The sequence below is a fragment of the Photobacterium piscicola genome, assembly GCF_900166965.1.
GTDB lineage: Bacteria > Pseudomonadota > Gammaproteobacteria > Enterobacterales > Vibrionaceae > Photobacterium > Photobacterium piscicola.
In genome coordinates, this window is sequence record NZ_FUZI01000002.1 from 519,041 (window position 1) to 576,711 (window position 57,671).

Sequence of the window (57,671 nt, forward strand, 5' to 3'; positions counted from 1 at the left end):
ATGATGATACTGCTAGTGCAAGTAAAGATTTTTTAATTTCCATGGAATAACTCCTAAAAGATATTAGCTGTTTACTTGCCCCTGAAAGGTTGGCCGCCGAAGGTGGCAAGTAAATCTCCTATATGTCAGCCGAATCAATTCGACCAATGCATATTATTTCGTTTTAAATTGAACTTTTAACTTACTTCGGCATTAAGACTACTTTCGCGGCGCAAAACATCAATAAGAACTTACTTTTTAATATTGAAAATATGATTGAGTGCAAACTTTTGACGCTATCGTGATCAATGTCATATGTTTGATACGTCACTTCACACCAAACAAATAATTAAATAAAAACAAAAGCTTAATACGATAACGAGATATTATTGTGAACAGCGTCGTATTTTATAAATACAATGATTAATAATATACAAAACAACACTCTCATTGTTGCTTATATGAAAATTTGATTATGAGCACCATTAAATAAACGCTAAAAATTAAGTCTTTCATCAATAATAATTACCGATTTCCACCCAAAAAAAAGCCCCACAAGGTGGGGCTTCAGTCTCAAATATTGGTCTTTTTAGGCGTTATTTATTAAATCGACGAGCTGTTGTTCATCCCAAATTTCAATATTTAATTCTTGAGCTTTGGTTAATTTAGAGCCAGCGGCTTCACCTGCAACTAATAAATCAGTCTTTTTAGAAACACTGCCCGTCACTTTCGCCCCTAATGCCTGTAATGCCGCTTTAGCATCACCACGGGTTAATTGTGACAATGATCCTGTTAGCACAACAACTTTGCCATCTAGCGGTAATTCAACTCCTGCTTGCGGTTTTTCAATCACAGGCCAATGAATACCTTGTGCCAATAAATCATCAATAGCGGCTGTATTGTGAGGTTCACGGAAGAAATTGAACAAATGAGCGGCAACCACTTCACCGACATCAGGTACTTTTATTAACTGATCTTTAGAGGCCAGACTGATCGCCTCTAATGTTTCAAAATAATTAGCAACATTAGCAGCGGTCGCTTCACCCACCTCACGAATCCCTAATGAATAAATAAACCGTGCAAGGGTTGTTTGCTTCGACGCAGATAAAGCATCAACTAATTTTTGCGCAGATTTAGGCCCCATGCGCTCAAGTACCGTTACTTCACCTGCACTGAACTTAAACAAGTCAGCAGGCGTCATCACCATCTCGCGATCAACCAATTGCTCAATCACTTTTTCACCACAGCCATCAACATCTAATGCTTTACGTGAAACAAAATGCTTTAGTGCTTCTTTACGTTGTGCTTGGCAAAATAAGCCACCAGAACAACGCGCTACAGCCTCTCCTTCAACCCGTTCAACTTTAGATTGGCACACAGGACATTGTGTTGGAAAGACTATCGCAACAGCATCAGCTGGACGACGAGACTCAACCACCGCGGCTATTTGAGGAATAACATCGCCAGCACGACGAATGATCACCGTATCACCAATCATGACCCCTAAACGTGACACTTCATCAGCATTATGCAACGTCGCATTACTGACGGTGACTCCGCCAACAAATACTGGTTCAAGTTTTGCTACTGGTGTTATTGCACCTGTGCGGCCAACTTGAAATTCAACATTGTTTAAAATGGTCATTTCTTCTTGGGCTGGAAACTTATAAGCAATCGCCCAACGAGGTGCACGCGCAACAAAACCTAATTGTAACTGTAGATCTAACTGATCAACCTTGATCACAACTCCATCAATTTCATACCCTAATGATTGGCGTTTATCACCGATCATTTGATGATATTCAATCACCGCCTCAATGCTATCAACCATTCTAATTTCTGGACACATAGGTAAGCCCCATGCTTTAAGTTGACATAAACGTTGATATTGCGTGTCCTCTAATTCATGTCCCTCAACGACTCCTACCGCATAAGCATAAAAACTAAGTGGACGCGTTGCGGTAATTTTAGGATCAAGCTGACGTAAACTTCCGGCTGCAGCATTACGTGGGTTAGCAAAAGTTTTAAGGCCTTTTTTAAGTGCTTTGGCATTTAGCTCGTCAAAGCCTTTCTTTGGCATAAAGACTTCACCGCGCACTTCCAAACGCTGCGGCCAATCATCACCGCGTAAACGTAATGGGATTGCACCAATCGTACGTACGTTATGAGTGATATTTTCACCCGTTGTACCATCACCTCGTGTTGCTGCTTGCACCAGAATGCCATTCTCATACAATAAACTTACCGCTAAGCCATCTAACTTAGGTTCGCAGCAGTAATGAATACTGCTGTTATCTCGTAATCGATCTTGAAGACGTTTTTGAAAATCACGTAAATCATCATCATTAAATGCATTACCTAATGATAACATTGGAATTTCATGGGTTACTTGAGTGAAACCGTCTAGGGCACTGCCACCAACACGTTGGCTTGGTGAGTCAGGTGTTACCCATTGTGGATATTCAGCTTCTATCGCCAATAACTGTTGCATCAGACGATCATATTCAGCATCCGGTATCTCAGGGTTATCTTCAACGTAATAACGATGGCCATGATAATCTAATTGTTGTTTTAAGCTGGCAAGTTGTTGCTGAAGGTCGGTGCTCATTTCAATTCCTACCTGAAGAAAATGTCGATTAATGACTCTGATTACAAAACAGTAAATCATTATAGTTATATCAGTAGATACAATAAAATTCAGGCCCCCGAAGGAGCCTGAATTTTTATCAATAATAATAGTTTATCAACTTAGCATTGATTATATTTTACTGATTTTTCTCGATATGCTGCAATACGATTTGGCGTGATCATGACACGATCTTGATCCATCACATCCGCATTAAGTTGATCAGCAATTTGCTGCGCTGTTTGCAACATCATATTGAAGTTACTTGATGCTTTACCATGACATGGCAACATTAAGAAAAAGCCAATACCAGGGGTTTCAAAATGCTGGTAGTTTGTTTCTGGAAATGTGCCCGGGTTAAGCAAATTAGTCACAGAGAAAATAACAGGCTCAGTACCCGCTAAATCAGCATGACGGTGAAAAACTGAATTTTCGCCAAAAATTAATCCATTACGCTCTAAACAAGCAAATAATGATGGCCCACGCAGCACCTTACCCTTACGAGCATGTACACAAACAGATAAATAACTTGGCGGTAGAGGTTCTGGCTCTGGTAATACTTCAGGTTCGATGATCGTTTCTGGCTCAGAAATAACCTCAGGCTCAGGTGTCACTACTGCAACAGCCTCCGCTTTGATCTCTTCTTCAACTGCTGGTGTAAAAATAGGAGTTGGAGCAGTCGTTACATCTTCTGCAATTGCTGGCTTAACATCCGCAACACTTGGTTGAGGCGCAACAGTAGGCTGAGGCGCAACACTTGGCTGAGGCGCAACACTTGGTTGAGGCGCAACACTTGGTTGAGGCGCAACACTTGGCTGAGGCGCAACACTTGGCTGAGGCGCAACACTTGGTTGAGGCGCTACACTTGGCTGAGGTGCAACACTTGGTTGAGGTGCAACACTTGGTTGAGGCGCAACACTTGGTTGGGGCGCAACACTTGGTTGGGGCGCAACACTTGGTTGAGGCGCAACACTTGGTTGGGGCGCAACAGTAGGCTGAGGCGCAACACTTGGTTGAGGTGCAACACTTGGTTGAACTGCAACAGTGGGCTGAGGCGCAACACTTGGTTGAACTGCAACAGTAGGCTTAGGTGTTGAGCCAATGTGCATTTGTGGTTCAATACGCTCATTTGCAACCACTTTTACAGGAGCGGTTGTACTTTGAGGCGCAGTTTCACCGAGTAATGGGTCATGTTGGGGACGTTCACCAAAACTAAAACCAGGCTCTTTACGTTTTGACACTGGTTTTGTTGTCGTTGTAATAGTGTCTGCTTGGTTTGACTTAGTCTCAGTTACTTCCGGCGCAGTATTCACAACACGGACGTCACTAACACTCTCTTGGGCAATATCTTGACTCTCAAGATTTGCTTCATCTATTTTACTTAGTGGCTTCTCACCAAATTTAGCTGGTTTTTCTTTTCTACTTGTCCATAGACCATGAAAAAGAAGCGCTGCAATTGCTAACGCACCAACAATAATAAGAACCAGACGCAATTCCTGCATATGAATACTCTAAATTAACTCGTTGTCCCTTTACGGGGTTAATAATAGAAAAAAATCTACTAGGAAACTTAATATCTAGTTAGAATTTCTCACCGAATGACTTACTGTACCAAAACTCACTTGGCAATGAGAAGATGAATATCGAGATTCCATCAAGGATAGTGCCAGCTTGACGTTTTTTGTACAAATTTACATCATTTTTGTATTATGACTCATCCTTTTTATTTTGTTGTTAAAGTAGTGACAACAATTTTGTGGTTTGATTCCATCCTACCGCTACCGTTAACATTGATAAAGAAACCTAAACAAATGAACAGTAAAACACTAAAAAATGCTTGTTCAGGAGAAAGAAATGCCACAACAGCATAATGTACAACCAACAACCAGCGGTGCTGGTTATTTTTTTCAAGGCCTAAAACTCGCATCACAACCAGGAACGCGACGTTTTGTTCTTATTCCTTTATTGATCAATATTGTATTACTTGGTAGTGCTTTTGCCACCTTATTAGATCATCTTGGTGGTTGGATTAACCATTGGCTAAGCTACTTACCAAGTTGGCTTGATTGGCTGTCTTATATTTTATGGCCATTACTGGCAATTGCCGCTCTGGTGTCCTTCTCATACTTCTTTAGTACGATAGCTAACTGGATTGCTGCACCATTTAATGGATTGCTAGCTGAATACCTTGAGGCCAAACTCACAGGAAAAACACCGCCTGATGATAGTTTAAAAGCATTAATAAAAGATCTTCCTCGTACCATGGGTCGAGAATGGACCAAGCTTAAGTATTATCTACCTAAAGCGATTGGATTACTCATTTTAATGTGGATTCCAGCTATAGGCCAAACAGTAGCGCCAGTATTATGGTTCTTATTCAATGCTTGGATGATGACCATTCAATATGTAGATTACCCATTTGATAACCATAAAGTATCCTTCCCTGAAATGCGCGATGCTCTTAAACAAAAAAGAGGCCAAGCATTAAGTTTTGGCGCCGTTGTGATGTTATTAACCATGGTACCTATTATTAATTTATTTGTAATGCCAATTGCCGTGTGTGGCGCGACGGCAATGTGGGTTGATCATTACCGAAATCAATTCAAACGTTATTAATCTAAATTTATTACTCAAATAAGGTCAATCACGATTACTGTATTGACCTTTTTTGCTTTTATTTCTAATAAAAAAAATGCCACTTAAACAACAAAACACCACCAGATCTTACAACCTAAACACCCTTAATAGTATTAACTGTCACATAATAACAATAAGATATAACCATTAATTACTTTGCAAATATTGAGACAGGTATATGCTTAATCTATTCAACATTGAGTCTAATTTGTCACGAAGGAACGAAGTATGAGCAAAATATACGAAGATAACTCTCTCACTATTGGTAACACTCCGCTGGTACGTCTTAATCGTGTCAGTAACGGTAAGGTGCTCGCAAAAATCGAAGCACGTAACCCAAGCTTTAGTGTTAAATGCCGCATTGGTGCCAATATGGTATGGGAAGCAGAGAAAAATGGCTTATTAAAAGAAGGTGTTGAACTTGTAGAACCGACCAGTGGTAATACAGGCATCGCGCTGGCTTTTGTGGCTGCAGCTCGTGGCTATAAACTTACTCTCACCATGCCAGAAAGCATGAGTCTTGAGCGCCGCAAATTATTAAAAGCACTTGGTGCAACATTGATTCTCACTGAAGCGGCTAAAGGTATGAAAGGCGCAATTGATAAAGCAGAAGAAATTGTCAATTCAAATCCAAGTAAATATCTATTGCTACAACAATTTAATAACCCGGCTAACCCCGCTATTCATGAAAAAACCACAGGGCCTGAGATCTGGGATGCTACCGATGGCGAAATTGATGTCTTTGTCTCAGGTGTCGGTACAGGCGGCACAATTACAGGTGTAAGTCGCTATATTAAACAACAGCAAGGCAAAGCTATTACAGTGGTTGCAGTAGAACCATCAGAATCCCCAGTGATGACTCAAACCGTTAATGGTGAAACCGTTCAACCAGCACCGCATAAGATTCAAGGTATTGGTGCCGGCTTTATTCCTGGCAATCTTGATTTAGCACTGATCGATGAAATTGAGCAAGTTAGCTCGGAAGATGCGATTGATATGGCGCGTCGATTAATGGATGAAGAAGGTATATTGGCGGGAATTTCATCAGGAGCCGCCGTTGTTGCTGCAAATAATATTGCTGCTCGACCAGAATTTGCTGATAAAAACATTGTTGTTATTTTACCCAGTTCTGGCGAACGCTACTTATCTACAGCACTTTTTGCGGGTATCTTTACAGAAAAAGAAACCCAACAGTGATCACACTTTGTGATGTTATCTAGGTATATCTACCCTCAAAAAGGCCCTTTGCGGGCTTTTTTGTTGCATTTTATTCTTAGCTTTACTATAAAGCTGATGCGCTTTATTTTTAGCATCAAAATAAAAGGACAATTATTAGTCAATTTTGATTAATACTAAAAAAAGTTTTTCATAAAACTTTGACTTGGATTAAAGCTAAGACAGTATGTTATTAGGTAGTTTATACTGCTTACACAACATGCTGAGACTATAATCACAGCGGTTATAGCTTGTAAGGCAAACTATTAATATAACAAATATATCTAAATCGGGGTGAAATATGTATCAGAAGCAAGTTGAAATTACTGCACCAAACGGCCTACACACTCGTCCAGCGGCACAGTTCGTTAAAGATGCAAAATCATTTGAAGCTGACATCACAGTAACTTCAAACGGTAAAAGCGCAAGCGCTAAGAGCTTATTTAAGCTTCAAACTCTTGGCCTAGTTAAAGGTGCAGTAATTACTATTGCAGCTGAAGGTGCACAAGCTCAAGAAGCAGTAGATAAGCTAGTAACTCTTACAGAGCTACACGACGGCGCTGAAATCGCAATGTTCCGCGAAATCTAAGCTAAGTTTGTATACAAACGAGTTTCCAGTTTTTAGTTAATTTAAAGGTAAGGCTATGATTTCAGGTATCCTGGCGTCTCCTGGTATTGCTTTCGGTAAAGCATTGCTATTGCAAGAAGAAGAGATTGTTCTAAACAAAACTCCAATCGCTGCAGACCAGATCGATAACGAAATTCAACGTTTCTTCGACGCTCGAAAAAAATCTTCTGAGCAACTTGAAGTTATCAAAGAAAAAGCACGTGTCACCTTTGGTGAAGAGAAAGAAGCCATCTTTGAAGGTCACATCATGTTGCTTGAAGATGAGGAGCTAGAAGAAGAGATCATAGCCCTTATTAAAGATAAGCATTCAGCGGATTACGCGATTTATTCTATCATTGAAGAACAAGCGCAAACCCTTGAATCACTTGATGACGAGTATTTAAAAGAACGTGCAAGTGATATCCGTGATATCGGTAGCCGTTTTATTAAAAACGCATTAGGTATTAATGTTATTAATTTAAGTGCTATTGATGAGCAAGTGATTTTGGTTGCTAACGACCTAACACCATCAGAAACAGCACAAATTAATCTAGAGTTCGTTCTTGGCTTTATTACTGATATCGGTGGTCGTACTTCACACACCTCTATCATGGCTCGTTCACTAGAAATTCCTGCAATTGTAGGTACAAATAACATTACATCTTTAGTTAAGAACGGCGATATGTTAGTTCTTGATGCAATCAATAATCAGGTTGTTATCAATCCAACTGATGATGAATTAAACAAATTTAAAGCTATCCGTGATGCTAATAAAGCAGAGCAAGAAGAACTAGCTAAGCTAAAAGATCTTCCTGCAATTACACTTGATGGCAAGCAAGTTGAAGTATGCGGCAACATTGGTACAGTTAAAGACTGTGCTGGCGTTAACCGTAATGGCGGTGAAGGCGTTGGTCTATACCGTACTGAATTCTTGTTCATGGACCGTGATTCTCTACCTACAGAAGAAGAACAGTACCAAGCATACAAAGAAGTAGCAGAAGCAATGCATGGCGAGCCAGTGATTATCCGTACTATGGATATCGGTGGTGATAAAGATCTACCTTATTTAGATCTTCCTAAGGAAATGAACCCATTCTTGGGTTGGCGTGCAATTCGTATCAGCCTAGATCGTCGTGAAATCCTTCGTGACCAATTCCGTGCTATTCTGCGTGCGTCAGCACACGGTAAAGTACGTATCATGTTCCCGATGATTATTTCGGTTGAAGAAGTACGTACACTAAAAGCTGCTATTGAAGAATTTAAGGTTGAATTAACCGCTGAAGGTTTAGCGTTTGACACTAACATCGAGATCGGTGTTATGGTTGAAACACCAGCAGCCGCAGCGATTGCACACCACTTAGCGAAAGAAGTTTCTTTCTTTAGTATTGGTACCAACGATTTAACCCAGTATACTCTAGCAGTTGACCGTGGTAATGAGCTTATCTCTCATCTCTACAATCCACTATCGCCTGCTGTACTTACTGTGATCAAGCAAGTTATTGATGCTTCTCACGTTGAAGGTAAGTGGACAGGTATGTGTGGTGAACTTGCTGGCGACGAACGTGCAACCCTACTTCTATTAGGTATGGGTCTGGACGAGTTCAGCATGAGTGCTATTTCTATCCCTCGCGTTAAGAAAGTTATCCGTAATGCTAACTTTGCTGACGTTAAAGCAATGGCAGAGTATGCTTTAACTCTTCCAACAGCGGCTGAGATTGAAGAGCACGTAGAAAAATTCATCGCAGAAAAGACCATCTGCTAATAAAATATAGCTGCAGATAAAATAACAACGCTTAGGAGCAACGATATGGGCCTGTTTGACAAATTAAAGAAAATGGTTTCTGACGACAGCAGTGAAGCTAGTGTAATTGAAATTATCGCACCACTTTCTGGCGAAATCGTTAACATCGAAGATGTGCCTGATGTAGTATTTGCTGAAAAAATTGTTGGTGATGGTATTGCTATCAAACCAACTGGCAACAAAATGGTTGCACCAGTAAACGGTACTATCGGTAAGATTTTTGAAACTAACCACGCTTTCTCTATTGAGTCTGACGATGGCATCGAGCTTTTTGTTCACTTCGGTATTGATACTGTTGAACTTAAAGGCGAAGGTTTTACTCGCATCGCTGAAGAAGGCCAATCTGTTAAAGTTGGCGACACTATCATCGAATTCGATCTTGCACTTCTAGAAGAGAAAGCTAAGTCAACATTGACGCCAGTAGTTATCTCTAACATGGACGAGATCAAAGAGCTAATCAAGCTATCTGGTGCTGTAAACGTTGGTGAAACACCAGTACTACGCATCAAGAAATAAGATAGTTACTATCTTAATAAAAAACGCAGCTTTCTAGCTGCGTTTTTTTATGTCTATTATAAATCCATCTTTGCTTATAAAAACACACTAAATCGCCTCTGTGCCACTTTCTCTATTCATCTTGATATATTACATCTCAATTTATTAAACCGCTCATAGGTAATACTAGCCCCATTAATTAAGTGATTATCCTTTAAAAACATTAGGTCAAAAACTTATTGTGAACGGCATAATACTATAGACATTATTACTGACTATTTATGAGCAGCCATAAAAAAACGCCACTATAAAATAGTCGCGCTTCTTATATATCATCATAATTCATATTTAATTGATGGCTTATGCTGTCATCACCTCAACTTGTAATTTAACATGTTCACAATTGGGTTCGCCAGATTCAAACAGCATTGGCATATTTAATCCTGTCGATAATGTTTGTGCCAAAATAGTTCGCCAGCCACCATCATCTAGTCGTTCTTGTACTTGTAACGCAATGCTAACACTTTCAGCTGAAACATCGAGTAATTGCGCACTGCCTACCACTTCACGGTATGAATGATGATTATTTTCACTTAAGCCTTCAAAAAAAATGGTTTCTTCGCCTGGCAATAAAGACAATGACGTATTAACCATTTGTCGTAATCGACAAGCACTGTGTATTTCAAAACTGACATCCAACAGCCAATCAGCCATCGCCAGTGGGCTCAATAATGAACTAAGAAATAATTGCCCTTTACCCATTGTTAACTTTTCCATTGCGATTACCTCTCTACAAGCTAATACGCAAACACATCTTTGACTCGTGAGCTTCGAACTAGATATAACCCTAGCCAAACCGTTAATAACAAGGTTAATGCACCAACCCAAGAGAATGCACCTTGACGCAACACGAGATGATATATTTGCAAAGCAAAATCGATACTGTAAGCAGCTATTAATAATTTTTTTCCATGCTGCCACAGATAATGTACAACTTTATTATTGCTATTACGCTGACCCGATAACCACATTAATAATAAGGCAGGACTTCCCAATACCATGCCTATATAAAGTGTCTCTCGAAGAGGATAAATCAACTCAAGCAATTGTCCGCCTTGGGTTCGACTCACCCCTGCCATGATAAAAATCACCAATGCTTTCGCATTAAAAATCAGCGCTAGCCATAGCATCTTATTTAGTTTTAACTGCCCATGATCATCATAAGCATTGATAGGATAAAGCAAACAACTTCCCTCTTACCTGTTTAACTCAATACGCATCAATTAAGATAACATCAATACACTATGGCTTAATTTCGACTCTAATCGATCACTGCATATTAAGTACTATTTAAGCGCTATTTTTGTGGAATACCGCACTTTTCATTTATGCATATTGCCGTATAAGTCACGTTTTTTGATCTAAAACCAACAAAAACAGGTTATTTCTCAACCAATACCTATGGCCCAAATAGGTTGGTTAATTCTTTTTAATCATAAAGTTACAATATGAATATAGTATTAACACCATGTTCATCTAAAACTGGAATTTTCATACAAAAAACCGTAAATATATAAATTTCAACATATATACCAACAACCATACATACAGCAACACTGCTGCTAAAATAAAGTAATCAGATATAATCACTCTTAATAACCATTTATCAATAAGGTCACTAGTGCGTATGACGACCATGAAAAAAAATACAATACCTTCTGCAGAAACACAGATAGAAGCATTACGTGTTGCTAAAGCCACGCAAAAAGAAGGTCAAACAAAAGAGCAAACAAAACTTATCGCACAAGGAATTCAAAAAGGGATTGAACAATATAAAAAACAACAGAAAGCCAAAGCCAGAGAACGTGATAAATTAAAGAAGAAAACTCAGCAAGTCAAAAATACTCAACTTGAAACCACCGCTAATACGTCATCATCAGCCCCACAAATTATCTATAAGCAACATTGGCTACCATGGGGACTTATTATTGTTTCTTGGGTTGGCTTTGGGGCTTATTTAGCCTATACCAGTGCACTATGATGAGAGCAAATATGAAAATTATTGGTTTTATAACAGCGATTGGTGGCTTAATCAGTGGTTGTGCCGATCCTCAAGCGACACCATGGCAACGTCAAATAGACATGCCTTGTGATAATAAATCCCATTGTGTATCAACACTTGAACAACGTGAAAAGTTTAAGCTTGCTCCCTTCACGCTAACCGCCAAAGGTATTCAACGTTGGTCTGATATTATTGCTGTCGCCCAAACGTTACCAGGAGCAAAGCTAATCGAACATGATGATACTTACTTTCATATTGAAGTCACCAGTGCTGTATTTGGCTTTGTGGATGACTTTGAAGTCAAACAACACGCACAACAACTGCATGTAAGATCTATCTCTCGCAGTGGTTATTCTGATTTTGGCGTCAACCGTAAACGAGCACACCAATTTAGAACCCAATTAGTCGAACAACAATTAATTCATGACACATCGACCACCAGCGATTAATACGATACCGCAAATTCACACATCGTAACTCGACTCAAAAAAAAACCATGACAATCCAAATGTTTATTTGAATTGTCATGGCTTCATTATGGTGTTGTTAACGCTATTTAATTTACTTTTTTATCTTTACCTAGCGACAATAGCCACACACTCACAGCTGCGACGGCCACAAAACCAGATAAAATAATCACAGGCATTGCTGCATAACCCAACACATGCCAAATTACTGATTCTAGCGTACTCATCATTTCTCCTTTGGTTTATTGCCACCCAGCCACATCTTTCATGTCTGGTAACTTATGGGCAATCCCCTTATGGCAATCAACACAGGTTTTATCGCCAGATGCTAATGCGGTCGAATGCTGTTTTGCACTACGTGGCGCTTGCTCAGAAAAGTCCATATAATTGAACTGATGACAATTACGGCATTCTTGAGAATCGTTATTTTTCATACGTTGCCATTCTCGTTCAGCTAAATGACCACGACGAGCATTAAACTTTTCAGGGGTATCAATTGTACCCATCATATGAGCAACAATTTCTTTTGAAGCCTGTACCTTACGCACAATTTTATCCGTCCAATTATGAGGTACATGACAATCAGAACAAATTGCCCTTACCCCTGATCGGTTAGAAAAGTGTATCGTTTCTTGAATCTCTTTTACGATTGGCGCATGACAACCAGCACAGAATTCTTCTGAGTTAGTTTTTTCCATTACGGTATTAAACCCGCCCCAGAATAATAGTCCGCCCATAAATCCCATAAAGAGAACAAGCCCGACAGCGACTTTGCTGGGTGTTTTTAGTCGTAACCAAAATGTTTTTAACAACTTCATAGATCAACCTTTTTACTATTCAGTCACGATTAACGTAATGCACTTACACGTTTAAAGTCATTTTCAACTAATGGCTTAGCGTCTGCTTGAGGCACATGGCACTGCAAACAAAAATAACGGCTTGGTGATACATCAGACAACACTTGGCCTTGCTGTGGTGACACATAATGGGTCACACTGATCTTGGTTGCCCCCATCTCTTTGGCATTTTTCCAACTATGGCAAGCAAGACACTTATTAGCATTAAGTGACACTTCGTAGTGACGAATGGTATGTGGGATCAGCGGTGGCTGATAAATATAATCACTGTCTATTACCCCTTGATCCTTTGGATAATGCTTCATTAGATCCGCTGGGCGTGTTGCTTCAATTTCAGCCAAACCACGTAATGACTCAAGTCCACCAATGCCACCGGGATTATCTAATTTAGCTGCAGCGGCAATATTTGCCGTTGTCTTCGCGGTTTCAGTTGCTGTCGTAACATTGTTATCATCACTATGTGCAATGCCGGTGAGCATCAGTCCTGCAACTAATACTGCAAAAATTAATTTCTTCATGCTGTTCTCCGTTTCTGTACATATTCTAGTTACAGCGAACGACAACCCTCGTCCGCTGAATTAATTGATTAGATCTTGGTGATCTTGATAGGACATTTCTTAAAATCTGTCTGTTTCGACAATGGATCAGTTGCATCCAAGATCAATTTATTAACTAAAATATTGGCATCAAAGAACGGTACAAAGACCAATCCAACCGGTGGACGATTACGACCACGCGTTTCTACTCGACAGCGTACTTCACCACGGCGCGATGACAATAACACTTCATCACCACGACGAAGGTTACGGGCTTTTGCATCTTGTGGATTGATGTAGCACGATGCATCTGGCACCGCTTTATATAGTTCTGGTACACGACGCGTCATGGTACCTGTGTGCCAATGCTCTAACACACGTCCAGTACACAACCACATATCATAATCTTGATCAGGCACTTCCGGTGGCGCTTCATAAGGTGCTGAAATGATTAACGCCTTACCATCAGGTTTGCCATAAAAGTCCCAGCCAGTGCCTTTTTTAGCGTAGGGATCAGTGCCTTCTTTAAAGCGCCATTGGGTTTCTTTACCATCCACAACAGGCCAACGTAAACCACGAACTTTATGGTAAGTATCATAAGGTGCTAAATCATGCCCATGACCACGACCAAAACTTGCGTACTCTTCAAAGAGCCCTTTTTGAACGTAATAACCTTGCGCTTGAGCATCATCATTCAATGGTTGCGCTTCGGTTAATGGGAATTTATCAACGTGACCATTAAGGAATAAAATATCGTACATCGTTTTACCGCGGTACTGAGGCATCTTATTAAGTAATGCTTCATCCCACACTTCTTCAACCTTAAACCGCTTTGAAAACTCCATGATCTGCCATAAATCAGACTTAGCATCACCAGGCGCTTTAACTTGTTGATACCAAGCTTGAGTACGACGCTCAGCATTACCATAAGCGCCTTCTTTTTCAACCCACATAGCCGTTGGTAGAATCAGATCAGACGCTTGAGCGGTAACCGTTGGGTAAGGGTCAGAACAGACGATAAAGTTATCTGGATTACGGTAACCCGGTAAACGCTCTTCATTAATATTAGGACCCGCTTGCATGTTGTTATTACACATCACCCAATACGCGTTTAATTTACCGTCATTCAGCATTCGATCTTGCTGCACGGCGTGGTAACCCGGTTTAGGTGGAATCGTACCTTCAGGCAACTTCCAAATATTTTCAGCAATAGCACGGTGCTTAGGATTAGCAACCAGTAAATCAGCCGGTAAACGGTGAGCAAACGTACCTACTTCACGTGCAGTACCACATGCTGAAGGCTGACCGGTTAATGAAAATGGACTATTACCCGGCGTTGAAATTTTACCGGTTAATAAATGCAAGTTATAAACCAAACTTTGCATCCATACACCACGAGTATGTTGGTTCATTCCCATGGTCCATAAAGACATTACTTTGAGTTTAGGATCGGCATAATATTTAGCTAACTCAACCAGTTTTTCAGGTTCAACACCTGACATTTGTGATGCTTTTTCAAGGGTATATTCCGCAACTGACGCTTTATATTCGTCAAATGTCATTGGGAATAGTTCGCCTGAATTAGGGTTTTCAGCTTGCTTTTGTAATGGATTATCATCACGTAAACCGTAGCCAATATCCGTTTGAGCACGTTTGAAATGAGTATGTTTATTAACAAAATCCCAATTCACAGCATCGTTTTCAATGATGTAATTAGCGATATAGTTAGCAATAGCTAAATCAGTTTGCGGATGGAAAATCATGCCATTATCAGCTAATTCAAACGAACGGTGCTCATAAGTCGACAACACATTTACTTTTACATGGGGATGACTTAAACGACGATCAGTCATTCGTGTCCATAATACAGGGTGCATTTCAGCCATGTTTGAACCCCAAAGTACAAACACATCTGCATGCTCTAAATCATCATAACACCCCATCGGCTCATCAATACCAAAGGTACGAATAAAGCCAACTACCGCAGACGCCATACAGTGACGGGCATTGGGATCGATATTGTTTGAACGAAAGCCAGCTTTCATCATTTTAGATGCCGCATAGCCTTCCATGACAGTCCATTGGCCTGAGCCAAACATACCAACACCTGTAGGGCCTTGCTTTTTCAATGCTGCTTTCCATTTCTCAGCCATCACATCAAACGCGTGATCCCATGAAATAGGCGTGAACTCGCCTTCTTTATGGTACTCACCATCTTTCATGCGTAATAATGGCGTTTGTAAACGATCTTTACCGTACATTATTTTCGATAAAAAATAGCCTTTAATACAGTTAAGGCCTTTGTTTACAGGTGCTTTGGGATCACCTTGCGTCGCAACCACTCGTCCATTTTGAGTCCCGACTAACACTGAACAACCCGTACCACAAAAACGACAAGGCGCTTTATCCCATTTAATCTTCGTTTCATCAGAACTCACAATTAAATTCGTCGCTGATGCTGGTAACGAAATACCCGCTACCGCAGCAGCTGATGCTGCAGCATTTGCTTTCACAAATGCTCTTCTTGTCATTTTCATAGCTTACCCTCAGCTTGTGTATCGTAGTGCTCAATATGGTGATAGACCAAAAAAGTAATTAATACATGATCTAAATTATTAATTTTATCAATTGCATCTGTTACGTAGCCTTGGTTCTCTGTCTCAAGTACTACGATAATTTTCCCTTCTTCACTTGTCGCAGGAATTTCGGTGTTCGGTATTGCTAAAATCTGTTGGCTAATCGTTGCTAAATATTGTGGCTTAACGTGAACGATAAGGCTTGAGGTATGCACTTCATTTAATGTCATGTTTACTCTCTATAATTCTTTAAATTTAAGGCGTTATCATTTCAATCGCAGCCACAGGGCAACCGCTTATACATGCACCACATCCACTGCAATCAGCCTGATTGATAACAGGTTGAGCAACCTTTGCCACTTGTAAAGAAAAAGTGATTGCTTGTGTTTCACATTGGTCGCCACAACTACGGCATTCAATGTTATTGAGTGCGAGACACGATGAATTAATCGTAGCCACTTGTGTCCATGGAGGTTGGGATTGGAGCTCAAATAAAGGTTCAGGGCACACATCTGCACATTGATAGCAAAAACTACATTCACCTTCCCCATGATGAAAATCCACCACTGGAAAACCACCATCACCTTTTATAATCACCTTTGTTTGGCAAGCATCAATACAAGCATTACAACGTAGACAATGATCAGTGAAGGTATTTTCGTCCTTTATCCAAGGCAAGCGTGGCTGTGGAGATAGCTGCTTACGAGTAAAAAAAACTCGACGAGAACGATTAATCACAGCGCTCTCCTTTATATATGTAAACATTATATGATGACCAATTAATCTCTCTTGCTGTCATTCACTTTCTATTAATGTTCTTTTACGTTATTTTTAAATATCGTCATAACTGCGAACATACCCCCTAAGGGGTAATTGACCCTATACTTTGATCTAGATCAATAAAACATAGTGGATAATATCTAACATTTGCAAATTTATCGTTTAATCAGTCAGTGCAAAATTAGCAAACTCAATATAATCCTAATAAATAATACCTAGCATCCCTTTCCATTAACAATCATTCATATTTATAGGTTGGCGGCAATTCATGCAACAGCAAAAAGTTAATTCCGTTACCACCACAATTGGTCGTTCAATGGTAACTATTCTATTTTTAGTTGCGACAACGACGAGCTTAGCGCTATGTATGTTAGTTTCGAGTCTTAACGATGCGGCAGCAATCAACACAGCAGGCTCACTAAGAATGCAAAGTTATCGCTTGGCATTTGATATCGAAACTCAATCTCCATTACTTAACTCTCATACTATTGAGTTTGATCAATCACTGACATCGCCAACAATGCAGGAATTACATCGTTGGTACACTCCACAAACAATACAGCACCATTACACAGAATTACTCTTAACATGGCAGGCTGTACGTTCAGAATTAGATCAAATAGATAAGGATGGCTATTTAATTCAAGTCGCCCCTTTTGTAGAGCGTATCGATCAATTTGTCTTTGAATTACAACAATCATCCGAAAACAAGTTACATCTTTTAGCACTTATTAGTGCGGTAGGTTTATTACTCATTTTGATGGTGGTGTTATTTACAATCCAATTTACACAGCGCCAAATTGTAGCCCCGCTCAATCAATTAATGGCGGGATGTAAACAAATTAAGCAACATCAATTTTCATTAACCATCAATAATAAGAGTAAAAACGAATTAGGAATTTTAGCGCGCACATTTACCCAAATGGCTGCAGATTTAAATAATTTTTATTACGATTTAGAACAAAGCGTCAATGAAAAAACTCACCGTCTGCGCCATGCTAATGAATCGTTGAAAGTGTTATATAACTGCTCGCAACAACTATCAGTTAGCCGCTTAACTCATCACCATTTTCAACAGATGTTGGAAACATTAATTGCGATTGATGGTTTAACTGCAGCTAAGTTAATTATTGAAGAATCAAATGGCACCACCACTGAAATTACCGTCGGTGAAGAACAATCAACCACTTGGCACCGACAGCAATTATTAATTGATGGTGAAACAATGGGGCAACTATGGTGGCAATATCAATTACCTTGTCCTGATCTGGCATTGATTGAAAATATCGCTAATATTTTAAGCCGTGGAATTTATTACAACCGAACTCAAAAACAGACCGAGCAGTTATTATTAATGGAAGAGCGAGCGACAATTGCTCGTGAGCTACATGACTCATTAGCACAGTCATTATCGTATCTTAAAATTCAATTAACACTATTAAAACGACAACTTACTAACACCGACAATCGCCAGCAACAAACCATACAAACTATTGATGAAGAGCTATCAAATGCTTACACCCAATTACGCGAGTTATTGAGTACCTTTAGATTAACCATCAAAGAAGCCAATTTCAGTGAAGCATTAACACAATTATTAATACCATTACGGGAACAAACGCCAGCGCAATTTAACATTGAAAATCACTTACCATCAATGGCATTAATTGCACATAATCAGGTCCATTTATTACAGATTATTCGTGAAGCAGTATTAAATGCAATCAAGCATGCTGATGCCAAGCAAATCAAAATTTCATGTCATCAACAACACGGCATTATTAATGTTGAAATTGCTGATGATGGGGTTGGGTTTGATCCCTCAAACTCAAAACTTAATCACTATGGCTTAAACATCATGCAAGAGCGTGCTTCTCGCTTAAAGGGCGAATTAACCCTTTACTCTCAAATCGGCGTTGGCAGTCAAGTTAAGTTGCAATTCGCATTATCAGAAGGATAAAAAGATGACACCTTGGAAAGTAATGATCGTCGATGATCATCCATTAATGCGTAGAGGTATTGGCCAGTTATTGAGTTTCGATACTAAATTTGATGTTATTGGTGAAGCCAGTAATGGTAATGAAGCCATTGCCCTCGCCCATAAACTGCCCGTAGATCTAATTTTGTTAGATCTAAACATGAAAGGTATTTCAGGTTTAGATACTCTGATTACGCTTCGTAATGAAGGCATAGATGCTTGTATTGTGATCCTTACAGTGTCGGATAACCATGCTGATATTAAAACACTTATCGATGCAGGTGCTGATGGCTATTTACTCAAAGATACCGAGCCTGATGAATTAGTCGCTTTACTAAAAACCGCACTAACGGGGGGTAAAGCATACAGTGAAGTTGTAACGGCATTTCTTAATAACAATGGCACTGAAAATACATTATTTTCAAGCTTAACGGAAAGAGAAAATCAAATATTACAAGAAGTAGCCAAAGGCCATAGTAATAAGGTTATTGCAGATTCACTGTTTATTTCAGAAGCCACTGTAAAAGTGCATATGAAAAGTTTATTACGCAAACTGCAAGTCAAATCTCGTACGGCAGCAACAGTACTTTATCTACAAACCTTAGGTTATTAGATACATAAAAAACCGCAGTGATAAACACACTGCGGTCATTAATCATTATGATAGTACTAGCTTACAACGCTAAAGATGTAATTAAATCCTGTTCTCGCGATTCAACCCATTGCAGGTCAAAAGGTCCCCAGTCACTTAATTTATAATACCCATCATTATGACGTCGCCCATCTTGAATAAAAGTCAATTCAATACCAAGCCCAGGTAAGGCTTTTAATACATCTTGAATCGTCCGTCGGGGCCAACCTGTTTGTTCAATTAAACGAGGAACATTAGGACGTTCCGTGTGTTCAACAAGTAAAGCCAGATAAAGTCTACGGGCAAAAACCGGATTCAGTTCCATTGGGGCCTCCATAATATACTGTATCTATTATTGCCCGTTCTCAAACAAGGATGTTGCGTTTGATCAACGAGACATTCGGTTTCATCATTATGGATACAAATAAAGGTGAACTTGCTCGCATTATTCTGATTATCATCATTCAAGTAAGTTACCGTAAATACTCCCAATAAAAGTACAACGGTTGCGATAACCTAATAATCTCGCTATAAAAGATAATCTACTTATTATAAAAAAGTCAGTCAAATATGAACACTATCGCTTATGGCATTAAAAACTGCGACACCATCAAAAAAATGAAGCAATGGTTTACTGCTGAAAATATCGCTTATCAATTTCATGACTACCGTACTGATGGGCTTGATCTTGCACAACTTGAAATCTTTGAAGCAGCACTTGGCTGGGAAGCCATGGTCAATAAACGCGGTACAACTTTCCGTCAATTAACCGCAGAACAAAAAGCCAACCTTGATCGAGAGACAGCATTACAATTAATGCTAGAACAACCCGCCATGATTAAGCGCCCGTTATTACAGCATAATAATCATTACTACTTAGGTTTTAAACCTGACCAATATAACGCTATTTTTCTTACTAAATAACAAGGATACAAGGATGTCTGACAGTCCCGTTATTACACTAGCAAAAGATTTAATGTCTCGTCCTTCAGTCACACCTGAAGACGCAGGTTGCCAACAAGTTATGATCGCGCGCTTACAAACATTAGGGTTTAATATTGAAACCATGGTATTTGAAGATACGGTAAATTTGTGGGCTCGTCGTGGCACTCAAGCACCACTGTTTGTGTTTGCAGGTCATACCGATGTCGTGCCTTCAGGTCCTGTCGAGCAATGGCATACACCGCCTTTTGAACCCACTATTATTGATGGCTACTTACACGGACGTGGTGCTGCTGATATGAAAGGTTCACTGGCCTGTATGGTTGTTGCGATTGAACGTTTTATTGCCCAAAATCCCAATCATAATGGTTCAATTGCACTGCTCATCACTTCTGATGAAGAAGGCCCATTTATTAATGGTACCACTCGCGTAATTGACACCCTTGAAGCACGTAATGAAAAAATAGACATGTGCATTGTAGGTGAGCCATCAAGTACTGATACTGTTGGTGATATTGTCAAAAATGGCCGTCGTGGTTCTATTACCGGTGATCTGCTCATTAAGGGCATTCAAGGCCATGTTGCCTACCCACATTTGGCCAATAATCCGATTCATAAAGCCCTGCCCGCATTAGCTGAATTAGCCGCAACCCATTGGGACAATGGTAATGACTTCTTTCCGCCAACCAGCTTTCAGATTCCCAATATTACCGCTGGCACTGGCGCATCAAATGTTATTCCCGGCCAATGTGATATACAGTTTAATTTCCGTTTCAGCACAGAATTAACCGATGTTGATATTAAACGTCGTGTACATTCAATCCTTGACGCACATGGCTTAGACTACGATTTAAAATGGACCTTAAGTGGTCATCCCTTCTTAACTGACAGTGGTACATTAGTTGATGCCGTTGTTGCTGCCATCACTGGCATTAACCATACTCCGCCACAATTGCTGACAACAGGCGGTACTTCAGATGGCCGTTTTATTGCACGCACAGGCGCACAAGTGGTAGAACTAGGACCCGTTAATGCCACTATTCATAAAGTGAATGAATGCGTTAAAGTCACCGATCTTGAACGGCTAACTGACATGTACCAACAGATTCTAAACAATATTTTATAATTACACTCCACCGACGTTCCTCATCATTAATGCTGTTCAGATAACACTATTGAACAGCTAATAATGCGATATTTGATAGATAATTATGCATTGTTATTATCATGAAACCATCGAAGCTAACCGGCATTCTTGATACTCTATAACAATGATTTAGACTCATGATCAATCACGCATATAAGATGCAGTGAATTGATATAGACATTATCGTTGTGAGGTGAATATGGAATGGTTTTTTAATCCTTGGGTTATCTGTGTGATTATTATTGCGGTGATCGCCAGCAATATTGCCGCTTTAAAATACACTGCTTATATGCGTACAGGACTCAAAAAAAGACACCCACCGCAAACACCATTTGACGACTCTCAGTCATCACACTCCACGGATACTCATAACACTCACGACAACAACCATTCACAGGATAAAAATGACTGATATAAAAACATTAGATAGCCGTATTGTGTACCAAAATAAATGGATGACAGTACGCGAAGATAAAATCCAGCGTCAAAGCGGTGCCGAAGGCATTTATGGTGTGGTTGAAAAGCCCGATTGTGCCGCTATTTTAGCGATTGATAATGGCCGCATTCATCTAGTACAGCAATTTCGCTATAGTATTCAACAACGGTGTTGGGAAATTCCACAAGGGGCATGGGAAGCAAACCCGGATGCGGATCATCTTGATCTTGCAAAAGGTGAACTGCAAGAAGAAACTGGATTAATTGCAGATAACATGGTCTACCTTGGCAGCCAATTTATTGCTTATGGTTTTTTAAATCAAACCTGTCACATTTATCTCGCGACCCAACTCCACTCAGCACCAGAGCAACACCGAGATGCTGAAGAAGAAGATCTCATCAGCCAATCTTTTTCTATTATTGAATTTGAAACAATGATCATTAACGGTGAATTAAAAGATAGCGTCACCATTGCCGCATATGGGCTTGCGAAGCTTAAACAAGCAATTTAACACCAATAAAAAAGCTGCCATTTTATCGGCAGCTTTTTTGATATGTATTATATTATGTTATTAGTTACGGACGACTCAGGTAATCAGCAATACCAACCCATTTATAACTGGTCAATTCTTCTAAGCCCATCGGACCTCGTGCATGCAGTTTTTGCGTAGATACCGCAACTTCTGCACCTAAACCAAATTGCGCACCATCAGTAAAACGGGTTGATGCATTCACATATACCGCCGCAGAACCGGCTGCATTAACAAACCGCTCAGCCGCTTGAATGTTATTGGTCAAGATTGAATCTGAATGGCTAGCATTATGTTTACGCATATGCGCAATAGCTTCATCAACATCAGCAACAACCTTAACGCCTAACGTATAACTTAACCATTCAGTATCAAAGTCACCCGCTTCTGCTTTACGCAGTAAGCTTGCTTTACCTTCAAGTAGATTAAACGCAGCATCATCAGCCACTAAGGTTACTTGGGCTTTATTCATGCGCTCAACTAAACGAGGTAAAAAGGTCGCCGCAATCTGTTCGTTAACTAATAACGTATCCAATGAGTTACATGCAGAAGGCCGTTGTACTTTCGCATTTTCAACCACATCTAATGAGCGGGATAAATCTGCACTGTCATCAACATACATATGGCTAATACCAAAGCCGCCAATGATAACGGGAATAGTGCTATTTTCTTTACACATCTTATGTAAACCAGCACCACCACGAGGAATGATCATATCAACATATTGATCAAGCTTAAGTAATTGCGAAACATATTCACGATCAGGCTGTTCGATATATTGCACAGACGCTGCAGGTAAACCCGCTTTAGCTAATGCAGATTGAATTACTTTTACCAATGCCATATTCGAATGGAACGTCTCACGGCCACCACGCAAAATACTCGCATTACCCGTTTTAAGGCACAGAGCTGCAATATCAATGGTTACATTAGGACGTGCTTCATAAATAACACCAACAACACCTAACGGTACTCGACGGCGGCTTAAACGCATACCATTTTCAAGTACACGACTATCAAGTTCTGCACCAACAGGATCATTTAAGTTAATAACATTGCGCACATCGTTGGCAATAGCACAAATACGCTCATCGTTAAGTAATAAACGATCGATTAACGCATCAGACATACCACTCGCTACAGCAGCGTCCGTATCTTGCTTATTAGCCGCAAGAATAGCCGCTTGGTTTGCTTCTAATTCATCTGCAATAATCGCTAGTGCAGTATTTTTTATCGAGGTTGCAGTGGTCGCTAATTCAAACGCAGCCTGCTGCGCCGCTTGTCCCATTATTTCAAGATTCACAATAATTCCTTACTTAAATTCAAATTCAATGCCTGATAAGTTATCGGGTGAATTATCACGACGACTAAATAACGACCATATCATCACGGTGAATAGCAGCATGACCGTATTCATAACCTAAAACCTGATGAATATCATGGCTGTGCTTACCCGCAATTTTAGTCATATCATCACTTGAATAACGACTAATACCCCGTGCTAGTAAGACGTTTTTGCTATCAAAAATACGTACTACTTCACCACGTTCAAAGGTGCCTTTTACCTGAGTGATCCCTTTAGCAAGTAAACTACTGCCTTTTTGCTGCACTGCGGTTACAGCACCATCATCAATCACAATATCACCCGCTGGCGGTGGACCGGCAAGGATCCATTGTTTACGACCTTCAAGTGGTGATTCTAAAGGTAGAAAACGTGTTCCCACCGCTTTACCAGCGGCAAGATCAACGATCACATCAACGCGACGTCCCGCAGCAATAATAACTTCAATACCTGCACGGCAAGCCACTTCTGCGGCTTGTAACTTAGTCGCCATACCACCAGTGCCTAATCCACCAACAGTACCACCGGCTAATTTACGTAATTTATCATCAATGGTATGTACTTCATGGATCAATTCAGCATCAGGATTACTACGTGGATCGGCAGTAAATAAACCTGCTTGGTCTGTCATTAATAATAGTTTATCTGCACCGCCTAAAATGCCCACCAGCGCAGAGAGATTATCGTTATCGCCGACTTTGATCTCAGTGGTTGCAACAGCGTCGTTTTCATTAACAACCGGTACAATGCCATTATCTAGTAACGCCACCAACATATCGCGCGCATTTAAATAGCGTTCGCGATCATTTAAATCAGCGCGCGTTAGTAACATTTGACCAATATTGATCCCATAAATACCAAACAAGGTTTCCCACTCTTGAATTAAGCGGCCTTGTCCAACTGCGGCAAGTAATTGTTTACTCGCCATCGTTTTGGGTAGTTCGGGGTAACCTAAATGCTCACGACCAGCCGCGATCGCACCAGAAGTAACAATAATAATTTTATGGCCTTGACTACGTAACATCGCGCATTGACGCACTAACTCAACCATGTGGGCACGATCAAGTTTTAGTGTGCCACCTGTTAGCACGCTAGTTCCTAGTTTGACGACAATTGTATGTGTTGCGGCACCTGCGGCAACGTCTTGCTGTTGTGCTTGAGATTTTTTTGAATCAGCCATGAGATCAAATAGATTGAAATAATAAATGTTCTTTGTTGTATCAATCCCTACCGAAAAGCACAAGAAAAAAACAATGACAAAATCAATATTAATCGGCTTTAGAAGGATGTTTAAGCATAAACATCCTTAATGAATAACCCCTATACCACGTAGCGACAATATCAGTGCATCGTTATGAGAATTTCACAACGGCAGCATTTCATGTCGCCAGTGGTCATTTGAGTCAACTTAAACCATCAATTAGCTTAGTTAGCTGATAACTCAATTAGCGGGGTTTGAGTTAATTTTGCAGCGGGAGACAATGTTAATTGACACTCATCAATAATAAAGGGCGTTAATTTTGAGTAAAAATCCGTTAATGTTTTTAATACAGCGTCTTTATGTTTTGCAGGTAATTTACCATCAACCCACTCACCTGCGGCATTAAAGCGACCAAAATCATACTCATATTCATAGCCAGTATCGGTTGCCGTCATCACTAACCACCAGCCCCAAAACTCACGTAGTTCGGGTTCTTTTTCAGCATTGACACAACTGGCTAAACAGTCAAAAAAGAACCGTTGAGGTTGTGATTTTTTCTCACGAAGATAAGGACCTATTGCTGTCAATTTAGACATCAAACGGCCATGCGGCGGAAAGCTTGTTGCTATTGTCATTGTTTTGTCCATCCATAGTCAGCGGTATTGAATTCGCAAGTAATACTTACTACCTTTGGTATTATCCCTAACGCATTAAAACATACGCTTAGCACAATAATAATTGATTATAGTATGGATAATATTTAACAAAATAACAAACCATAGCTATCAATTTTGCTAACAATATCATGACAATATATTTGGTTATAAAAAAACGGAATCGCACAATAGTACGATTCCGTTACTGTTAAATCTCATATTGTCGCTGTGATAATTATTTCATTTTATCATCAAGCCATTTAACCACTTCAGTCATTACGCGATGGTAACCATCATAAATAGGTTTTGCAGGTAAAGTGATCGCTTTACCACCATAGCTTGATAACGCAATCAATTGGTTATCCATCTCTGGGCAAACAGGATCGTTTTTTAAACCAATACCAAGCATAGGAATGTCAACGCGGCGACGACCAAGTATTCCTTGGTTTTTTAATGACCACGCAGGTAAATGAGATTTAATACTTGCTTCAGCTTGGCCATTCTTACCCATGCGTGATGCCAATACATCCAAATACATCCGTGGAATTTTATCTAATAACTTCGGCTGTGTAAGAAAGCTATTGATAGCTCCCCCGATGCTAACGCAGGTTTTTAGTCGTGTTGGCTCCATAAACCCAAGTCGAATTGCAGCATTACCACCCATACGCAGCCCTAACATTGCTACATTGCGGTTATCGACCCAAGGCACATCACGGATTTGTTGCAGTAACGCTTGGTGCAGACGGCTGGTATCTTCGGTTAAATTCCAGCGATCACTGTGGCCCACAGATGGCATATCAAGCGTGACCATTGCATATCCAGCAGGGCCTAAATAATCTTCATATAAACGCCACAAGTCACTTTGTAATGTTGCTAAACCACCACTGACAATAACTGTCGGTAATAATTTGTCAGTGCGTGGAAGATGAATGAATGCCTCAAAAGTCTTATTTTCATATTTAACATCAATCTTACGCATATCATGCGGCCGTAGTTCAATTGCCTCTCGGTAACTTTGATTGGCCTGTAACTCAGCTTGATCAGCCAGCTGATCACCTTTGATATAAGGATAAGCAGCAATGCTATAATGGGTACTGGCTTTAAATAATAGCTCTGATGCTGCTAGCTTCTCGCCATTATTAGCCGCCGTACGGGCTAATTGCTGATAATTTGAAGCTAACTGTGACCATTCGTAGGTCCAGTTACCCGGACGATAACCAATAACGGTATCAAGTAAATGATCACTGGTACGAGGGGCATTAGAACCCGCTATACGCGCTAAAACAGCTTCTTGCTCAACAGGATCAACACCTTGCCATATCCATTGTGGGCGACGTAAGACACGATACCATTCAAGCTGACTTTCACCATCAAGAGCATTGTTTACATCCCCACTACGGACATGCGCAATCTTAACAATATTCGATGTCTCTTTGCTGGTTTGACGTGGAGCAAATAGCTTCTCTGATAAATTTTGTTTTGATGGTTCCGACACGGCATCCTCCAACGTATATATCACTTCTCTTAATAGACCTAGATAATATACCTAAACGGCTGCCAATAACTAAAATCCATAAAAAAAGACGTCAACAACGTGACGTCTTTGATAAAACTTAGTTTTCAAGCTCGATGATTACCGCAACACAACTTGATTGCTGAATCAGTGCTGAAATAAACGAATTACTTTTTCGCAATAGGATCGACGAAAGTAACCGCCATATCCCAAGGTTGTTCAATCCAAGTATCTTGTGGAATACTAACAACAAAATCATCAACTAAATGCTGACCCGCAGGCTTAGCACATACTGTTACAAACTTAGCGCGTGGGTACATTTCACGAATTTTTTCAGCAGTACCACCAGTATCAACCAAGTCATCAACCACGATAAAGCCTTCACCGTCACCATCAGCTTGCTTGATCACTTTCATATCTCGCTGGTGATCATGATCGTAGCTTGCGATACATACGGTATCAACATGACGAATGCCTAATTCGCGCGCCAAAATAGCAGCTGGCACTAAACCGCCACGACTAACTGCAATAATACCTGTCCACTGCTCTGCTGGTAGCAATTTTTCTGCTAGCTGGCGCGTGTACATTTGCATGTTATCCCAAGTGATGACGAATTTATTACTCATAGTAAAACAACCTCTGAAACAGCGATTTAAAACCGCATAAATTTATGTAAACGTATATAACATTACGCTTATAAGAAAATAATCTTCGCAAGAAATAGCGCTGAAATAACCCATACACTAATGTTTACTTCACGTCCCTTGCCACTCAATGCTTTTACGACCGCAAATGTGATAAAACCAAGACCAATACCTTCCGCAATTGAATAAGTTAAAGGCATTAGTAAACACACAACCACCACCGGCGCCGCTTCTGTTAAATCTCGCCACTCAATCGATACCAAACCTGACATCATTAAAATCGCGACATAAAACAGCGCACCCGCCGTTGCATAGGCTGGAACCATTCCAGCCAATGGGGCAAAAAATAAGGCTAATAAGAATAACACGCCAACTGTTACGGCTGTTAGACCTGTACGACCGCCAACTGCGACACCCGACACACTCTCAACAAAAGATGTGGTATTTGACGTCCCCAATAGTGCACCAATCGAGGTTGCAGTACTGTCGGCTAATAGTGCTCGGTTTAAACGCGGTAATTTTCCGTCTTCACCAATTAAGTTTGCTTTAGTTGCAACACCGACCAATGTGCCTGCGGTATCAAACAAATCAACAAACAAAAAGGCAAACACAATTGAAATTAACCCCACTTCCATCGCGCCTGAAAAATCAAGCTGCATAAAGGTTGGAGCAATGCTTGGTGGCATTGACATAATGCCGTTGTAATCCACTTCACCAACAATAATGCTGATTGCAGTTACAATTAAAATCGCAATTAATACCGCCGCTTTAAAACCACGTTGTACTAAAGAAATCGTCAGGAAAAAACCGAGTGCAGCCATTATTGCTGGAAAACTGGTTAAATCACCGGCGGTGACTAATGTTGCAGGACTCGCCACAACAATGCCTGATGTTTGCAAAGCAATGAACGCTAAAAACAGACCAATACCGGCTGAAATACCGATACGTAATGAATGAGGAATCGCGTTGATAATCCATTCACGGACGCGCATAACACTCAATGCAATAAAGCATAAGCCAGATAAAAATACTGCTGCTAATGCCACTTGCCATGTATGACCCATACCTAAAACAACGGTATAAGTAAAAAAGGCGTTAAGTCCCATGCCCGGTGCTTGTGCGACAGGATAGTTAGCATAAAAACCCATCACAAAGCAGCCAATCATTGCCGCTAAACAAGTAGCAACAAACACTGAACCTTGATCCATTCCTGTACTGGCTAGCATAGTGGGGTTTACAAAAATAATATAAGCCATTGTCAGGAAGGTAGTAACACCTGCCATAATTTCAGTGCGCACAGTTGTGCCATTTTCAGTGAGTTTAAATAACTTTTCTAGCATGCTTCTCGGTTCCTTAGAGATACGCAATAAAGTAACAAACAACGCCAAGAAATAGAAAACGATTGCGCAATCCATTTCGGGGCTGATTATAATCATGCGATCACGCAATTTCCAGATTTTATCGTTGAAAAGCGTAAAACAATAACTATCAGTCTTGATATAACTTAAGTAACGTCTATTTAAAGTATATTTATCAGTTAATTAAAAATAAAACATCCATGGCTATTTTTTGAACATTTACTTTTTAAATAACTAAACAAGTGTTAATAAAGGCCGATAACCAGAATAAAAATGAGGGTATAACATAAAAAGCAGCTAAAAAAACGCCACTTCAAAGGGAAGTGGCGGCAGAATGTTGCAGATAACTGGATAGTGTTATCGAGATATTCTTAATTTAAGGGGATGAACAAACTTGCATTTGTTTCGTTGAAAGCAACAAAACAATAAAATCTAATTAGTAACGGTACGGCGTTGGGTAATGGAAGTTACTTGTATATACAGTACGGTTATTCCAAAAATGTGTCATTGAAGAAAAAATTTTCATTTAAATCACCTTAGTCATAAGTACACCAACGTCATCGTTAGTGGCTTGCCATCGCGGCTCACTTATTCTCGGTTCCTTGGAGGCGATATCTCGGGTTCATCCTGAACGTGTCGTGTTAATCATTGTGCCTATCAATCGGGCATGACTAAACTATAGCCAAAATGAAATAAATTTACAACGTTTTTTTTAAGTAGATCACATTTTCTGCTTTTTTAACTTGAGATATGGCTTTTCGTGTAAATTTATTACATTATTATTTGGTTATATTTCAATCCCTCTCTTTTTGGATGTTTTTCAGCACATTTGATCATATAAAAGACATAACCACAATTATGATTGAGGATAACGGCATCAGTGCCGTAATAATCGCAGAAATCAGTGCTATAAGATTTTATTATTTGCCCTATCTCCCCTAAAGGCAGAGTGATATGCTAAAACCAAAGCGATAAAAACACTCGCTACCTATTTTGTCATTTTACGGCTAAGACCCTACAAAATGACACTAGCCCAGTCTCGTATATTAAAAGGAAGGCTACCGTGTCTGAAATTACTCAACTATCACCAAAAGCTGTTTGGCATTTCTTTGATCAGATTTGTTCAATCCCTCACCCTTCTAAATATGAAGAGCAACTAGCACAATACATTGTGTCGTTCGCACAGGCGGAAGGATTAGATGTTCGTCGTGATAATGCCGGCAACGTTATTATTAAAAAACCAGCAACAGCTGGCATGGAAAACCGTAAAGGCGTTGTACTTCAAGCACACATTGATATGGTGCCACAAAAAAATGAAGACACTGTCCACGACTTTACTCAAGATCCAATTCTGCCATTTATTGATGGTGAATGGGTAACGGCGACAGGCACAACACTAGGTGCAGACAATGGCATGGGTATGGCTACCTGCCTTGCCATTCTAGCGGCTAAAGACATCGAACATGGTCCATTAGAAGTATTATTAACCATCGATGAAGAAACAGGCATGACAGGTGCTTTTGGTTTGGAAGCAGGCTGGCTTGAGGGTGATATTCTATTGAATACTGACTCTGAGCAAGAAGGCGAAGTTTACATGGGTTGCGCAGGCGGTGTTGATGTTGCGTTGACCATTGATATTCAACGCGAAGCTGTTCCGGCTGAACATCAAGCAATTAAATTAGTTGTTAAAGGCCTAAAAGGCGGTCACTCAGGCTGTGATATTCATACTGGTCGTGGTAACGCGAATAAAATAATGGCGCGTTTCTTAGTGGGTCATGCTAATGAGCTTGATTTACGTATCAACAATTTCACTGGTGGTAGCTTACGTAATGCCCTACCACGTGAAGCAAGCGTTGTTGCAACATTACCAGCGGCAAATATCGATAAGCTTAATACGTTATTTGCTCATTACCAACAAATCGTTAGTGCTGAATTAGGCCATGTTGAAACTGACATTACCTTATTTACTGAAGCATGTGCACAACCTAGCGATGTTATGGTACTGGCTGACCAAACACGTTTAATGCATACGTTAAATGTTTGTCCTAACGGTGTTATTCGCATGAGCGATGATATTGAAGGCGTAGTAGAAACATCATTAAACATGGGTGTCATCACGACTGAAACAAACACAGTAACGATCCTATGTCTGATTCGTTCATTGATCGATTCTGGTCGTAGCTACGTTGAAGGTATGTTGCAATCATTAGCGGCACTTACTGGCGCACAGTGTGTTTCATCTGGCGCATACCCAGGTTGGAAACCTGATGCTGATTCTGAAATCATGCAAGTATTCCGTGATACCTATCAGCAGATGTATGGAAATAAACCTAACATCATGGTGATCCACGCTGGTCTTGAGTGTGGCCTATTTAAAGAACCATACCCAGAAATGGATATGCTATCTTTTGGCCCAACAATCAAATTCCCTCACTCTCCAGATGAGAAAGTGAAAATTGATACCGTACAAATGTTCTGGGATCAAATGCTAGCGATTCTGAAAAATATTCCTGTTAAAAAATAACTCGAATAATTGAAGTATGAATTCAAAACGGGCCTCGTGCCCGTTTTTTATTGGGGTGTATTAATCTTTATTATTATCAAAACTAAATGATAACTGCTGGGCTTTTAATCCTTGATCTAAACCCACACTTAATCCAATAAGACGAATTTCTCGTCCTTGTTGACGTGTCAGTGCTTCTGTTAACAGTGGTATAAATTGCTGTTTATCCAATAACGGGTAACTATGCTCTACTGTTGTTTGCTGAAAATCGGCAAATTTTAATTTTACCCCTTGTTTAGCAATATTCAGTTGCGGCCGTACTTTTCGCAACCGCTGTTCAAGCTCTAAATGTAAGTGCTCAATTACCTGCCAACATTCGTCATAACTGGCTATATTTTTACTAAACGTACGTTCAACGCCAACAGATTTTCGCTGACGTTCCACAATCACTTCACGCTCATCGATACCATGGGCACGTAACCATAATGATTGTCCAAACTTACCGAACTGTTGCAGTAGCTGCTGTTGTGCATAATTTTGAACATCACGGCCGACATACAATCCTTGTTGATGTAGTTTTTGAATAGTGACTTTCCCAACCCCTGGAATTTTCTCCAGTTTTAGCTCTGCGACAAAGTCATCCACTTGTTCGGGGGTTACTACATATTGACCATTGGGCTTATTAAGATCAGATGCTACTTTTGCAATAAATTTAACCGGAGCAATGCCAGCAGATGCCGTTAGTTGCAACTCTTGTTCTATAGCTTGTCGAATATGTTGTGCAATCAAGGTTGCAGAGCCGTGCAACATCTCACAATCACTGACATCTAAATAAGCTTCATCTAATGATAACGGTTCAATTTTATCGGTGTAGCGAGCAAAGATAGCCCGTATTTGCTGAGAAACTTGACGATATATTTCCATTCGTCCATGCACTAACGTTAAATGCGGGCACAGTTTCATTGCTTGTGCAGTCGGCATTGCTGAATGCACCCCATATTTACGGGCGAGATAATTACATGTGCTCACCACCCCTCGTTGCTCAGAACGCCCACCAATAGCGATTGGAATATCACGTAAAGCCGGGTTATCACGCATTTCAACAGCTGCATAAAAGCAATCCATATCAACATGGATAATTTTACGTTGGATAGACAATGGATTGGTCACAGCAAATACTCATTGATGAACACAGCAAATAACTGTTTTTATATACAGTCATTATACGACAATTTACTGAATCAGTGCCAATATAGCAATGACCATTTTTCCAAATGGGGCGATGGAGAATGTAACAGAAGCTACATCACAGCACTTTTTTATCGGCTTGGATTTCATTTAAATTACACTCATAAAAAAACCCAGGTATGACAATTTCGTTGTCGTACCTAGGTTTCAGAGTAAGTAATAACTTACATTGTGTGATTAAAACCGATTATATAATCTGATTTTTCTTCCATTCAGCCTGACGTGCAGCACGAGCTTCTCGTTTTTTACGTGCATCACACGGTTCAGGACAATCACATTCTTTTGCGATACCAATGCCGTCTAAACCGCCACAACTACCACTAACAGACTTACGCTGAAAAATATACCCTACTGCCATTGCAATAATAACCAGTAGAAAAACAGCAAATGTTACTAAATAAATTGCCATGGAAGCCTCTATTATTTTTTATCTACGTATTGCTCAAAAGTCTTTGATTTGTATTCAACAAAGCCATCTTTGGTTTTTACAATCAACATAACAGGAATATTTTCTTGGTTTGCGAGTGCAATTGATTCATCCTCACCCATTACAGAGAAGGTTGTCGCATAAGCATCTGCCGTCATGCATGATGGCGCAATAACAGTTACCGACACTACATGATTATCAATAGGACGGCCAGTTTTAGGGTTAATCAAGTGTGAATAACGTACGCCATTTTCATCAAAGTAATTACGATAATCACCTGATGTTGCAATCGCCATATCACCCGCCTGAAGAATTTCTTGTACCGCACGTTCATTCTCTACTGGTTTTTCAACAGCAATACGCCATAAAACATTGGCTTGATTTTTACCTTGCAAGCGAAGCTCACCACCGACATCAACCATGAAGTTTTTAACGTGTAAATCATCTTTTAGATAATCAGCAACCACATCAACACCATAGCCTTTAGCGATTGATGATAAATCGACATATAACTTAGCTTCATCTTTAATAAGTTTATTATCAGGTAAAACTTTCACATGCTGATAACCCACTTCAGATAAGCGAGTCGTCACTTCTTTATCGGTTGGAATTGATTCAGGGCGTGCTTCAGGGCCAAAGCTCCATAAATTAACCACAGGTCCAACAGTCACATCATAAGCACCATTACTAACCTTAGAGATACGTAAGGCTTCAGTGATCACTTTCGCGGTTGCCGCAGAGACAGGAAAAGCTTTATTGGCTGGCGCTTGATTAAATAAACTTAATTCTGAATTTGGACGGTAAGTCGACATTTGATCGTTAACTAACTCTAAACGACGATCGATCTCTTTTTGAATTTCTTTTGCTGTTGGCAAACCATCTTGATTTATTATTTTAATTGAATAATAGGTTCCCATTGTCGAGCCATTAATAGTGATTTGCTGACGCTGATCACTACAGCCGGCAAGCGCTAACAATGCTGTAATCACAAATACAGCCCGAATAAGGAACATTTTCATTCAACTACTCCAATGAAATAAAGGTAATTTTTACTCTAGGGACCATAGTTAGTCATTACTAACTGATAATAACCACAATAAAAATAACATTATTATTCATTAATAATGAAAAAGGCTGACCTTAATAGGCCAGCCTTCTTTCAAGGCGAAGGGCTAGTAATTAGCCACCGAAATCATCCAATAGAATGTTTTCATCTTCAACACCAAGATCTTTCAGCATGCTGATAACAGCTGCGTTCATCATTGGTGGACCACACATGTAGTACTCACAATCTTCAGGTGCTTCATGATCACGTAAGTAGTTTTCATAAAGAACGTTGTGAATAAAGCCAGTGTAACCATCCCAATTATCTTCAGGCTGTGGATCTGATAGCGCACAATGCCATACAAAGTTAGGGTTCTCTGCAGCTAGTGCATCAAAATCCTCTTCATAGAACATTTCACGCTTAGAACGTGCACCGTACCAGTAAGACATCTTACGCTTAGAGTGTAGACGCTTAAGTTGGTCGAAGATATGTGAACGCATTGGCGCCATACCTGCACCACCACCTACGAATACCATTTCATTTTCAGTGTCTTTCGCGAAGAACTCACCGAAAGGACCAGAAATAGTACACTTGTCACCTTCTTTCAGTGACCAGATGAATGATGACATTTGACCAGGAGCTACATCAGGATTATTCGGCGGCGGCGTAGCAATACGTACGTTTAGCAAAATAATACCGAACTCTTCTGGGTAGTTAGCCATTGAGTAAGCACGGATGATATCTTCATCAACCTTAGACTCGTAGCGGAACAAGTTAAACTTATCCCAGTCGCCACGGTACTCTTCTGGTACATCAAAGTCTGAGTATTTAATGTGGTGAGCCGGTGCTTCAATCTGAATGTAACCACCAGCACGGAAAGGTACTGTTTCGCCATCAGGAATTTGAAGCTTAAGCTCTTTAATGAAGGTTGCTTTGTTATCGTTAGAAATAACAGAACATTCCCACTTCTTCACACCAAAAATTTCTTCAGGAAGCTCGATGTCCATGTCAGATTTAACGTTAACCTGACACGCTAGACGTTCGCCTTCACGTGCTTCACCTTTAGAAATGTGATCAAGCTCTGTTGGTAGAATATCACCACCACCAGATTTAACTTTTACACGACACTGACCACAAGAGCCACCGCCACCACATGCTGATGATACGAAAATACCGTTAGCAGAAAGTGCATTCAGTAGTTTACCGCCCGCACCTGTAGTGATCGCTTTTTCTGGATCGCCGTTTACTGAGATAGTAATGTCACCTGATGGTACTAGCTTAGATTTAGCGAATAAAATCACTAAAACTAGAGCCAGGATAATCAAGGTAAACATGCCTACGCCAAGAATAATATCCATTGACTATTCCTTCCTTATCCTGATTACAGCTGTACGCCAGAGAAAGACATAAAGCCTAACGCCATAAGACCAACAGTGATAAAGGTAATACCTAAACCACGAAGACCCGCAGGTACATCTGAGTATTTCATCTTCTCACGGATACCCGCAAGCGCAACAATTGCCAACATCCAACCAACACCAGAGCCGAAGCCGTAGACGATTGATTCTGTGAAGTTGTAATCACGTTGCACCATGAAAGATACACCACCGAAGATTGCACAGTTAACTGTGATCAACGGTAAGAAAATACCTAACGCGTTGTATAGTGGCGGGAAGAAGCGATCAAGAACCATTTCAAGGATCTGAACCAATGCTGCGATCACACCAATGAACGTAATAAAGTTCAAGAAGCTAAGGTCAACACCTGGGAAAATTGCACCATCTTTAAGTACATAGTTGTACACAAGATTGTTTAACGGTACAGATAGTGTCAGTACTACGATTACCGCAACACCTAGACCAAAAGAGGTCTTAACTTTCTTAGACACAGCTAGGAAAGTACACATACCCAAGAAGAAAGATAATGCCATGTTCTCGATAAAGATCGAGCGAATCAATAGGCTAATATAATGTTCCATATTCCTCTTACTCCTTCGCTTCTACTTGTTCTGGACGGAAAGTACGAATAATCCAGATCATGAAACCAATTAGGAAGAACGCAGAAGGAGCCAACAGCATTAGGCCGTTCGGGTGATACCAACCGCCATCAGAAGCTAGAGGCAATACCTGCATACCAAATAACTTACCTGAGCCTAAAAGCTCACGGAAGAAAGCCACAGTAATAAGTACAAAACCGTAACCTAAACCGTTACCGATACCATCAATAAATGCAGGTACTGGTGCAGATTTCATTGCGTATGCTTCCGCACGGCCCATTACGATACAGTTAGTAATGATCAAACCAACGAATACAGATAGCTGCTTTGATACATCGTAAAGGTATGCACGTAATACTTCGTCAACCACGATTACCAATGATGCGATAATCGCCATTTGCGCAATAATACGCACGCTGTTTGGAATTTGATTACGAACTAATGATACGAAGAAGTTCGAAAATGCAGTTACCAATGTCACTGCAATTGTCATTACAAACGCAGTTTCTAACTTAGTAGTTACCGCTAACGCTGAACAAACACCAAGAATTTGTAATGCAATTGGGTTATTGCTGATAAAAGGTCCAAATAGGATCTTTTTCATTTCTTTAGTATCAGCCATTATTCAGATCTCCTGCACGTAACTTAGCAAGGTAAGGACCAAAGCCCTGTGCACCGAACCAGAAATCGAAGGTATGCTGTACGCCGTTACTTGTTAGCGTTGCACCAGAAAGACCATCAACTTGGTGATCAGTACCTACAGGTGCACCACCCTTAAGGATTTTAATTGCAGGTTTGAAGTTCATATCATACAACTTCTTACCAACAAACTGCTCACGCCATGTTGGGTTTTCAACTTCACCACCAAGTCCAGGAGTTTCCGCCTGATCGTAGTAAGTGATGCCGTCAATAGTATTACCATCGGTTGCAACCGCAACGAATGCATACATCATTGACCATAAACCGTTACCGTGAATAGGTAGGATCACTTTAGTTAACGTACCAGCTGCATCTTTAACAAGATAAACAGTCGCCACATTTGCACGACGAATGATCTTTGCTAAATCTTCGTTAGCTGGAAGTTTGATAGATTCTTTATCATTCTTCGCAGCGTCACGTTGATTATATTTAGCTGCATTTTCGCCAGCAACTTCCGCAACATAATTACCCGTATTAATGTTTACAAGCTTAGGCTCGATAAACTGGTTATATGTTTGCTTAATGTTAGTGTCTTTATTTAGCAGACCTGCAACAGCAAGAATGTTGCGTTGTACGTCAAGTACTGCATTTTCTTGCTGTTTTGGACGCAGAACAACTGCTGCTGTAGATACGATGATTGAACACACAAGGCTCAATACAACTACAAAAATCAGCGTTCTTGAGAAGCTATCCTTATTACTTGCCATGACGAGCCAGTCTCCGTTTGATGTTGCCTTGAACAACTAGGTTGTCAAATAGAGGTGCAAATAGGTTAGCAAATAGAATCGCTAGCATCATACCTTCTGGATATGCAGGGTTAACTACACGTACCATTACAGCCATTGCACCAATCAGTGCGCCATACCACCATTTTGCTTTATTGGTGAACGCAGCCGACACTGGGTCTGTCGCCATAAACATCATACCAAACGCAAAACCACCTAACACTAGGTGCCACTGCCAAGGCATGTTGAACATTGGGTTAGTATCAGAACCAATGATGTTAAATAGCGTTGCAGCAACGATCATACCGATCATTGTACCAGCGATAATACGCCATGAAGCAATGCCCATAACAACAATAAACAGGCCACCGATAAGGATAGCGAGTGTTGATACTTCACCAATTGAACCTGGAAGATGACCAACAAATGCGTCCATCCAAGTGATTGATTGACCAGTAATAGTGTTAACTACGTCTGCTTGACCACCTTGAGACCACTGACTTAGTGGTGTCGCGCCAGAGAAACCATCCGCCGCATTCCATACTAGGTCGCCAGAAATCTGACCTGGGTATGCGAAAAATAGGAAAGCACGACCAGCAAGTGCTGGGTTAAGGAAGTTACGACCAGTACCACCAAAAATTTCTTTTGCGACAACGACACCAAAAGTAATACCTAAAGCGGCTTGCCAAAGTGGTAGTGTTGGCGGAACGATCAATGCAAAAAGAATAGAAGTTACAAAGAAACCTTCGTTAACTTCATGCTTACGCACCATACAGAACAACACTTCCCAGAAACCACCTACCGCAAAAACAACTGCGTAGATAGGTAAGAAGTAAGTTGCACCAAGTAGCATCTTGCTACCCCAACCAGCAGTTGCTGATAGCGTGCCGCCTAACATCTGGGTAAACCAGTAATGCCAGTCAGCAGCAATGACTGCTGTTAGTTTGTCTGCTGTGTATAAGTGGTTAAGACCAGCAATAGCTTGATCACCTACGTTATACATACCCCAGAACATTGCTGGGAATACCGCAAACCATACCATGATCATGATACGTTTTAGATCGATGCTGTCGCGAACGTGCGCAGATGAACGCGTCACTTGTCCTGGCGTATACATAAGAGTGGCAAACGCTTCATATAACGCAAACCAACGCTCATGCTTACCACCTGGTTCAAAGTGGTGCTCAATACTTTCGAGGAAATTCTTGAAACCCATGAATTACCCTTCCTTCTCAATTTTGTCCAAACACTCACGCATCATTGGACCAAACTCATATTTACCAGGACACACGAACGTACATAGTGCTAGATCTTCTTCATCTAGTTCTAGGAGGCCCAATTGTTGTGCACTGTCAATATCACCTGCACAGATATCACGCAGTAATAATGTTGGTTCAATATCAAGCGGCATTACTTTTTCGTAATTACCGATTGGCACCATGGCACGCTCACTACCATTTGTCGTTGTTGTCATGTTGAACAACTGACCTGGGAAGAACTGGCTCATGAAGGCACGAGTAACAGAAAACTTGTTTTTACCAGGAACAATCCAGCCTAAGAATTCTTTCTCATAGCCTTCACGTAAAGCAGAAACTTGTAAGTGGTAACGACCAAGGTATCCATGAACACCTTCAGCTTTAACACCGTTAAGTACTGAACCTGATAGCACGCGTAATTGACCTGGCATCATTTCTGAATCAGTTAAGTCAGAAATAGAAGCACCAATCTGAGTACGTACTAAACGAGGATTAGTCACTACAGGGCCAGCTAACGCAACAACACGATCAGTGAAAATTTCACCAGTCAGGAATAACTTACCAAACGCAATCACGTCTTGGTAATTGATATTCCATGCAATATTCTTCGCGTCTGCACCGAACAACATATGAATATGTGTTCCGGCTAGACCTGCTGGGTGTGGGCCGTTAAATACATGCTCTTCAACATTCGCTTCTGCTGAACGAGGTAGGCTTGCACCTGATTTACATACGTAAACTTTGCCGCTGGTTAAACGTGAAAGCACAGTTAAACCGGCAATGAACGCTTCATTTTGCTCATTGATGATAACTTCAGGGTTAGCCGCTAATGGATTGGTATCCATTGCAGTAACAAAAATCGCTTTCGACTCTGAACCAACAGCGGGTACTTTACTGAACGGGCGCGTACGAAGCGCTGTCCACATACCTGATTCAACTAATTGATCAACCACAACCGCACGACTTAACTGTGCTAATTGCGCTGCATCATATTTGTTAAATGTGATTTGCTCATCACCTTCTACACCAATAACAACTGATTGTAGAACGCGCTTAGCACCACGATTAACTTCTATTACCTTGCCGCTAGCTGGTGCAGTGAATTTAACGCCAGGGTTCTTTTTATCTTCAAAAAGAACCTGACCTTTTTTCACTACATCCCCTACGCGAGTATGCATTGTAGGACGCATACCAACATATTCTTCGCCAAGCAAGGCGACTTTAGAGATGGCATTACCATCATGTATCGCCTGGGCTGGAGTCCCTGAAATTGGGATATCCAAACCCTTTTTTATTGTAATCATACGCACTTGCACTACATTAAAGGGAAAAAAGAATTTTCATATTGCGTAATTAAGATACTACGTTCCTTGGCCTGATATCGATGAACAGGCAGTGGTAGAAACCACTGAACGACTCCGTATCGCAACATCCAGTTAACTATCGCGCCACAAACATTAATGCGCGAGTAATTTTTCAGCCCGCGATTCTACCATTAATTAACTCGTTTTTTCTATGGTAATCCACGCGATTCCGTGTGAAAACCAAGCAACAAATAAGACGCAATAGGTTTATTAACTAATAAACATGATCAACTGCACATTTACGGGATTTTTTCACATAAATATTAAATTTCAAATCCAATGATTTATTTAACATTATTGTAAAAAAACACCCCCAAAAACACATCATGTCAACATAAATACAAACTTATCAATAACCATGTGATAGTCAGTTGTATTTTAACCATAACATTAACAACTAGATAACAACACCGCTAACTAATAGCCAAAACAGTAACCACTTCAAAATGTCATAAAAAAAGCCGTTTTGTTAACGACTTTTATAATTATAGACACCCTTATCAATTATCTAATGTTGAACCACCATGACAGTGTGGTGATGCGGGTGCCTGTGATTGTTGCTGCCATTCTGATTCAGTATAAGTATGAATTGCAAGTGCATGAATATGATTTGCTAATTCATCGGCTAAACACTGATTTACCGCCCGATGACGGGAAATAAGACGTTGGCCTTCAAACTGAGCACTCACGACAACGACTTTAAAATGACTTTCAGCACCTTCAGGAACGTTGTGCATGTAACTTTCATTAATGACGTCAAGATGCACAGGCGTAAAACTGTGATTTAACTTTGCTTCGATTTGGGGTTGAATCATAATGTCCTCAACTAAAAAAGCAGCTTTTCAACACCAATAATAACAATTCCTCATTATTATGGTGTTAACTTGCTAGATTTCCTTTCAAGCTTTTCACTGTTCTGCGAAAATACTCTACTATTTCTTCGTCAACATACTCGAAAGTTATTCTTAATGAAACCAGAGCTAACCTTGCACCAACGTACATTAACGTTAACCCGTTTCCCTGTACGCAAAAATGAAACCCTGCAAGCATGGGATGCCGCAGATGAATATTTGATCAATCATTGTCATACGATGGATATTGATCCTCAACGACCAGTATTAATCCTCAATGATAATTTTGGTGCATTGAGTTGTTGGTTTGCAGATCAAGCACCAGTAACAACGGTGACAGATTCCTTTATTACTCAGCAAGCCATTACTAATAACCTAAGTGTCAATAATTTACCGGCAGTCACTATTATTGATTGTCTGGCAGACTTACCAGCAGAGCCACAGCTAGTTATTATTAAGCAACCGAAAAATAACCGCCTATTAAGCTGGCAGCTACAACAACTTTGCCATCTATTGCCACAAGATTGTATGGTTATTACCGCGGGTAAAGTAAAAGAAATTCACTCTTCAACGTTAAAGCTGTTTGAAAAATATTTAGGTGAAACAAAGACATCATTAGCCGTTAAAAAAGCACGGTTAATTTTTACTTCCGTCAATAAATCATTAACAGCCCCAATGCCACAGCCAACAAGCTGGACAGTACCTGATCATAATTTAACGATGACTAATTATGCTAATGTCTTCTCAAGTGATAGCTTAGATATCGGTGGCCGATTCTTATTAGATTTCATTCCATCAAAGTCACAATATAACGATATTATTGACCTTGGATGCGGTAATGGTGTGATTGGTATTAAAGCGGCTCGATTAAACCCACATGCTAACATTACCTGTGTTGATGAAAGCTTTATGGCAGTAGCCTCTTGTCGTGAGAATGCGCAATTAAACCTGCCAACAACAGAAAAATTTAACGTAATGGCATCAAACTGCCTCGATAATTTTGACAATCAAAGTGCAGATCTGGTGTTATGTAATCCACCATTCCATCAGAATAATACCATTACAGATCATATTGCTTGGCAAATGTTTTGTGATGCTCAGCGAATATTACGTCAACATGGAGAGTTAATAATCATTGGTAATCGCCAACTTAAATACCATGAGAAATTAAGCCGTATTTTCGCGAAAGTCGACACCATTGGCAGTAATGATAAATTTGTCGTATTACGTGCAATAAAATAAACCTCATGTATTGTCGTCTAAATCAAGATTTAAACGACAGTAACAACTTTTATTAACAAAATAAGCAAAGGGAATGCTTTATGATCAAAAAATACGTTGTTCTAGTATCAACATTGGTATTAAGTGCATGTGCTACGACACCACCAGCGCCCGTTGCATTAATGCCCACAGCCGTCTTCACATCACAGCCATGGGCCAATAACAAAGCACTTAACCTAACTTGTGTTGATCAAGCGCCAAATAGTTATATCGCCGTTATTGATAATGGCAGCACTGAAAATGTGCAGGTCATTCAACCTCAACAGCCAATAGCATTAACATTACGTCAAGCATTAGCACAACAGCTAACAGGTCAAGGATTTAGCATCACTAATAATGCAACGTCCACCATGGCAATTAGCGTTGAAAAAGCATTAATTACTGTTGAACAAGGACTGGTGAAATATGACATGCGCAGTGAACTGCAATTACAGTTGGTGGTAAATACCCCTAGTGGTCAATTTACTAAACGTTATTCAGGTCGCTCAAGTCGTGAAGATGCACTAACCGCATCAAATAAAGAAATTGCAACAAGCATGAATAAACTCATGAATTCTGTACTTCATGAAATCGCTAATGATAGTGAATTAAATAAATACCTTAAGGAGAATGTATAATGTCGCGTTTTTTATTAGCTTTATGCTTATTGGTTGCACTACCCGTTAGTGCCGCAACTAAAGTATTGGTTACCACTAATATCGGTAGCTTTACCGTTGAATTAAATGAAGCAAAAGCACCAATCACAACTAAAAACTTCTTACGTTACGTCGATGATGGCAGTTACGTGGGCACTATTTTTCATCGTGTCATTCCTGGTTTTATGGCGCAAGGTGGTGGTTTTGATAAAGCATTAAAACAACGTCCAAGTTACCCGCCAATCAAAAATGAAGCGGATAACGGCTTACCTAATGATATTGCGACCATCGCCATGGCACGTACTCAAAATCCAAACTCAGCTACGCGCCAATTTTATATCAACCTCGCAAATAATGCGTTCTTAAATACTCAAGGCAACCGAACAGGCTATGCTGTATTTGGTAAGGTAATAAAAGGCTTCCCTGTTGTTGAAAAAATGGCAACGATACCGACAACCTCAAACCCACAAACGGGCATGAGTGATATTCCACAACAACCGATTATTATTGAAGCCATGAAAGTCATTAAATAATGTGATCACGTCACCTGTGCGTGATCACTCACGTAACAGGTGACATCTATGTTAACACTTGCTTATAATCGCACAGCTATTCCAACTCAAGAACGGTATTTACAACAATTTGTTGTTGATAATGCCCCCATCCTTGCGCTCAATGCCATTGCCGCTAGCCACGGACAAATTACTTATATCCAACTGCAAAATTTATTTAACCACCAATTAGCTCAATGGTGGACACTTCCTTATGATAACCCACAACCAGCTAACCAATATGAAGCCGGTTATTGGTCGTTAATTCAAACATTGAGCGGTATTAGTGATTATCAATTAATGGGGGATCGTTTTATCCAACATAAGGTTGCTACCCTCAGCTGTTACTTACTCAATATTGGTCCTTGCCCTAAAATCACGCTGATAAATCGTCCCTAATAGTATTAATTTGCGTAAATAACACTAAAAATAGAATTAAATTGTAAAATGTTTGTCTGAGAATCATCAAGTCAATGCGTAAAAATTTGAGAGCTGCTAAGCTTTCGTTTTACAATAAAATTTTAAATCTTCAGTACGCTAGCAACAAGTATTGTGACCTTGATTTTCAGAGGAATATATGGATAAAGCGACACCTCAAGAAAACACCCAAGGTTGGCGAGTTTACGCCAACCCTAAAGCCTTGATCATGTTAGCACTTGGATTTTCATCAGGATTACCAATCTTATTAGTGTTTGGTACTCTATCTTTTTGGCTACGTGAAGCCGACGTGAGTAAAACAAGCATTGGATTTTTCAGCTGGGTCGCCTTAGCTTATGGCTTTAAATGGGCATGGTCACCCCTGGTCGATCGTTTCCCATTACCCATTTTTTCATCTTTATTTGGTCGCCGTCGCGGGTGGATGCTATTTTCACAAATTGTGATTATTTTGTCATTGTGCGGCATGGCATTAAGTAATCCACAAACGGATCTGTTTCAATTTGCCCTTTTTGCGATCATGGTTGCTTTTGCTTCTGCAACCCAAGATATAGTTATCGATGCTTTTCGTATTGAACTTGCAACAGAGCGCATGCAAGCTGCATTATCAGCTACTTATTTAGCGGGTTACCGTTTAGCGATGATCATGGCAGGTGCTGGTGCTCTTGCTTTTGCCGCTTGGTTTGGGTCTGATTCTGGTTACGATCCTAGTGGTTGGAAAAGCGCCTATTTCATCATGGCAGCAATGATGCTTATCGGTGTAGTCACCACCCTTATCGTCAAAGAACCCACCATAGATAACAGCGCTATCAACACCATTGAGACCAACTACAAACAGCAACTTATTAATAACGGTTACAATAAGCATCACGCCAATTTAAGTGCTTGGTTCTACACTGCGGTGATCATGCCATTTCGAGATTTCTTTCAACGCTACGGTAAAAATGCGCTACTCATATTATTATTAATCAGCTGTTACCGTATTTCAGATATTGTGATGGGTGTAATGGCCAATGTATTTTATGTCGATATGGGCTTTACTAAAAGTGAAGTCGCATCAATATCAAAAGTATTTGGGGTCGCGATGACCATTGCCGGTGCCGGTTTAGGCGGTATTTTAGTCAGTAAGTTTGGCACCCTTAAAATACTGGCATTAGGTGCAATGTTATCGGCAATCACTAACTTATTATTTATTATGTTTAGCTATGTTGGTAATAACCTTGAAATGCTAACACTGGTTATTTCCGCCGATAATCTTGGTGCTGGTATTGCTACAGCTGCATTTATCACATTTATGTCAAGCCTAACCAATGTCGCATTCTCAGCAACTCAATATGCTTTATTCAGTTCGATAATGGTATTATTCCCTAAATTCCTTGCAGGCTTTTCTGGCGTCTATATCGATCACTTTGGTTATAACGTATTTTTCTTAACCACGGCCTTAATGGGAGTGCCCGTATTAATACTGATCCGAATGTTAGCCAAGAATTCAGCACTTAATATTATCGCTGAGCCTACCCGCCCATCTTGATAAAAACATCAATTTAATTTATCTGATCTCGAAAGCTAGATCGATACAGCTAGCTTTCGATACTCTCCGCTAAAACCAACAATTTTTATTGCGTTGCCGTTAGTCTATCAAGACAGATTAAAGTTCATTCTTATTGATATCCAATGGATCAAGATCACATTCTTAGTTAATGTAATCGATTACACTAGATCGCGATCACAAATGGTAAAGGATTGCGCAAACGTTTCATTCCCAAACGTGTAATAAAGCACTAGAATCAGCGCCAACAAACGGGGCGGCCAAATCCCACCATCTATCTAGATCAACATGAGCGAGATAAAAAGATGCGCAAATCACTAGTAGCATTCAGCGTTTTAGCAGCAACAGCACTTCCTTCGTTAGCTAATGCAGCAGATTACTCTGACAACATCCACAAAAATGATTATAAGTGGATGCAGTTCAACCTAATGTACGCGTTAAAAGAATTACCTCGCCCTGCAGATGCACATACAGGTCACGATTACTTAGAGATGGAGTTTGGTGGTCGTTCAGGAATTTTTGACCTTTATGGTTATGTTGATGTATTTAACCTAACAAACTCTGATAGCAGCGATAAAACATCTGCAGACGATAAAATGTTCATGAAATTTGCACCACGCATCTCTCTTGACGCATTAACAGGTAAAGATCTATCTTTCGGCCCAGTAAAAGAACTTTATGTAGCAACACTATTTAACTGGGGCGGTAACAACGGCGGCGTAAACAATTACTTCGTTGGTCTAGGCTCTGATATTGAAGTGCCATGGTTAGGTAAAATGGGCTTTAACGTTTACTCACTATATGACATGAACGTTAAAGACTGGAACGGTTACCAAGTATCGACTAACTGGTTCAAGCCGGTTTACACCTTTGAAAATGGTACTTTCATTTCTTACCAAGGTTACATTGATTACCAATTTGGTATGAAGAAAGAATACGCATCGGCAAGTAATGGTGGCGTGATGTACAACGGTATCGTATGGCACACTGATCGCTACGCAGTCGGTTACGGTCTAAAAGCTTACCATAATGTTTACGGTATTAAAGACTCTGCAGGTCTTAAGTCATCAGGTGTTTCACAATACTTCAGCCTATCTTACAAGTTCTAAGCTGACGGTATAACACCATAAAAAAGGCGCTGATAGCGCCTTTTTTGATCGCTGTAATTAGCCACAATGTTATCATGCAACAAATTAGGCTAATAACGGATTAAACTGTGAACATAACCCTGCTAGGTGCTGGTGCTATTGGTGCATTATGGGCCATAAAATTAACCCAACAACGACACAATGTGCAGTTATGGACCAGAAACGCTGAAACCAAAGCAACGCTGCACTTTAATGAATTAACAACGCCAACAACCACGAATAGCTATTCTTTTAGCTGTAATAGCCCAGATGATCTCGCCGCTTGTGAATTGTTAATTGTTACGGTCAAAGCCTTTCAAGTCACAACAGCACTTACACCATTATTGCCTTATTTAAACACCGATTGCGTAGTGGTTATTATGCATAATGGCATCGGTACTCAGTCGCAGATTCAGCAATTATTGCCTCATAACCCGATTATCTATGCCACGACCTCTCAAGCTGCCTTTAAACCCACCCCAACAACCATTCAGCATACTGGTTTAGGGCAAACATCACTGGGCGCTATCAATGATTATGCGCAATATCTGTCCCATATTGCGGCACTATTTGGTGCCGCTTTAGCGCCAACCCAATGGCAAGCTAATATCTATCAGCCGCTATGGCAAAAACTGGCCATCAATTGTGCCATCAATCCACTGACAGCTATCCATCAATGCTGTAATGGCGATTTAGCCCGTCCTTGCTACCAATCACAACTCGATGGTATTTGTTTAGAAGTGGCACAAGTTATGACAGCGGAAGGCTTTACAACTACTCAACAACAGCTACGCCACCAAGTTGATAATGTTATTAAAGCAACAGCCAGTAACTATTCATCCATGAATCGTGACATTTTTCATCATCGACTCACTGAAATCGATTATATTAATGGATATTTAGTTCAACAAGCCCAACGCCATAACATTGATACTCCAATTAATTATCAATTATGGCAGGCTATTAAACACATGGAGTCACTAGACCATGCCTGAGTTATGTCCTCGCGTCGTTGTTTGTATTGCCCCTGGCAGTGAAGAAATGGAAGCAATTAATACCATTTCTATTTTAAAACGGGCTCAATTTGAGGTTATTGTTGCCAGTGCAGCAGAAGATGGCGCATTAATTGTTGAGGGTTCACGCGGCATTAAACTGGTTGCGGATACCGCACTAATTACAATAGCCGATGAACAATTTGATGCCGTGGTATTACCCGGAGGCGTTGCAGGAGCAGAGCATTTTCGTGATAGCCCGTTAGTGGTCGAATTTGTAAAACAACACCACTATGATGGTAAATTGATTGCCGCAATTTGTGCCACGCCAGCTATCATGTTTGCCGCCAATGACATGTTTCCTAAAGCACTAATGACTTGTCACCCTGCTTTTCATGATCAAATTCCAGCACCTCAATTACGCCCTAAACGTGTTGTGTATGATAAACATGCTCACTTATTAACCAGTCAAGGCCCCGGTACAGCACAAGAATTTGCACTTGATCTTGTTACTCAGTTAACCAATAAAGCCACAACTGCCGCTATCGCCGAATCAATGGTTGTGTGGCCAAATATGCATTACGATGTTATGCCTGAACGTTAACGGCACCACCAGCATAAAAAAGCCCTCAATGATCAGATCATTGAGGGCTTTTTTGATGTCATAAGCACGGCATAAGATCCGCGCACATGGCATTAATTATAATGGGCGATATACTTTTACGTTCTCAAAGCCATTCTCTTTCAAGTACAGCGCTTGTAAACGACTCATCACACCATGAGCACAGTAAAGTAAGTAAGTCTTCTCTTTTGGTAAATCACCAAATTGAGTCGCTAACTTGTAGAATGGAATATGTTTAACTTCCACACCATCAAGTTCTAGCGGGCTTTCGTCTTCTTCATCTGGGCTACGAATATCAAGTACAACAGCATCAGCTGAGATATGCTCAACTAATTCAATTTCAGGGGCTTGTTCTTGGCTCTGTTTTTCGATTTCACGAATATCCATCACTCGTGCCTCATCTATAACGCGATCAAGAATAGTAAAATCAAATTTCGCTTCTTCAATCTCAAGCTTTGATTTTACCGCTTTGACTGTTGGGCTCTTTGAAATCACACCACAGAATTCAGGCATGGTTGCAGCAAAGTCTTCGGTACCAATCTGACGAGAGACATCGATAATATCTTCTTTGTCCCAGTTGATCAGCGGACGCAGAATCAAAGTATCAGTCACATTATCAATATGACGTAAATTCGTTAGCGTTTGGCTAGATACTTGGCCTAATGCTTCACCCGTCACTAATGCTTGAATACCAAACTTCTCAGCAACACGACCCGCAGCACGCATAAACATACGCTTAAGGATCACGCCCATTTGACCATCATCGACTTTTTCTAAGATCTCACCAACAACAGGATCAAAATCAACAGCGATAAATTTAACTTTGGCAGATGAACCGTATTTTTTCCATAAGAAGTGTGCAACTTGCTTAACACCAATCTCATGGACAGGACCACCAAGATTAAAGAAGCAGTAATGGACTTTACTGCCACGTTTAATATGAAGGTAACTTGAAACACCGGAGTCAAAACCACCAGAAATAAGACTTAATACGTCTTCTTGCGTACCTAGAGGGAAGCCACCTAGACCTTTATGACGGAATAATACTTGGTTAAGTAAGTTATTCTCAATTTCAATGTTAACAGTAACATCAGGTTTTTTCAGTCTAACTTTTGCAGATTCAATCGCTTGGTTAAGACCACCACCAACATAACGTTCAGCTTCAATCGAGGTAAAATCATGTTTACCTACACGTTTTGCGCGAACACAGAATGTTTTACCGTCAAGACTGTCACCAACAAGTTGTAGTGTTTGCTCAAAGATATTATGAAGATCAGTAAATTCCGTCTGTTGAACTTCAAGTGAATGGTGAATACCAGGTGTTTGCGTTAGAGCGGCAAGCACCATCTCACGTTTAGTTTCATCAGGTTCGTTCACTTCTAATGAAAAGCGACGATTATAAACACTAACAGACTCAGACTGACGCTTTAAAATAATGCGCAGGTTAGACTCAAGAATTTTGATAAAACGCTTACGTACTGAGTCACTTTTAACAAAAATCTCTGGATGTGGTTTAACTATAAATTTCATAACACACTTCGCTTTACTGGGTCTAAAGTACCAAACAGAATAAAGTACCAAACGGAATTAAAGGCGCGAATTATACAGCAAGGTGTCTGCCACTGGAACAAGGATATACGAACAGCACAACTTATCTTACTCAGTCACGCACTTATTATTGGTGTTTATGCTGTTTTTACCTTAGTCACAATCACACCAACCAGCAAATACCATCACGAAAAAAGACCACTCACTTATTTTACTTCAGCGCTCACTTCTTTAGAATAATGAGGCCGTCCTTGTACAATTGAAATTTCAACCCGTCGATTACGACTTCGCCCTTGAGCAGTTTTATTATTCGCAATGGGCGAGGTATCGGCCATACCCACAACGCGCATTCGCTTACGATCAAACCCTGTTACTTGTTCCATAATCTGAGCGACGGATACTGCTCGTTGTGATGAAATATCCCAATTGGAACGATACAATTCAGAATCTAGCGGCAAATTATCAGTATGACCACTAATTCGAATAATACCTGGAACATCTTTTACCAACTCAGTAACCTGCTGAATAAGAGGAATAAATTTAGGCTGTAAAAAGGCAGAGCCTTCAGGAAATGCGCCTTTTTCTTTAATACGAATCACCAATTGTTGCCCAAACGATTCAATCTCCACCGTATTATCAGTGATCTCTCGCGCTAAGGCTTGGGTTAAGACTTGAGCCATTTGCGACTGCGCTTGCATTTGTGCTTGTTGTTCAGAATGGTCACTGGGGCCATTATTTGACGTTGTATCTTCTTTACGCCTTCCGCCATCACGTTCATTGACGCCATCATGAAAATCTAATGAACGCTTAGTAATATCAATGGTCTGCTGCATAATCACTTCAATCGGCGTTGGCTCTGGCCGTCCTGGACGAAACTCTTGCGCAATAACACTGGTACCTTTGGGAATATCATTCACGTTTAATACATTTTGAACCCCAAAAGCATTTTTCATCGAGCCGGCAATTTGCTGAAATTTAAGTACATCCATTTCAGAAAACGATAACAATAATACGAAAAAACACATCAACAAGGTCGCAAGATCAGCAAAAGTAGCCATCCATGCTGGTGCACCTTTTTTCTGTTGTGGTGGTAAAGAATCCATCATCCACCCTTACTCATCAAAATTGATCCGACGTTTTTTCTCATGCAGATAATTTTTCAAATAACTATCAATCACACGTGGATTTTGACCTTCTTGAATCGCTAACACACCATCAAGAATCAACAACCGATTCAAGCGCTCTTCATTTTTACGCAGCATTAATTTATCCGCTATGGGTAATGCCACCATATTAGCCAAAATAGAACCGTATAATGTGGTTAACAATGCTACTGCCATTGCTGGCCCAATTGACTTAGGATCATCCATATTCGATAGCATCGCCACCAAACCTATGAGTGTTCCTATCATTCCCATTGCAGGTGCAACATCCCCTAACGCAGAAAAAATACTTGCCCCTTGTTCATGGCGCTCATTGGTCAATGCAATGTCTTTTCTTAATATCATCCTTACTGTGTCAGCATCATGGCCATCAACCAGCAAATCAATACCTTTACGCAAAAACGGGTTTTCTACTTCCATCTCTTCCAATGCAAGAAAACCGCCTTTACGAGCAGAATCGGCCATAGTGACAATTTGTGCAATAAGGTCATCCGGTTTATCGGTTTTAAATATAAACGCTTTAGCCGCAATTTTAGCAGCGCCAAAAAACTGACTGATATTGTATTTCATCAGCACGATAAACAAACTGCCGCCAAAAACGATCAATACCGAGGAGGTATCGGCAAACATCACCAAATCGCCCCCCACCAACATTGCCATTAAAATAAAAGCGAATGACCCAACCAATCCGATAAGTGTTGCCAAATCCACGCAAGAACTCCTTCGCTGCCGTTTTTAATTTTTAATTTAACGATCTGACAGCCAATTAACATAGGACAAGAATTTATAAGGATAATGTTCAGCGTTCATTAAACCGCAGCACCATATCGCTCCATAAAATAAAACATTGCGATCATAGAATAAAACGTCAACAGTACTATCTATCGCAAGCTAACTCTTTATCGACCATAATGACGTTTCATTTAGGGTTTTATTTCCATCATTGAGTGATATTTATTGCTCCCAACGATGAAAATTACTGTCTGTGGCACAGATTACTGTGACATAATTTGACCTTAGATAGTCACTACGTTATTTTTCTTGCACTTAGATAAGAGTGAAAATGATATGGCAGCAAAAAAACCTGAAAATATGGCATTCGAAGCCGCACTTGATGAGCTAGATGCCATTGTCAATGAACTAGAATCGGGTGATATCCCACTGGAAGATGCGCTGAAAAAATTTGAGCGTGGTATTTCATTGGCTCGCAACAGTCAGCTAAAGTTAACTCAAGCAGAACAGCGCGTAGAAATTTTATTACATGCTGATGATAATGCACCATTAACCGACTTTGAGCCAAGCCATGACGAATAGTGTACCGCTATCGCAGACGCTTAAAACGCTGCAACAACGTAACAACCAATGCCTAATCGATTGGTTAAATAAACAACCTTTTTCAGACCAAACCCTGCTAAAGGCCATGAAGCATGGTACCCTATTGGGCGGAAAACGTGCTCGTCCTTACCTGACATACGTAACCGGTGAAATGTTGGGTGTCGATTATGATGATCTGGATACTGCCGCTGCGGCTGTTGAATGTATTCATGCATATTCGTTAATTCATGATGATTTACCCGCAATGGATAACGATGCATTGCGTCGCGGTCAACCCACTTGTCATATTGCTTTTAATGAAGCGATTGCTATTTTAGCTGGTGATGGATTACAAACGTTAGCCTTTGAAATTATTGCTCAAGGTCGTTTAAGTCCAGAAGGACATCAACAACGTATTGCCATGGTTAGCGAATTAGCGCAAGCCTCTGGTGCTGCTGGTATGTGCCAAGGACAAGCACTCGATTTAGAAGCTGAAGGCCAACACGTTGGACTAGAGCAACTAGAATTAATTCATAAACACAAAACAGGCGCCTTGATCCGTTGTGCGGTTCGCTTAGGTGCACTGGCTGCTGGTGAAAAAGGACGTGAAATTCTGCCACAGCTCGACAAATATGCCGATGCCATAGGCCTTGCATTTCAAGTTCAAGATGACATCTTAGATGTAATCAGCGACACTGAAACGCTAGGTAAGCCTCAAGGTTCAGATCTTGAGTTAGATAAAAGTACCTACCCTGCACTACTTGGGTTAGAAGGTGCGCAACAAAAAGCGCAGCAACTTTATCAAGAAGCACTACAAGCATTAGCAGCAATACCTTACAATACCTATCAATTGGAAGTTTTTGCCCGATATGTTATCGAGCGCAACAACTAAAATCAGTAAAAGCGCCGAACTGTTATGACTTTGGATATATCAAAATACCCGCATCTCGCATTAGCTAACACGCCAGATGAATTACGATTATTGCCCGCAGAAAGTCTGCCTCAAGTCTGTGATGAGTTACGTACTTATTTACTCAAGACGGTTAGCCAAACCAGCGGTCACTTTGCCTCCGGACTCGGTACAGTTGAGCTTACCGTTGCGCTTCACTATGTCTATAATACTCCGTTTGACCATGTAATCTGGGATGTTGGCCATCAGGCTTACCCGCATAAAATTTTAACGGGCCGTCGCGATCAAATGTCGACCATTCGCCAAAAAGGTGGATTACATCCTTTTCCTTGGCGTGATGAAAGTGAATACGATGTCTTATCTGTCGGCCACTCATCAACATCAATCAGTGCTGGTTTAGGCATGGCGATTGCGGCTGAGAAAGAAGGCCTTGATCGTAAAGTTGTCAGCATTATTGGTGATGGCGCGATTACGGCAGGCATGGCATTTGAAGCCATGAACCATGCCGGTGATATACATAGCGATATGTTAGTCATTCTTAATGATAATGAAATGTCGATTTCTGAAAATGTGGGTGGTTTAAGTAACCACTTAGCACATTTGTTGGCAGGTAACTTTTACGCTTCCATTCGTGAAGGCGGTAAAAAAGTACTCTCAAATGCACCACCAATTAAAGAAATCGTTAAACGTGCAGAAGAACACATTAAAGGCATGGTTGTGCCAAGCACGATGTTTGAAGAACTTGGCTTTAATTACATTGGTCCAATTGATGGCCATGATATTGATGAGTTAGTTAAAACACTCAAGAATATGCGTCATCTTAAAGGACCGCAATTTCTGCATATCATGACTAAAAAAGGCAAAGGTTATGCGCCAGCAGAAGCCGACCCAATCAATTATCATGCGGTTCCAAAATTTGATCTAAGTGAAAAACCACTGCCAAAAGCAAAAAATACCAGCCCAACTTTTTCTAAAATCTTTGGTGATTGGCTATGTGATATGGCGGCAGTTGACGACAAACTGATGGCAATTACCCCCGCCATGCGTGAAGGTTCTGGCATGGTACGCTTTTCAAAAGAATACCCAGACCAATATTTTGATGTTGCTATTGCAGAACAGCACGCAGTAACACTTGCAAGCGGTATGGCAATTGGTGGTTATCACCCTGTTGTAGCAATTTACTCTACCTTCTTGCAACGTGGCTATGATCAATTGATTCATGATGTTGCTATTATGAACTTACCTGTCATGTTTGCGATCGATCGTGCAGGTTTAGTTGGCGCTGATGGTCAAACCCATCAAGGTGCATTTGATATTAGCTTTATGCGCTGTATTCCGAACATGGTGATCATGGCGCCAAGCGATGAAAATGAATGCCGTCAAATGCTCTATACCGGCCATCAACATCAAGGTCCGAGTGCTGTACGCTATCCACGCGGTTGTGGTCTAGGCACTGAAGTTGAAACTACCATGACAGCACTGGAAATTGGTAAAGGCATTGTTCGCCGTCACGGTGAGAAAGTGGCCATTTTAAACTTTGGCGCCATGCTAGGTTATAGCTTGGATGCAGCTGAAAACTTAAATGCAACCGTTGCCGATATGCGTTTTGTGAAACCGCTTGATGAAGCATTAATTCTTGAACTAGCAGCGAATCATAATGTGCTAGTTACTGTTGAAGAAAATGTGATTGCTGGCGGTGCAGGTAGCGGTGTTATTGAGTTCTTAATGCAGCAAAAATGCATGAAACCAGTATTAAACATTGGTCTGCCCGATCGATTCATCGAACAAGGGACGCAAGCTGAATTACACCATATGTTAGAAATCGATGGTGTTGGCATTGAAAAACAAATTGTTGAATATCTTGCTAAATAAGCATTAATTTACACTTACAACAATCAAAAAAGCCATGAAGCATACACTTCATGGCTTTTTTATTGTTTGTTCGTTAAACTGAAACTTAGAAACCTAACCAGTAACCAACAAACCACAACGAAATCATTGCCATAAAGCCAGCTAACACATCATCAATCATGATCCCAAAGCCACCTTCGACATGTTTATCTAACCAGCTAATCGGCCATGGCTTTAACATGTCAAAAAAGCGGAATAGAATAAAACCTGCTAATATCCACTGCCATGATACGGTTGGTGCAACAGCCATCGTGATCCAAAAACCAACGAACTCATCCCACACAATACTGCCATGATCATGCACCTTCATGTCAGTAGAGGTAATATGACAAATACGGATCCCGATCAGAGCGGCAACCAAAACCGCCACTAAATACCAACCAAAAGGCAATTGAGCAAGAACAAGGTATAACGGAATGGCGGCCAGCGTTCCCATCGTACCAGGAATATATTTTGCTAAACCACTGCCAAATCCTGTGGCTAATAAGTGCCAAGGATTATTCATTTTTAATAAATCTTTTGGATTTGTACTCACGTTAATACCCTAATTATTTGTTACACCAAAATGATCCCAACCGGATAATTTCCAACTCAATGGCTTACCTAACTGTAATAACGATAAGCCACGACCCGTAGTCACTTGACCAATACAGCTATATTTAACATTAGTATGCGCTAAAGCCATCGCTAATGCATCTCGATTAGCTTTTGAAACAGTAAAGCAAAGTTCATATTCTTCACCACTGGTTAAAGCTAACTGTTGCGCTTGTTGACGATCACCATTACAGAATGTCAGTAAATCAGCAGATACTGGTAATTTTTCGACATCAATCTCAATCGCAACTTGAGATCGGTCACCAATATGTTTTACATCCGCAATCACGCCATCAGAGATATCCAATGCCGCCGATGCAATACCACGTAAAGCCTCACCCACATTCACTCGAGGTTGTGCTTTGAAATGGCGTTCAACAAGCACTGCCGCGAGAGATGGTTCACATTGAGACTGATTTAATATCAAAGCAAGCCCTGCAGCGCTATCACCCAGGTTACCCGTTACATAAATATCATCACCCACTTGTGCGCCACTACGGGTTAAAGCCTGACCTTGGGGCACGAGACCTTGTACGGTTAAGGTAATACTTAACGGGCCTTTAGTGGTATCACCACCAATCAATTGAATATTATATCGATTAGCAAGTTCAAAAAAACTATGGCAAAAAGGCGCTAACCACGCTTCATCAATTGTCGGTAATGTTAACGCTAAGGATACCCATGCAGGCGTGGCTCCCATTGCAGCTAAATCACTGATATTAGATGCTAATGCTTTATAAGCCACTAACGCAGGATCGGCATCAGCTAAAAAGTGTGTGCCTGCAACTAATGAATCGGTGCTTACTGCAACATGGTAATTGGCGGGAACATCCACTAGCGCACAATCATCTCCGATCGCTAACACAACATCATCACGCTGCTGTTGTTGGTGTGCGAAATACTGTTTGATGATATCAAATTCACTTTTTGCCATGATTTTCTATTCCTTTAATAAAAAAAAAGCCAGCTAATAAGCTGACTTCTTTCATCGTACTTAACGTAAAAAAATTATTTATCTTTTTTACGTAAAGATGGTGCAGCTTTATCTAACACACCATTGACGAATTTGTGGCTATCTTCAGCACCGAAAAGTTTTGCTAATTCGATGGCTTCGTTGATCACAACTTTAAATGGTACGTCTTCACGCTTAACCATTTCGTACATTGCAAGACGAAGTAAAGCAAGTTCCATCTGGTCTAGATCCTGAAGTGGACGAGACAAGTATGGGCGCATTTTGCTATCAAGTTCTTGATGGCTTAATACAACACCTGCAAATAAATCACGGAAGTAGCTAACATCAGTCTCAGGCGCTTTACACACAGGCGCATCAGCTTGATGTTCTTCTTCTTCAAACTTATCGCCTGAAAGGAAATATTGCTCAATATCCGCAACATTACCTTTAGTAAGTTGCCAAGAATAAATTGCTTGTACAGCAAATTGACGTGCATTACGACGCGCGGCTGGTTTCACAGTAACCCCCATTAGGATTCGATTTGGGACAGGACATTTACCATTTCGAGCGCGCTTAGTGCAGCCTCTGCCCCTTTATTACCAGCCTTGGTACCGGCACGCTCAATGGCTTGTTCTATAGAGTCAACAGTCAACACACCAAAAGCTACTGGAGTATTATACTCTAGTGCTACTTGTGCTAGACCTTTATTACACTCACCGGCAACATAGTCAAAATGAGGTGTTCCACCACGAATAACAGAGCCTAAAGCTACGATAGCATCATAGCGATCACTCTTCGCGACTTGCTGGGCAACAAGCGGTAGTTCATAAGCACCAGGGCAACGAACAACAGTGATATTATCTTCACTAACCTGACCTTGACGTTTCAGCGCATCTAATGCACCTGAAAGTAAACTTTCGTTAATAAAGCTATTAAAGCGTGCAATTACGATAGCAAT

General features: G+C 40.5%; 60 protein-coding genes (2 of these 60 running past the window's edge). 25 read left to right on the top strand and 35 right to left on the bottom strand.

The window, feature by feature from the left end:
* The 3 genes from CZ809_RS08620 to zipA form a co-directional block, all read right to left on the bottom strand.
* On the bottom strand, positions 1-43 hold the 5' end (the start) of the coding sequence (locus CZ809_RS08620) for a porin (RefSeq protein WP_080157059.1). 1,040 nt of this gene lie to the left of the window's left edge; only the first 43 of its 1,083 coding nucleotides appear in the window; the start codon lies at positions 41-43; its stop codon lies beyond the left edge, outside the window.
* Between the two features lie 525 nt (positions 44-568).
* Positions 569-2,587, bottom strand: a complete 2,019-nt coding sequence (ligA, locus tag CZ809_RS08625; protein WP_080157060.1) for an NAD-dependent DNA ligase LigA — start codon at positions 2,585-2,587, stop codon at positions 569-571.
* Positions 2,588-2,727: 140 nt separating this feature from the next.
* Positions 2,728-4,107 (bottom strand): cell division protein ZipA, encoded by a 1,380-nt coding sequence (zipA, locus tag CZ809_RS08630; RefSeq protein ID WP_080157062.1) that lies wholly within the window; start codon positions 4,105-4,107, stop codon positions 2,728-2,730.
* A gap of 352 nt (positions 4,108-4,459) precedes the next feature.
* Between zipA and cysZ the strand changes: the two genes are divergently transcribed.
* From cysZ to crr, 5 genes are all read left to right on the top strand, one after another.
* A complete protein-coding gene (cysZ, locus tag CZ809_RS08635) occupies positions 4,460-5,221 on the top strand; it encodes a sulfate transporter CysZ (RefSeq protein ID WP_080157064.1) in 762 nt (253 codons plus the stop codon).
* A 249-nt stretch (positions 5,222-5,470) separates the two neighbouring features.
* Entirely contained in the window at positions 5,471-6,439 is a 969-nt protein-coding gene (cysK, locus tag CZ809_RS08640; protein ID WP_080157065.1) for a cysteine synthase A, read from the top strand.
* A gap of 319 nt (positions 6,440-6,758) precedes the next feature.
* Positions 6,759-7,046, top strand: a complete 288-nt coding sequence (locus CZ809_RS08645) for an HPr family phosphocarrier protein (RefSeq protein ID WP_045037604.1) — start codon at positions 6,759-6,761, stop codon at positions 7,044-7,046.
* A 55-nt stretch (positions 7,047-7,101) separates the two neighbouring features.
* On the top strand, positions 7,102-8,826 hold the full coding sequence (ptsI, locus tag CZ809_RS08650) for a phosphoenolpyruvate-protein phosphotransferase PtsI (RefSeq protein WP_080157067.1): 1,725 nt from the start codon (positions 7,102-7,104) through the stop codon (positions 8,824-8,826).
* Between the two features lie 45 nt (positions 8,827-8,871).
* Entirely contained in the window at positions 8,872-9,381 is a 510-nt protein-coding gene (gene crr, locus CZ809_RS08655) for a PTS glucose transporter subunit IIA (protein WP_080157069.1), read from the top strand.
* A 339-nt stretch (positions 9,382-9,720) separates the two neighbouring features.
* On the opposite strand, the gene CZ809_RS08660 is transcribed toward crr, so the two are convergent.
* Together CZ809_RS08660 and CZ809_RS08665 are read right to left on the bottom strand one after the other, a co-directional pair.
* Complete coding sequence (locus tag CZ809_RS08660) at positions 9,721-10,137, bottom strand: hypothetical protein (RefSeq protein WP_235865868.1); 417 nt, start codon at positions 10,135-10,137, stop codon at positions 9,721-9,723.
* A gap of 20 nt (positions 10,138-10,157) precedes the next feature.
* Positions 10,158-10,604 carry a DUF2919 domain-containing protein gene (locus tag CZ809_RS08665; RefSeq protein WP_080157070.1) on the bottom strand — a complete coding sequence of 149 codons (447 nt, stop codon included), beginning with the start codon at positions 10,602-10,604 and terminating at the stop codon, positions 10,158-10,160.
* 452 nt (positions 10,605-11,056) lie between these two features.
* Between CZ809_RS08665 and CZ809_RS08670 the strand changes: the two genes are divergently transcribed.
* Positions 11,057-11,401 (top strand): DUF2956 domain-containing protein, encoded by a 345-nt coding sequence (locus CZ809_RS08670; protein WP_080157192.1) that lies wholly within the window; start codon positions 11,057-11,059, stop codon positions 11,399-11,401.
* A gap of 11 nt (positions 11,402-11,412) precedes the next feature.
* Positions 11,413-11,871, top strand: a complete 459-nt coding sequence (locus CZ809_RS08675; protein ID WP_144396173.1) for a DUF1499 domain-containing protein — start codon at positions 11,413-11,415, stop codon at positions 11,869-11,871.
* A 107-nt stretch (positions 11,872-11,978) separates the two neighbouring features.
* Here the strand turns inward: CZ809_RS08675 and CZ809_RS08680 are convergent, their stop codons facing one another.
* From CZ809_RS08680 to napF, 6 genes are all read right to left on the bottom strand, one after another.
* The gene (locus CZ809_RS08680; RefSeq protein WP_080157073.1) at positions 11,979-12,116 is read right to left on the bottom strand and encodes a TIGR02808 family protein; all 138 of its coding nucleotides are present in this window, start codon (positions 12,114-12,116) and stop codon (positions 11,979-11,981) included.
* Positions 12,117-12,131: 15 nt separating this feature from the next.
* Complete coding sequence (locus tag CZ809_RS08685; RefSeq protein WP_060999543.1) at positions 12,132-12,707, bottom strand: NapC/NirT family cytochrome c; 576 nt, start codon at positions 12,705-12,707, stop codon at positions 12,132-12,134.
* Between the two features lie 29 nt (positions 12,708-12,736).
* The gene (locus tag CZ809_RS08690; RefSeq protein ID WP_080157075.1) at positions 12,737-13,264 is read right to left on the bottom strand and encodes a nitrate reductase cytochrome c-type subunit; all 528 of its coding nucleotides are present in this window, start codon (positions 13,262-13,264) and stop codon (positions 12,737-12,739) included.
* Positions 13,265-13,332: 68 nt separating this feature from the next.
* Complete coding sequence (gene napA / locus CZ809_RS08695) at positions 13,333-15,819, bottom strand: periplasmic nitrate reductase subunit alpha (RefSeq protein ID WP_080157077.1); 2,487 nt, start codon at positions 15,817-15,819, stop codon at positions 13,333-13,335.
* Complete coding sequence (locus tag CZ809_RS08700; RefSeq protein WP_080157079.1) at positions 15,816-16,088, bottom strand: chaperone NapD; 273 nt, start codon at positions 16,086-16,088, stop codon at positions 15,816-15,818. Before CZ809_RS08700 ends, napA begins: the two co-directional genes overlap by 4 nt.
* A 25-nt stretch (positions 16,089-16,113) precedes the next feature.
* Complete coding sequence (napF, locus tag CZ809_RS08705) at positions 16,114-16,596, bottom strand: ferredoxin-type protein NapF (protein ID WP_080157081.1); 483 nt, start codon at positions 16,594-16,596, stop codon at positions 16,114-16,116.
* Between the two features lie 310 nt (positions 16,597-16,906).
* Between napF and narQ the strand changes: the two genes are divergently transcribed.
* Together narQ and CZ809_RS08715 are read left to right on the top strand one after the other, a co-directional pair.
* Complete coding sequence (narQ, locus tag CZ809_RS08710; protein ID WP_080157083.1) at positions 16,907-18,598, top strand: nitrate/nitrite two-component system sensor histidine kinase NarQ; 1,692 nt, start codon at positions 16,907-16,909, stop codon at positions 18,596-18,598.
* 4 nt (positions 18,599-18,602) lie between these two features.
* Positions 18,603-19,229, top strand: coding sequence for a response regulator (locus CZ809_RS08715; RefSeq protein WP_210434276.1), 627 nt, complete (start codon positions 18,603-18,605; stop codon positions 19,227-19,229).
* Positions 19,230-19,290: 61 nt separating this feature from the next.
* On the opposite strand, the gene CZ809_RS08720 is transcribed toward CZ809_RS08715, so the two are convergent.
* Positions 19,291-19,572 carry a winged helix-turn-helix domain-containing protein gene (locus CZ809_RS08720; protein ID WP_036795756.1) on the bottom strand — a complete coding sequence of 94 codons (282 nt, stop codon included), beginning with the start codon at positions 19,570-19,572 and terminating at the stop codon, positions 19,291-19,293.
* 245 nt (positions 19,573-19,817) lie between these two features.
* Here CZ809_RS08720 and CZ809_RS08725 point away from each other — a divergent pair, with 245 nt between their 5' ends.
* From CZ809_RS08725 to CZ809_RS08740, 4 genes are all read left to right on the top strand, one after another.
* Positions 19,818-20,171 carry an ArsC family reductase gene (locus CZ809_RS08725; protein WP_080157084.1) on the top strand — a complete coding sequence of 118 codons (354 nt, stop codon included), beginning with the start codon at positions 19,818-19,820 and terminating at the stop codon, positions 20,169-20,171.
* A gap of 13 nt (positions 20,172-20,184) precedes the next feature.
* Positions 20,185-21,315 carry a succinyl-diaminopimelate desuccinylase gene (dapE, locus tag CZ809_RS08730; RefSeq protein ID WP_080157086.1) on the top strand — a complete coding sequence of 377 codons (1,131 nt, stop codon included), beginning with the start codon at positions 20,185-20,187 and terminating at the stop codon, positions 21,313-21,315.
* Between the two features lie 220 nt (positions 21,316-21,535).
* The gene (locus CZ809_RS08735; RefSeq protein ID WP_080157088.1) at positions 21,536-21,748 is read left to right on the top strand and encodes a DUF2897 family protein; all 213 of its coding nucleotides are present in this window, start codon (positions 21,536-21,538) and stop codon (positions 21,746-21,748) included.
* Positions 21,741-22,283: an NUDIX domain-containing protein gene (locus CZ809_RS08740; protein ID WP_080157089.1), complete on the top strand. Its 543-nt coding sequence runs from the start codon at positions 21,741-21,743 to the stop codon at positions 22,281-22,283. Before CZ809_RS08735 ends, CZ809_RS08740 begins: the two co-directional genes overlap by 8 nt.
* A 64-nt stretch (positions 22,284-22,347) precedes the next feature.
* Here the strand turns inward: CZ809_RS08740 and CZ809_RS08745 are convergent, their stop codons facing one another.
* From CZ809_RS08745 to CZ809_RS08770, 6 genes are all read right to left on the bottom strand, one after another.
* Positions 22,348-23,589, bottom strand: coding sequence for a glutamate-5-semialdehyde dehydrogenase (locus CZ809_RS08745; RefSeq protein ID WP_080157194.1), 1,242 nt, complete (start codon positions 23,587-23,589; stop codon positions 22,348-22,350).
* Positions 23,590-23,668: 79 nt separating this feature from the next.
* Positions 23,669-24,823: a glutamate 5-kinase gene (gene proB, locus CZ809_RS08750; RefSeq protein WP_080157091.1), complete on the bottom strand. Its 1,155-nt coding sequence runs from the start codon at positions 24,821-24,823 to the stop codon at positions 23,669-23,671.
* A 245-nt stretch (positions 24,824-25,068) separates the two neighbouring features.
* Entirely contained in the window at positions 25,069-25,479 is a 411-nt protein-coding gene (gene crl / locus CZ809_RS08755) for a sigma factor-binding protein Crl (RefSeq protein ID WP_080157093.1), read from the bottom strand.
* 256 nt (positions 25,480-25,735) lie between these two features.
* Positions 25,736-26,995, bottom strand: a complete 1,260-nt coding sequence (gene frsA / locus CZ809_RS08760; protein ID WP_080157095.1) for an esterase FrsA — start codon at positions 26,993-26,995, stop codon at positions 25,736-25,738.
* A gap of 185 nt (positions 26,996-27,180) precedes the next feature.
* Complete coding sequence (gene gpt, locus CZ809_RS08765; protein ID WP_080157097.1) at positions 27,181-27,639, bottom strand: xanthine phosphoribosyltransferase; 459 nt, start codon at positions 27,637-27,639, stop codon at positions 27,181-27,183.
* Positions 27,640-27,707: 68 nt separating this feature from the next.
* Positions 27,708-28,997, bottom strand: a complete 1,290-nt coding sequence (locus tag CZ809_RS08770) for an NCS2 family permease (RefSeq protein WP_080157098.1) — start codon at positions 28,995-28,997, stop codon at positions 27,708-27,710.
* A 1,081-nt stretch (positions 28,998-30,078) separates the two neighbouring features.
* Between CZ809_RS08770 and CZ809_RS08775 the strand changes: the two genes are divergently transcribed.
* Positions 30,079-31,539, top strand: coding sequence for an aminoacyl-histidine dipeptidase (locus tag CZ809_RS08775; protein ID WP_080157100.1), 1,461 nt, complete (start codon positions 30,079-30,081; stop codon positions 31,537-31,539).
* A gap of 60 nt (positions 31,540-31,599) precedes the next feature.
* On the opposite strand, the gene dinB is transcribed toward CZ809_RS08775, so the two are convergent.
* The 10 genes from dinB to bolA all read right to left on the bottom strand — a co-directional run bounded on the left by dinB (position 31,600) and on the right by bolA (position 41,093).
* Positions 31,600-32,688 carry a DNA polymerase IV gene (gene dinB / locus CZ809_RS08780; protein WP_080157102.1) on the bottom strand — a complete coding sequence of 363 codons (1,089 nt, stop codon included), beginning with the start codon at positions 32,686-32,688 and terminating at the stop codon, positions 31,600-31,602.
* A 265-nt stretch (positions 32,689-32,953) separates the two neighbouring features.
* Entirely contained in the window at positions 32,954-33,175 is a 222-nt protein-coding gene (gene nqrM, locus CZ809_RS08785; protein ID WP_036795773.1) for a (Na+)-NQR maturation NqrM, read from the bottom strand.
* 11 nt (positions 33,176-33,186) lie between these two features.
* Positions 33,187-34,212, bottom strand: coding sequence for an FAD:protein FMN transferase (locus CZ809_RS08790; RefSeq protein WP_080157104.1), 1,026 nt, complete (start codon positions 34,210-34,212; stop codon positions 33,187-33,189).
* A gap of 160 nt (positions 34,213-34,372) precedes the next feature.
* Positions 34,373-35,596 (bottom strand): NADH:ubiquinone reductase (Na(+)-transporting) subunit F, encoded by a 1,224-nt coding sequence (gene nqrF, locus CZ809_RS08795; protein ID WP_080157106.1) that lies wholly within the window; start codon positions 35,594-35,596, stop codon positions 34,373-34,375.
* A 23-nt stretch (positions 35,597-35,619) separates the two neighbouring features.
* Complete coding sequence (gene nqrE / locus CZ809_RS08800) at positions 35,620-36,216, bottom strand: NADH:ubiquinone reductase (Na(+)-transporting) subunit E (protein WP_060999503.1); 597 nt, start codon at positions 36,214-36,216, stop codon at positions 35,620-35,622.
* Positions 36,217-36,223: 7 nt separating this feature from the next.
* Entirely contained in the window at positions 36,224-36,856 is a 633-nt protein-coding gene (locus CZ809_RS08805; RefSeq protein ID WP_065166531.1) for an NADH:ubiquinone reductase (Na(+)-transporting) subunit D, read from the bottom strand.
* Positions 36,849-37,640: a Na(+)-translocating NADH-quinone reductase subunit C gene (locus CZ809_RS08810; protein WP_080157108.1), complete on the bottom strand. Its 792-nt coding sequence runs from the start codon at positions 37,638-37,640 to the stop codon at positions 36,849-36,851. Before CZ809_RS08810 ends, CZ809_RS08805 begins: the two co-directional genes overlap by 8 nt.
* Positions 37,630-38,874, bottom strand: a complete 1,245-nt coding sequence (locus CZ809_RS21295) for an NADH:ubiquinone reductase (Na(+)-transporting) subunit B (protein WP_199190769.1) — start codon at positions 38,872-38,874, stop codon at positions 37,630-37,632. Before CZ809_RS21295 ends, CZ809_RS08810 begins: the two co-directional genes overlap by 11 nt.
* A gap of 3 nt (positions 38,875-38,877) precedes the next feature.
* On the bottom strand, positions 38,878-40,218 hold the full coding sequence (locus tag CZ809_RS21300) for a Na(+)-translocating NADH-quinone reductase subunit A (protein WP_199190770.1): 1,341 nt from the start codon (positions 40,216-40,218) through the stop codon (positions 38,878-38,880).
* Between the two features lie 560 nt (positions 40,219-40,778).
* Positions 40,779-41,093, bottom strand: a complete 315-nt coding sequence (gene bolA, locus CZ809_RS08820; protein WP_080157111.1) for a transcriptional regulator BolA — start codon at positions 41,091-41,093, stop codon at positions 40,779-40,781.
* A 153-nt stretch (positions 41,094-41,246) separates the two neighbouring features.
* Here bolA and CZ809_RS08825 point away from each other — a divergent pair, with 153 nt between their 5' ends.
* The 8 genes from CZ809_RS08825 (at position 41,247) to CZ809_RS08860 (ending at position 48,303) form a co-directional block, all read left to right on the top strand.
* On the top strand, positions 41,247-42,371 hold the full coding sequence (locus CZ809_RS08825) for a methyltransferase (RefSeq protein WP_080157114.1): 1,125 nt from the start codon (positions 41,247-41,249) through the stop codon (positions 42,369-42,371).
* 80 nt (positions 42,372-42,451) lie between these two features.
* Entirely contained in the window at positions 42,452-43,027 is a 576-nt protein-coding gene (locus tag CZ809_RS08830; protein WP_080157116.1) for a YajG family lipoprotein, read from the top strand.
* Entirely contained in the window at positions 43,027-43,578 is a 552-nt protein-coding gene (locus CZ809_RS08835; protein ID WP_080157118.1) for a peptidylprolyl isomerase, read from the top strand. Before CZ809_RS08830 ends, CZ809_RS08835 begins: the two co-directional genes overlap by 1 nt.
* Before the next feature lie 48 nt (positions 43,579-43,626).
* On the top strand, positions 43,627-43,995 hold the full coding sequence (locus CZ809_RS08840) for a hypothetical protein (protein ID WP_080157120.1): 369 nt from the start codon (positions 43,627-43,629) through the stop codon (positions 43,993-43,995).
* Positions 43,996-44,173: 178 nt separating this feature from the next.
* Positions 44,174-45,562, top strand: a complete 1,389-nt coding sequence (locus CZ809_RS08845) for an AmpG family muropeptide MFS transporter (protein ID WP_080157122.1) — start codon at positions 44,174-44,176, stop codon at positions 45,560-45,562.
* Positions 45,563-45,885: 323 nt separating this feature from the next.
* On the top strand, positions 45,886-46,689 hold the full coding sequence (locus CZ809_RS08850) for a nucleoside-specific channel-forming Tsx family protein (protein WP_080157124.1): 804 nt from the start codon (positions 45,886-45,888) through the stop codon (positions 46,687-46,689).
* A gap of 107 nt (positions 46,690-46,796) precedes the next feature.
* Positions 46,797-47,702 (top strand): 2-dehydropantoate 2-reductase, encoded by a 906-nt coding sequence (gene panE, locus CZ809_RS08855; protein ID WP_080157127.1) that lies wholly within the window; start codon positions 46,797-46,799, stop codon positions 47,700-47,702.
* Entirely contained in the window at positions 47,695-48,303 is a 609-nt protein-coding gene (locus tag CZ809_RS08860) for a DJ-1 family glyoxalase III (protein WP_080157129.1), read from the top strand. Before panE ends, CZ809_RS08860 begins: the two co-directional genes overlap by 8 nt.
* Before the next feature lie 96 nt (positions 48,304-48,399).
* Here CZ809_RS08860 and thiI read toward each other — a convergent pair whose 3' ends face one another.
* The 3 genes from thiI to pomA all read right to left on the bottom strand — a co-directional run bounded on the left by thiI (position 48,400) and on the right by pomA (position 51,743).
* Complete coding sequence (thiI, locus tag CZ809_RS08865) at positions 48,400-49,851, bottom strand: tRNA uracil 4-sulfurtransferase ThiI (RefSeq protein WP_080157132.1); 1,452 nt, start codon at positions 49,849-49,851, stop codon at positions 48,400-48,402.
* Between the two features lie 224 nt (positions 49,852-50,075).
* Entirely contained in the window at positions 50,076-50,972 is an 897-nt protein-coding gene (locus CZ809_RS08870) for a flagellar motor protein MotB (protein WP_080157134.1), read from the bottom strand.
* 9 nt (positions 50,973-50,981) lie between these two features.
* Positions 50,982-51,743: a flagellar motor protein PomA gene (pomA, locus tag CZ809_RS08875; RefSeq protein ID WP_080157137.1), complete on the bottom strand. Its 762-nt coding sequence runs from the start codon at positions 51,741-51,743 to the stop codon at positions 50,982-50,984.
* Between the two features lie 357 nt (positions 51,744-52,100).
* On the opposite strand from pomA, the gene xseB reads away from it, so the two are divergent.
* Genes xseB through dxs form a run of 3 tightly spaced genes read left to right on the top strand, consistent with a single transcriptional unit; the run spans position 52,101 to position 55,128 of the window.
* Complete coding sequence (xseB, locus tag CZ809_RS08880; protein WP_045037567.1) at positions 52,101-52,346, top strand: exodeoxyribonuclease VII small subunit; 246 nt, start codon at positions 52,101-52,103, stop codon at positions 52,344-52,346.
* The gene (ispA, locus tag CZ809_RS08885) at positions 52,336-53,238 is read left to right on the top strand and encodes a (2E,6E)-farnesyl diphosphate synthase (RefSeq protein WP_080157140.1); all 903 of its coding nucleotides are present in this window, start codon (positions 52,336-52,338) and stop codon (positions 53,236-53,238) included. Before xseB ends, ispA begins: the two co-directional genes overlap by 11 nt.
* A gap of 24 nt (positions 53,239-53,262) precedes the next feature.
* Positions 53,263-55,128 carry a 1-deoxy-D-xylulose-5-phosphate synthase gene (gene dxs / locus CZ809_RS08890; RefSeq protein ID WP_080157142.1) on the top strand — a complete coding sequence of 622 codons (1,866 nt, stop codon included), beginning with the start codon at positions 53,263-53,265 and terminating at the stop codon, positions 55,126-55,128.
* Positions 55,129-55,213: 85 nt separating this feature from the next.
* Here the strand turns inward: dxs and pgpA are convergent, their stop codons facing one another.
* The 4 genes from pgpA to ribH all read right to left on the bottom strand — a co-directional run.
* Positions 55,214-55,702, bottom strand: a complete 489-nt coding sequence (pgpA, locus tag CZ809_RS08895; protein ID WP_080157145.1) for a phosphatidylglycerophosphatase A — start codon at positions 55,700-55,702, stop codon at positions 55,214-55,216.
* 9 nt (positions 55,703-55,711) lie between these two features.
* Complete coding sequence (gene thiL, locus CZ809_RS08900; protein ID WP_080157147.1) at positions 55,712-56,695, bottom strand: thiamine-phosphate kinase; 984 nt, start codon at positions 56,693-56,695, stop codon at positions 55,712-55,714.
* A gap of 74 nt (positions 56,696-56,769) precedes the next feature.
* Positions 56,770-57,243: a transcription antitermination factor NusB gene (nusB, locus tag CZ809_RS08905; protein WP_080157149.1), complete on the bottom strand. Its 474-nt coding sequence runs from the start codon at positions 57,241-57,243 to the stop codon at positions 56,770-56,772.
* Positions 57,243-57,671, bottom strand: partial view of a 6,7-dimethyl-8-ribityllumazine synthase gene (gene ribH / locus CZ809_RS08910; protein WP_036795804.1) — the 3' portion only. 42 nt of this gene lie beyond the right edge of the window; 429 of the gene's 471 nt are visible here — the last part of the coding sequence; its start codon lies beyond the right edge, outside the window; its stop codon occupies positions 57,243-57,245. The genes nusB and ribH overlap by 1 nt, the downstream gene beginning before the upstream one ends.

What these genes read in the sequence shown, in the direction of transcription:
- cysK (WP_080157065.1), top strand. Translation starts at nt 5,471, where the DNA reads ATGAGCAAAATATACGAAGATAACTCTCTCACTATTGGTAACACTCCG.
- nusB (WP_080157149.1), bottom strand. Translation starts at nt 57,243, where the DNA reads ATGGGGGTTACTGTGAAACCAGCCGCGCGTCGTAATGCACGTCAATTT.
- CZ809_RS08825 (WP_080157114.1), top strand. Translation starts at nt 41,247, where the DNA reads ATGAAACCAGAGCTAACCTTGCACCAACGTACATTAACGTTAACCCGT.
- CZ809_RS08670 (WP_080157192.1), top strand. Translation starts at nt 11,057, where the DNA reads ATGAAAAAAAATACAATACCTTCTGCAGAAACACAGATAGAAGCATTA.
- thiL (WP_080157147.1), bottom strand. Translation starts at nt 56,695, where the DNA reads ATGGCAAAAAGTGAATTTGATATCATCAAACAGTATTTCGCACACCAA.
- CZ809_RS08835 (WP_080157118.1), top strand. Translation starts at nt 43,027, where the DNA reads ATGTCGCGTTTTTTATTAGCTTTATGCTTATTGGTTGCACTACCCGTT.
- gpt (WP_080157097.1), bottom strand. Translation starts at nt 27,639, where the DNA reads ATGAGTAATAAATTCGTCATCACTTGGGATAACATGCAAATGTACACG.
- narQ (WP_080157083.1), top strand. Translation starts at nt 16,907, where the DNA reads ATGCAACAGCAAAAAGTTAATTCCGTTACCACCACAATTGGTCGTTCA.
- CZ809_RS08790 (WP_080157104.1), bottom strand. Translation starts at nt 34,212, where the DNA reads ATGAAAATGTTCCTTATTCGGGCTGTATTTGTGATTACAGCATTGTTA.
- xseB (WP_045037567.1), top strand. Translation starts at nt 52,101, where the DNA reads ATGGCAGCAAAAAAACCTGAAAATATGGCATTCGAAGCCGCACTTGAT.
- CZ809_RS08660 (WP_235865868.1), bottom strand. Translation starts at nt 10,137, where the DNA reads ATGGAAAAGTTAACAATGGGTAAAGGGCAATTATTTCTTAGTTCATTA.
- zipA (WP_080157062.1), bottom strand. Translation starts at nt 4,107, where the DNA reads ATGCAGGAATTGCGTCTGGTTCTTATTATTGTTGGTGCGTTAGCAATT.
- CZ809_RS08700 (WP_080157079.1), bottom strand. Translation starts at nt 16,088, where the DNA reads ATGACATTAAATGAAGTGCATACCTCAAGCCTTATCGTTCACGTTAAG.
- CZ809_RS08805 (WP_065166531.1), bottom strand. Translation starts at nt 36,856, where the DNA reads ATGGCTGATACTAAAGAAATGAAAAAGATCCTATTTGGACCTTTTATC.
- crr (WP_080157069.1), top strand. Translation starts at nt 8,872, where the DNA reads ATGGGCCTGTTTGACAAATTAAAGAAAATGGTTTCTGACGACAGCAGT.
- nqrF (WP_080157106.1), bottom strand. Translation starts at nt 35,596, where the DNA reads ATGGATATTATTCTTGGCGTAGGCATGTTTACCTTGATTATCCTGGCT.
- thiI (WP_080157132.1), bottom strand. Translation starts at nt 49,851, where the DNA reads ATGAAATTTATAGTTAAACCACATCCAGAGATTTTTGTTAAAAGTGAC.
- crl (WP_080157093.1), bottom strand. Translation starts at nt 25,479, where the DNA reads ATGACAATAGCAACAAGCTTTCCGCCGCATGGCCGTTTGATGTCTAAA.
- CZ809_RS08685 (WP_060999543.1), bottom strand. Translation starts at nt 12,707, where the DNA reads ATGAAGTTGTTAAAAACATTTTGGTTACGACTAAAAACACCCAGCAAA.
- dxs (WP_080157142.1), top strand. Translation starts at nt 53,263, where the DNA reads ATGACTTTGGATATATCAAAATACCCGCATCTCGCATTAGCTAACACG.
- CZ809_RS08870 (WP_080157134.1), bottom strand. Translation starts at nt 50,972, where the DNA reads ATGGATTCTTTACCACCACAACAGAAAAAAGGTGCACCAGCATGGATG.
- napA (WP_080157077.1), bottom strand. Translation starts at nt 15,819, where the DNA reads ATGAAAATGACAAGAAGAGCATTTGTGAAAGCAAATGCTGCAGCATCA.
- proB (WP_080157091.1), bottom strand. Translation starts at nt 24,823, where the DNA reads ATGGCTGATTCAAAAAAATCTCAAGCACAACAGCAAGACGTTGCCGCA.
- CZ809_RS08645 (WP_045037604.1), top strand. Translation starts at nt 6,759, where the DNA reads ATGTATCAGAAGCAAGTTGAAATTACTGCACCAAACGGCCTACACACT.
- CZ809_RS08725 (WP_080157084.1), top strand. Translation starts at nt 19,818, where the DNA reads ATGAACACTATCGCTTATGGCATTAAAAACTGCGACACCATCAAAAAA.
- CZ809_RS08840 (WP_080157120.1), top strand. Translation starts at nt 43,627, where the DNA reads ATGTTAACACTTGCTTATAATCGCACAGCTATTCCAACTCAAGAACGG.
- cysZ (WP_080157064.1), top strand. Translation starts at nt 4,460, where the DNA reads ATGCCACAACAGCATAATGTACAACCAACAACCAGCGGTGCTGGTTAT.
- CZ809_RS08830 (WP_080157116.1), top strand. Translation starts at nt 42,452, where the DNA reads ATGATCAAAAAATACGTTGTTCTAGTATCAACATTGGTATTAAGTGCA.
- dapE (WP_080157086.1), top strand. Translation starts at nt 20,185, where the DNA reads ATGTCTGACAGTCCCGTTATTACACTAGCAAAAGATTTAATGTCTCGT.
- CZ809_RS08720 (WP_036795756.1), bottom strand. Translation starts at nt 19,572, where the DNA reads ATGGAACTGAATCCGGTTTTTGCCCGTAGACTTTATCTGGCTTTACTT.
- ptsI (WP_080157067.1), top strand. Translation starts at nt 7,102, where the DNA reads ATGATTTCAGGTATCCTGGCGTCTCCTGGTATTGCTTTCGGTAAAGCA.
- CZ809_RS21295 (WP_199190769.1), bottom strand. Translation starts at nt 38,874, where the DNA reads ATGGGTTTCAAGAATTTCCTCGAAAGTATTGAGCACCACTTTGAACCA.
- CZ809_RS08845 (WP_080157122.1), top strand. Translation starts at nt 44,174, where the DNA reads ATGGATAAAGCGACACCTCAAGAAAACACCCAAGGTTGGCGAGTTTAC.
- CZ809_RS08690 (WP_080157075.1), bottom strand. Translation starts at nt 13,264, where the DNA reads ATGAAGAAATTAATTTTTGCAGTATTAGTTGCAGGACTGATGCTCACC.
- CZ809_RS08810 (WP_080157108.1), bottom strand. Translation starts at nt 37,640, where the DNA reads ATGGCAAGTAATAAGGATAGCTTCTCAAGAACGCTGATTTTTGTAGTT.
- ligA (WP_080157060.1), bottom strand. Translation starts at nt 2,587, where the DNA reads ATGAGCACCGACCTTCAGCAACAACTTGCCAGCTTAAAACAACAATTA.
- CZ809_RS08675 (WP_144396173.1), top strand. Translation starts at nt 11,413, where the DNA reads ATGAAAATTATTGGTTTTATAACAGCGATTGGTGGCTTAATCAGTGGT.
- CZ809_RS08770 (WP_080157098.1), bottom strand. Translation starts at nt 28,997, where the DNA reads ATGCTAGAAAAGTTATTTAAACTCACTGAAAATGGCACAACTGTGCGC.
- nqrE (WP_060999503.1), bottom strand. Translation starts at nt 36,216, where the DNA reads ATGGAACATTATATTAGCCTATTGATTCGCTCGATCTTTATCGAGAAC.
- CZ809_RS08715 (WP_210434276.1), top strand. Translation starts at nt 18,603, where the DNA reads ATGACACCTTGGAAAGTAATGATCGTCGATGATCATCCATTAATGCGT.
- ispA (WP_080157140.1), top strand. Translation starts at nt 52,336, where the DNA reads ATGACGAATAGTGTACCGCTATCGCAGACGCTTAAAACGCTGCAACAA.
- CZ809_RS08735 (WP_080157088.1), top strand. Translation starts at nt 21,536, where the DNA reads ATGGAATGGTTTTTTAATCCTTGGGTTATCTGTGTGATTATTATTGCG.
- CZ809_RS08740 (WP_080157089.1), top strand. Translation starts at nt 21,741, where the DNA reads ATGACTGATATAAAAACATTAGATAGCCGTATTGTGTACCAAAATAAA.
- CZ809_RS08860 (WP_080157129.1), top strand. Translation starts at nt 47,695, where the DNA reads ATGCCTGAGTTATGTCCTCGCGTCGTTGTTTGTATTGCCCCTGGCAGT.
- CZ809_RS08850 (WP_080157124.1), top strand. Translation starts at nt 45,886, where the DNA reads ATGCGCAAATCACTAGTAGCATTCAGCGTTTTAGCAGCAACAGCACTT.
- CZ809_RS21300 (WP_199190770.1), bottom strand. Translation starts at nt 40,218, where the DNA reads ATGATTACAATAAAAAAGGGTTTGGATATCCCAATTTCAGGGACTCCA.
- bolA (WP_080157111.1), bottom strand. Translation starts at nt 41,093, where the DNA reads ATGATTCAACCCCAAATCGAAGCAAAGTTAAATCACAGTTTTACGCCT.
- CZ809_RS08745 (WP_080157194.1), bottom strand. Translation starts at nt 23,589, where the DNA reads ATGGGACAAGCGGCGCAGCAGGCTGCGTTTGAATTAGCGACCACTGCA.
- nqrM (WP_036795773.1), bottom strand. Translation starts at nt 33,175, where the DNA reads ATGGCAATTTATTTAGTAACATTTGCTGTTTTTCTACTGGTTATTATT.
- CZ809_RS08680 (WP_080157073.1), bottom strand. Translation starts at nt 12,116, where the DNA reads ATGAGTACGCTAGAATCAGTAATTTGGCATGTGTTGGGTTATGCAGCA.